At 72.5% G+C, this 56,057-nt stretch carries 51 protein-coding genes and 5 tRNA genes (1 of these 56 cut by a window edge); 14 read left to right on the top strand and 42 right to left on the bottom strand.

Going from position 1 to position 56,057, the window contains the following annotated elements; all coding sequences use genetic code 11:
* From mltG (ACFVYI_RS20550) to ACFVYI_RS20525, 6 genes are all read right to left on the bottom strand, one after another.
* Positions 1-1,769, bottom strand: the 5' portion of a protein-coding gene (mltG, locus tag ACFVYI_RS20550) for an endolytic transglycosylase MltG (RefSeq protein ID WP_387887478.1). 199 nt of this gene lie to the left of the window's left edge; only the first 1,769 of its 1,968 coding nucleotides appear in the window; the start codon lies at positions 1,767-1,769; the stop codon falls past the left edge of the window.
* Positions 1,770-1,920: 151 nt separating this feature from the next.
* Positions 1,921-3,189, bottom strand: a complete 1,269-nt coding sequence (gene mltG, locus ACFVYI_RS20545; RefSeq protein ID WP_387887477.1) for an endolytic transglycosylase MltG — start codon at positions 3,187-3,189, stop codon at positions 1,921-1,923.
* Positions 3,190-3,278: 89 nt separating this feature from the next.
* On the bottom strand, positions 3,279-3,764 hold the full coding sequence (gene ruvX, locus ACFVYI_RS20540; RefSeq protein ID WP_387887475.1) for a Holliday junction resolvase RuvX: 486 nt from the start codon (positions 3,762-3,764) through the stop codon (positions 3,279-3,281).
* On the bottom strand, positions 3,764-6,433 hold the full coding sequence (gene alaS / locus ACFVYI_RS20535; RefSeq protein WP_387887473.1) for an alanine--tRNA ligase: 2,670 nt from the start codon (positions 6,431-6,433) through the stop codon (positions 3,764-3,766). The genes ruvX and alaS overlap by 1 nt, the downstream gene beginning before the upstream one ends.
* Positions 6,433-6,921, bottom strand: coding sequence for a DUF6167 family protein (locus tag ACFVYI_RS20530; protein ID WP_387887471.1), 489 nt, complete (start codon positions 6,919-6,921; stop codon positions 6,433-6,435). The genes alaS and ACFVYI_RS20530 overlap by 1 nt, the downstream gene beginning before the upstream one ends.
* A 4-nt stretch (positions 6,922-6,925) precedes the next feature.
* Complete coding sequence (locus ACFVYI_RS20525; RefSeq protein ID WP_387887469.1) at positions 6,926-7,402, bottom strand: DUF948 domain-containing protein; 477 nt, start codon at positions 7,400-7,402, stop codon at positions 6,926-6,928.
* Positions 7,403-7,642: 240 nt separating this feature from the next.
* On the opposite strand from ACFVYI_RS20525, the gene ACFVYI_RS20520 reads away from it, so the two are divergent.
* Positions 7,643-9,880 carry an ATP-binding protein gene (locus ACFVYI_RS20520; protein ID WP_387887467.1) on the top strand — a complete coding sequence of 746 codons (2,238 nt, stop codon included), beginning with the start codon at positions 7,643-7,645 and terminating at the stop codon, positions 9,878-9,880.
* Between the two features lie 72 nt (positions 9,881-9,952).
* Entirely contained in the window at positions 9,953-10,279 is a 327-nt protein-coding gene (locus ACFVYI_RS20515; RefSeq protein ID WP_387887464.1) for a tetratricopeptide repeat protein, read from the top strand.
* An 87-nt stretch (positions 10,280-10,366) separates the two neighbouring features.
* On the opposite strand, the gene rpsD is transcribed toward ACFVYI_RS20515, so the two are convergent.
* The 4 genes from rpsD to ppk2 all read right to left on the bottom strand — a co-directional run bounded on the left by rpsD (position 10,367) and on the right by ppk2 (position 14,463).
* A complete protein-coding gene (gene rpsD, locus ACFVYI_RS20510; protein ID WP_063346792.1) occupies positions 10,367-10,981 on the bottom strand; it encodes a 30S ribosomal protein S4 in 615 nt (204 codons plus the stop codon).
* Positions 10,982-11,556: 575 nt separating this feature from the next.
* On the bottom strand, positions 11,557-12,906 hold the full coding sequence (locus tag ACFVYI_RS20505) for a replication-associated recombination protein A (RefSeq protein ID WP_387887463.1): 1,350 nt from the start codon (positions 12,904-12,906) through the stop codon (positions 11,557-11,559).
* Between the two features lie 40 nt (positions 12,907-12,946).
* Positions 12,947-13,561 carry a hypothetical protein gene (locus ACFVYI_RS20500; RefSeq protein ID WP_387887460.1) on the bottom strand — a complete coding sequence of 205 codons (615 nt, stop codon included), beginning with the start codon at positions 13,559-13,561 and terminating at the stop codon, positions 12,947-12,949.
* Between the two features lie 119 nt (positions 13,562-13,680).
* On the bottom strand, positions 13,681-14,463 hold the full coding sequence (gene ppk2 / locus ACFVYI_RS20495) for a polyphosphate kinase 2 (RefSeq protein ID WP_387887489.1): 783 nt from the start codon (positions 14,461-14,463) through the stop codon (positions 13,681-13,683).
* A gap of 265 nt (positions 14,464-14,728) precedes the next feature.
* On the opposite strand from ppk2, the gene ACFVYI_RS20490 reads away from it, so the two are divergent.
* Entirely contained in the window at positions 14,729-15,655 is a 927-nt protein-coding gene (locus tag ACFVYI_RS20490; RefSeq protein WP_387887457.1) for a LysR family transcriptional regulator, read from the top strand.
* Here ACFVYI_RS20490 and ACFVYI_RS20485 read toward each other — a convergent pair.
* The 4 genes from ACFVYI_RS20485 to ACFVYI_RS20470 form a co-directional block, all read right to left on the bottom strand.
* Positions 15,652-16,158, bottom strand: a complete 507-nt coding sequence (locus tag ACFVYI_RS20485; protein ID WP_387887455.1) for a GNAT family N-acetyltransferase — start codon at positions 16,156-16,158, stop codon at positions 15,652-15,654. The genes ACFVYI_RS20490 and ACFVYI_RS20485 overlap by 4 nt on opposite strands.
* Positions 16,159-16,250: 92 nt before the next feature.
* Positions 16,251-18,056: an aspartate--tRNA ligase gene (gene aspS / locus ACFVYI_RS20480; protein WP_360627319.1), complete on the bottom strand. Its 1,806-nt coding sequence runs from the start codon at positions 18,054-18,056 to the stop codon at positions 16,251-16,253.
* On the bottom strand, positions 18,053-19,315 hold the full coding sequence (hisS, locus tag ACFVYI_RS20475; protein ID WP_387887452.1) for a histidine--tRNA ligase: 1,263 nt from the start codon (positions 19,313-19,315) through the stop codon (positions 18,053-18,055). Before hisS ends, aspS begins: the two co-directional genes overlap by 4 nt.
* An 11-nt stretch (positions 19,316-19,326) precedes the next feature.
* Positions 19,327-20,034 (bottom strand): MBL fold metallo-hydrolase, encoded by a 708-nt coding sequence (locus ACFVYI_RS20470; RefSeq protein WP_387887449.1) that lies wholly within the window; start codon positions 20,032-20,034, stop codon positions 19,327-19,329.
* A 279-nt stretch (positions 20,035-20,313) separates the two neighbouring features.
* Between ACFVYI_RS20470 and ACFVYI_RS20465 the strand changes: the two genes are divergently transcribed.
* Entirely contained in the window at positions 20,314-21,150 is an 837-nt protein-coding gene (locus ACFVYI_RS20465; RefSeq protein ID WP_387887446.1) for a peptidylprolyl isomerase, read from the top strand.
* Between the two features lie 262 nt (positions 21,151-21,412).
* The gene (locus ACFVYI_RS20460; RefSeq protein ID WP_387887443.1) at positions 21,413-22,642 is read left to right on the top strand and encodes a DUF349 domain-containing protein; all 1,230 of its coding nucleotides are present in this window, start codon (positions 21,413-21,415) and stop codon (positions 22,640-22,642) included.
* 75 nt (positions 22,643-22,717) lie between these two features.
* Here ACFVYI_RS20460 and ACFVYI_RS20455 read toward each other — a convergent pair whose 3' ends face one another.
* From ACFVYI_RS20455 to pgsA, 16 genes are all read right to left on the bottom strand, one after another.
* Positions 22,718-25,198, bottom strand: a complete 2,481-nt coding sequence (locus ACFVYI_RS20455) for a RelA/SpoT family protein (protein WP_387887441.1) — start codon at positions 25,196-25,198, stop codon at positions 22,718-22,720.
* A 127-nt stretch (positions 25,199-25,325) separates the two neighbouring features.
* The gene (locus tag ACFVYI_RS20450; protein ID WP_387887438.1) at positions 25,326-25,877 is read right to left on the bottom strand and encodes an adenine phosphoribosyltransferase; all 552 of its coding nucleotides are present in this window, start codon (positions 25,875-25,877) and stop codon (positions 25,326-25,328) included.
* Between the two features lie 26 nt (positions 25,878-25,903).
* On the bottom strand, positions 25,904-27,013 hold the full coding sequence (secF, locus tag ACFVYI_RS20445; protein ID WP_387887436.1) for a protein translocase subunit SecF: 1,110 nt from the start codon (positions 27,011-27,013) through the stop codon (positions 25,904-25,906).
* 4 nt (positions 27,014-27,017) lie between these two features.
* Positions 27,018-28,826: a protein translocase subunit SecD gene (gene secD / locus ACFVYI_RS20440; RefSeq protein WP_387887433.1), complete on the bottom strand. Its 1,809-nt coding sequence runs from the start codon at positions 28,824-28,826 to the stop codon at positions 27,018-27,020.
* A 145-nt stretch (positions 28,827-28,971) separates the two neighbouring features.
* Positions 28,972-29,379, bottom strand: coding sequence for a preprotein translocase subunit YajC (gene yajC, locus ACFVYI_RS20435; RefSeq protein WP_387887430.1), 408 nt, complete (start codon positions 29,377-29,379; stop codon positions 28,972-28,974).
* 246 nt (positions 29,380-29,625) lie between these two features.
* The gene (gene ruvB / locus ACFVYI_RS20430) at positions 29,626-30,702 is read right to left on the bottom strand and encodes a Holliday junction branch migration DNA helicase RuvB (protein ID WP_387887428.1); all 1,077 of its coding nucleotides are present in this window, start codon (positions 30,700-30,702) and stop codon (positions 29,626-29,628) included.
* Between the two features lie 69 nt (positions 30,703-30,771).
* Positions 30,772-31,383 (bottom strand): Holliday junction branch migration protein RuvA, encoded by a 612-nt coding sequence (gene ruvA, locus ACFVYI_RS20425; RefSeq protein WP_387887427.1) that lies wholly within the window; start codon positions 31,381-31,383, stop codon positions 30,772-30,774.
* Entirely contained in the window at positions 31,380-31,952 is a 573-nt protein-coding gene (gene ruvC, locus ACFVYI_RS20420; protein ID WP_387887425.1) for a crossover junction endodeoxyribonuclease RuvC, read from the bottom strand. Before ruvC ends, ruvA begins: the two co-directional genes overlap by 4 nt.
* 175 nt (positions 31,953-32,127) lie before the next feature.
* Entirely contained in the window at positions 32,128-32,886 is a 759-nt protein-coding gene (locus ACFVYI_RS20415) for a YebC/PmpR family DNA-binding transcriptional regulator (protein ID WP_329486820.1), read from the bottom strand.
* A 99-nt stretch (positions 32,887-32,985) separates the two neighbouring features.
* Positions 32,986-33,609: a pyridoxal 5'-phosphate synthase glutaminase subunit PdxT gene (pdxT, locus tag ACFVYI_RS20410; RefSeq protein ID WP_360627280.1), complete on the bottom strand. Its 624-nt coding sequence runs from the start codon at positions 33,607-33,609 to the stop codon at positions 32,986-32,988.
* A gap of 52 nt (positions 33,610-33,661) precedes the next feature.
* Positions 33,662-34,573 (bottom strand): pyridoxal 5'-phosphate synthase lyase subunit PdxS, encoded by a 912-nt coding sequence (gene pdxS, locus ACFVYI_RS20405; protein WP_387887424.1) that lies wholly within the window; start codon positions 34,571-34,573, stop codon positions 33,662-33,664.
* 155 nt (positions 34,574-34,728) lie between these two features.
* Positions 34,729-35,274, bottom strand: a complete 546-nt coding sequence (locus tag ACFVYI_RS20400) for a hypothetical protein (RefSeq protein ID WP_387887422.1) — start codon at positions 35,272-35,274, stop codon at positions 34,729-34,731.
* Positions 35,275-35,302: 28 nt separating this feature from the next.
* Positions 35,303-35,683, bottom strand: coding sequence for a 5-carboxymethyl-2-hydroxymuconate Delta-isomerase (locus ACFVYI_RS20395; RefSeq protein ID WP_387887419.1), 381 nt, complete (start codon positions 35,681-35,683; stop codon positions 35,303-35,305).
* A 94-nt stretch (positions 35,684-35,777) separates the two neighbouring features.
* A complete protein-coding gene (locus ACFVYI_RS20390; RefSeq protein ID WP_387887417.1) occupies positions 35,778-36,962 on the bottom strand; it encodes a glycosyltransferase family 4 protein in 1,185 nt (394 codons plus the stop codon).
* Positions 36,963-36,993: 31 nt separating this feature from the next.
* Positions 36,994-38,013 carry a phosphatidylinositol mannoside acyltransferase gene (locus ACFVYI_RS20385; protein ID WP_387887414.1) on the bottom strand — a complete coding sequence of 340 codons (1,020 nt, stop codon included), beginning with the start codon at positions 38,011-38,013 and terminating at the stop codon, positions 36,994-36,996.
* On the bottom strand, positions 38,013-38,660 hold the full coding sequence (pgsA, locus tag ACFVYI_RS20380; RefSeq protein WP_387887413.1) for a phosphatidylinositol phosphate synthase: 648 nt from the start codon (positions 38,658-38,660) through the stop codon (positions 38,013-38,015). Before pgsA ends, ACFVYI_RS20385 begins: the two co-directional genes overlap by 1 nt.
* Positions 38,661-38,936: 276 nt before the next feature.
* Here pgsA and ACFVYI_RS20375 point away from each other — a divergent pair, with 276 nt between their 5' ends.
* The gene (locus ACFVYI_RS20375) at positions 38,937-40,985 is read left to right on the top strand and encodes an elongation factor G-like protein EF-G2 (RefSeq protein WP_387887410.1); all 2,049 of its coding nucleotides are present in this window, start codon (positions 38,937-38,939) and stop codon (positions 40,983-40,985) included.
* 22 nt (positions 40,986-41,007) lie between these two features.
* On the opposite strand, the gene ACFVYI_RS20370 is transcribed toward ACFVYI_RS20375, so the two are convergent.
* Positions 41,008-41,418 carry a thiol-disulfide oxidoreductase DCC family protein gene (locus ACFVYI_RS20370; protein ID WP_387887407.1) on the bottom strand — a complete coding sequence of 137 codons (411 nt, stop codon included), beginning with the start codon at positions 41,416-41,418 and terminating at the stop codon, positions 41,008-41,010.
* A gap of 208 nt (positions 41,419-41,626) precedes the next feature.
* Between ACFVYI_RS20370 and ACFVYI_RS20365 the strand changes: the two genes are divergently transcribed.
* Positions 41,627-43,273, top strand: coding sequence for a hypothetical protein (locus ACFVYI_RS20365; RefSeq protein ID WP_387887405.1), 1,647 nt, complete (start codon positions 41,627-41,629; stop codon positions 43,271-43,273).
* Positions 43,274-43,337: 64 nt separating this feature from the next.
* Here the strand turns inward: ACFVYI_RS20365 and ACFVYI_RS20360 are convergent, their stop codons facing one another.
* The 4 genes from ACFVYI_RS20360 to ACFVYI_RS20345 form a co-directional block, all read right to left on the bottom strand.
* Positions 43,338-43,898: an HIT family protein gene (locus tag ACFVYI_RS20360; protein ID WP_387887403.1), complete on the bottom strand. Its 561-nt coding sequence runs from the start codon at positions 43,896-43,898 to the stop codon at positions 43,338-43,340.
* A gap of 85 nt (positions 43,899-43,983) precedes the next feature.
* Positions 43,984-45,963, bottom strand: a complete 1,980-nt coding sequence (thrS, locus tag ACFVYI_RS20355; protein ID WP_387887402.1) for a threonine--tRNA ligase — start codon at positions 45,961-45,963, stop codon at positions 43,984-43,986.
* An 87-nt stretch (positions 45,964-46,050) separates the two neighbouring features.
* Positions 46,051-47,223 (bottom strand): hypothetical protein, encoded by a 1,173-nt coding sequence (locus ACFVYI_RS20350; RefSeq protein WP_387887399.1) that lies wholly within the window; start codon positions 47,221-47,223, stop codon positions 46,051-46,053.
* A gap of 31 nt (positions 47,224-47,254) precedes the next feature.
* Positions 47,255-47,806, bottom strand: a complete 552-nt coding sequence (locus ACFVYI_RS20345; RefSeq protein WP_387887396.1) for a DUF4365 domain-containing protein — start codon at positions 47,804-47,806, stop codon at positions 47,255-47,257.
* Positions 47,807-47,953: 147 nt separating this feature from the next.
* On the opposite strand from ACFVYI_RS20345, the gene ACFVYI_RS20340 reads away from it, so the two are divergent.
* Positions 47,954-48,721, top strand: a complete 768-nt coding sequence (locus ACFVYI_RS20340; RefSeq protein ID WP_387887393.1) for a 3'-5' exonuclease — start codon at positions 47,954-47,956, stop codon at positions 48,719-48,721.
* Between the two features lie 98 nt (positions 48,722-48,819).
* On the opposite strand, the gene ACFVYI_RS20335 is transcribed toward ACFVYI_RS20340, so the two are convergent.
* The 3 genes from ACFVYI_RS20335 to ACFVYI_RS20325 form a co-directional block, all read right to left on the bottom strand.
* Positions 48,820-48,891 (bottom strand) — tRNA-Val (locus tag ACFVYI_RS20335).
* 210 nt (positions 48,892-49,101) lie between these two features.
* Positions 49,102-49,173 (bottom strand) — tRNA-Val (locus ACFVYI_RS20330).
* Between the two features lie 113 nt (positions 49,174-49,286).
* Positions 49,287-49,799 (bottom strand): TIGR02611 family protein, encoded by a 513-nt coding sequence (locus ACFVYI_RS20325; protein WP_387887391.1) that lies wholly within the window; start codon positions 49,797-49,799, stop codon positions 49,287-49,289.
* A gap of 194 nt (positions 49,800-49,993) precedes the next feature.
* Here ACFVYI_RS20325 and ACFVYI_RS20320 point away from each other — a divergent pair, with 194 nt between their 5' ends.
* Together ACFVYI_RS20320 and ACFVYI_RS20315 are read left to right on the top strand one after the other, a co-directional pair.
* The gene (locus tag ACFVYI_RS20320; protein WP_030056266.1) at positions 49,994-50,407 is read left to right on the top strand and encodes an SsgA family sporulation/cell division regulator; all 414 of its coding nucleotides are present in this window, start codon (positions 49,994-49,996) and stop codon (positions 50,405-50,407) included.
* 418 nt (positions 50,408-50,825) lie between these two features.
* Positions 50,826-51,395 (top strand): CGNR zinc finger domain-containing protein, encoded by a 570-nt coding sequence (locus ACFVYI_RS20315; RefSeq protein ID WP_387887388.1) that lies wholly within the window; start codon positions 50,826-50,828, stop codon positions 51,393-51,395.
* Between the two features lie 44 nt (positions 51,396-51,439).
* Here ACFVYI_RS20315 and ACFVYI_RS20310 read toward each other — a convergent pair whose 3' ends face one another.
* A complete protein-coding gene (locus ACFVYI_RS20310) occupies positions 51,440-51,946 on the bottom strand; it encodes a hypothetical protein (RefSeq protein ID WP_387887385.1) in 507 nt (168 codons plus the stop codon).
* Between the two features lie 119 nt (positions 51,947-52,065).
* Between ACFVYI_RS20310 and ACFVYI_RS20305 the strand changes: the two genes are divergently transcribed.
* Positions 52,066-52,566, top strand: coding sequence for a DsbA family protein (locus tag ACFVYI_RS20305; RefSeq protein ID WP_387887383.1), 501 nt, complete (start codon positions 52,066-52,068; stop codon positions 52,564-52,566).
* Positions 52,567-52,573: 7 nt separating this feature from the next.
* On the opposite strand, the gene ACFVYI_RS20300 is transcribed toward ACFVYI_RS20305, so the two are convergent.
* From ACFVYI_RS20300 to ACFVYI_RS20290, 3 genes are all read right to left on the bottom strand, one after another.
* The gene (locus ACFVYI_RS20300; protein ID WP_387887381.1) at positions 52,574-53,413 is read right to left on the bottom strand and encodes a GNAT family N-acetyltransferase; all 840 of its coding nucleotides are present in this window, start codon (positions 53,411-53,413) and stop codon (positions 52,574-52,576) included.
* Positions 53,414-53,491: 78 nt separating this feature from the next.
* Entirely contained in the window at positions 53,492-54,322 is an 831-nt protein-coding gene (locus ACFVYI_RS20295) for an aminotransferase class IV (RefSeq protein ID WP_387887378.1), read from the bottom strand.
* A 74-nt stretch (positions 54,323-54,396) separates the two neighbouring features.
* On the bottom strand, positions 54,397-55,446 hold the full coding sequence (locus ACFVYI_RS20290) for a chorismate-binding protein (protein ID WP_387887375.1): 1,050 nt from the start codon (positions 55,444-55,446) through the stop codon (positions 54,397-54,399).
* Between the two features lie 316 nt (positions 55,447-55,762).
* On the opposite strand from ACFVYI_RS20290, the gene ACFVYI_RS20285 reads away from it, so the two are divergent.
* The 3 genes from ACFVYI_RS20285 to ACFVYI_RS20275 all read left to right on the top strand — a co-directional run bounded on the left by ACFVYI_RS20285 (position 55,763) and on the right by ACFVYI_RS20275 (position 56,056).
* Positions 55,763-55,835 (top strand) — tRNA-Gly (locus ACFVYI_RS20285).
* A gap of 40 nt (positions 55,836-55,875) precedes the next feature.
* Positions 55,876-55,949: transfer RNA gene (locus tag ACFVYI_RS20280), tRNA-Cys, on the top strand.
* A gap of 35 nt (positions 55,950-55,984) precedes the next feature.
* Positions 55,985-56,056: transfer RNA gene (locus tag ACFVYI_RS20275), tRNA-Val, on the top strand.
* Position 56,057: the final 1 nt, after the last annotated feature.

The following is a 56,057-nucleotide window of genomic DNA, read 5'->3' as shown; positions in this document are numbered from 1 at the left end:
GGCCCCGGCGGCAGGCCCGCGTTGACGTAGGTGTTGTACTTGTTGGAGCCGTCGTTGATGTCCTTCTTGTCCAGCACCTTGCGGCCCAGCGAGTACTGCAGCGTGGTGTCCATGCCGAGCTTGCCGTCGATCTTGCCCTTGTCGGCCAGCCGGTTCTGGATGGTCTTGGCCATCTTGGCGAAGTCCTCCGGGTTGTTGCCCTCGGCCTGGAGGATGCTCGCCTCGATGACCACGTCGTAGCCGGTCTTGAGGCCGATCTTGGAGGCCTCCGCGTCCAGGCCCGCGTAGCGGTCGACGGCGTTCTTGATCATCTGCTTGAGCAGGTCCTCGGGCTTCATGCCCGCGGCGATCGAGTAGCGGGCCGGCCAGAGGAAGCCCTCGATGTTGCCGCCGGCGTACGCGGGCAGACCGAGGCTGCCGATCTGGGCCTTGGCCACGTCGGCCGTGGTGCCCTTGGGCAACCCCAGCTTCTCGTCGATCTTGACGTAGGTGGCGGCGGCCGTAAGTCCCTCCTGGACGATCAGCTTCTCACCGCCGTTCGCCTCCACGAGGTTCGTGACGGCGGCCTCGCCCGACATCTCCTTGGGCATGGTGTAGGTGCCGTACTGGATGGTGGTGCACTTCGGGTTCTTCGCGCACGCCTGGGTGAAGGCCTCGACGCTCTTGACCACGCCGGCCTGCTTCAGCGTCATGCCCATCTGGGCCCCGACGGCGCCCTTCTTGATCTCCACCGTGACCGAGCCGTTGCCCTGGCCGGTGAAGTCCGGGGGCGGGCCGAAGTGGTCCTGGTAGAAGCCGTAGCCCCACCAGCCGCCGCCGGCGACGCCGCCGAGCATCACCAGCGCGACCAACAGGCACGCGCCACCGTTGCGGCGACCGGACTTCTTGCCCTTCTCCTTGCGCTTCTTCTTGCCCTCGCGGGAGTTGTCCTCCGCGCCGAGGAAGCCGCCGTGCTCGTCCTCGCCGGTCTCGGCGAAGTCGCCCTCGTGGCCGTCCCACTCGTCCTCGTCGTGCGCGGGCGCGGCCTCGACCGGACTGCCGCCGGCCTCCAGCGCGGCGGCCTCCGCCTCCCAGTCGATGCCGTCCGGACCGGGCCCGGCCGGGGCCTCGGGCTCCTGGCGACGCCGGGCGGCCCGGCCGCCGGGCTGCTGCCCGCCCGGCTGCTGCGGCGGCACCTGCTGCTGACCGGGCTGCTGCACAGCCCCGGCCTGGGGCATCCCGGGCTGCGGCACGCCGGGCTGGGCCACCTGCTGCGGCTGCGCGTACCCCTGCTGGCCCTGCTGCTGGACCTGCTGGCCCTGCTGCTGTCCCTGGTACCCCTGGAAGTTCTGCTGCTGGCCGGGGAACCCCTGCTGCGGGTAGCCCTGCTGATCCTGGTAACCCTGCTGCCCGGCGAACCCCTGCCCGCCCTGGCCCTGCTGCGGGTAGCCCTGCTGGCCGCCGCCGTACTGCTGCTGCCCCTGCGGGAACTGCTGCCCGCCGCCGTACTGCTGGGGCTGCTGCGGCTGCTGCGGCGCCTGGCCACCGCCCGGGTACCCCTGCTGCGGCTGCGCGTACCCCTGCTGGCCCTGCTGCTGCGCCGGCTGCTGCATCTGCTGCGGGTACCCCTGCTGGTCCGCGAAGCCCTGCCCGCCGTACTGCTGCTGGGGATGCTGCTGCCACTGCCCGTCCTGCTGGCCGGGGACCGGCTGCTGGCCACCGTACCCGGGGTCGCCGGGGTGCCACGGCTCGGAGCCCTGGGGGCCGTAGCCCCGACCCAGATCGGTCATTGATCCCCTTACACCGACGGAGACGGCCGGAGGATCGGACCGGCCGTCCGGGACGGCGTCCCGGCTGATTCTCGAACCGGCGTGCTACTGCATCGCCTGGAGGGAGACGTTACCGTACCGCAGACTGGCCCCCGGCAGGGTCGACGTCCCCTCACTGCCCGGTCGGAGCGGTCGGCGTACCCGCCGGCTGGCCGGTGGCGGCCCCTTCGGAGGCACCGGCCGACGCGCCCGCCGAGGCACTCGCCGACGCGCTCGGCTGCGCGGCCCGGACGGCGTTGAACTCGGCGACGTTGCGCTGCTGCACCTCGAAGCTGTCGGTGAACCGGGTGTCCCCCGGCTTCACGGTGACGAAGTACAGCCAGTCCCCCTGCGCCGGGTCGACCGCCGCCATGATCGCCTGCCGCCCCGGGTTGCCGATCGGCGTCGGCGGCAGTCCGGTGTGCAGATAGGTGTTGTACGGAGAGTCCAGCTTGGTCTCGGTGACGGTGGTGTTCAGGGTCGAGCGCCCGAGCGCGTAGTTGATCGTCGAGTCCAGCTGCAGCGGCATGTTCTTGGCCAGCCGGTTGTAGATCACCCGGGCCACCTTCGCCATGTCCTCGGTGTTGTCCGCCTCGCCCTGCACCATGCTGGCGATGGTCACCAGCCCGTAGAGGCTCTGCCCGAGGTTCTGGGCGACGACCTCCGCGTCGTCCCGGGCGAACTCCTTGCCGGCCCGCTCCACCATCTGCTTCAGCAGGTCGACCGCGGTGGTCTCGTCGGTCACGCTGTACGTCGCGGGGAAGAGGTACCCCTCCGGGCTGCCCTTGGCGAACTCCGGCAGGCCCAGCTCGGCGCCCTGCTCCTGCGCGGCCCGCTGGGTGGTGCCCTCGGGCAGGCTCAGCTTCTTGTCGATCGCCGTGAAGATCTGGTTGCCGCGCCAGCCCTCGGGGATGGTCAGGCCGTTGGCGTTGGCGGGGTCGACCAGGATCGCCAGCGCGGCGGCCGCCGACATCCGCTGCTTCAGCGTGTAGGTGCCGGGCTGGATCCGCCCGGCGGCGGCCGCGCTGCCCTTGGCCGCCCGGGTGAAGGCGAGTGAGCTGGCCACCACGCCGTTGCGCACCAACGCGGAGGCGATCTGCGTGAGCCCGGCGCCCTCGGGCACCGAGACCTGGACGTTGCCGGTGCCCGCCCCCGTGTAGTCGGCGGCGGCCGGCGGCTTCTGCTGCCCCTGCAGCCAGGTGTACCCGGTCAGACCGGCCCCGCCGAAGACGACCACGAGGGCGAGCGCGGTCAGTCCGCAGGCGAGTCCGTTGCGCCGGCGGTGCGGATCCGGCGCATCGGGGCGAGGGCGGGGCGCACCCGGCGGACGGCCCTCGGGTTCCAGCACCGGCGCACCGAGGTGGCCGGGTGTGAGCCCGGGCGTGAAGTCCTGGTCGGTCATTGCGCCCCCTCGGCGGTCCCGGAACGAGCAAGGGGCCCGTGCGGACGCGTCCGCACGGGCCCCTTCACCGGGACGTTAGATCAGGCCGGTCAGCCGACCGCCTCGACGCTCTCACCGGGCGGGCGTCCGCTCACCCGTTCGGACTCAAGGGCGGTCTGCAGGATCACCACCGCGGCGGCCTGGTCGACCACCGAGCGGCCCTTCTTGGCCTTGACCCCGGAGGCGCGCAGCCCGTGGGTGGCCGTGACGGTGGACATCCGCTCGTCGACCAGCCGGACGGGCACCGGGTAGAGCCGGTTGGCCAGCCGGGTGGCGTAGGCGCGGACCTTCTCCGCCGCCGGGCCCTCCTTGCCGCTGAGCGAGCGCGGCAGGCCGACGATCACCTCGATCGCCTCGTACTCCTCGGCGATGGCGGCGATCCTGGCCTGCGACTTCACTCCGGCGGGGACGGTCTCCACCGGCGTGGCGAGCACCCCGTCGGGGTCGCAGGAAGCGACCCCGATCCGGGCGTCACCGACGTCGACGGCGATCCGCCGCCCCCGCCGGAAGGGCCGTGCCTGTTCCTGGTCGAGCATCAGTTGGCGCGCTCCGCGACCAGGCCGCGCACCGCGGCGATGGCCTCGCCGACCGCACCCGGGTTGGAGCCGCCGCCCTGGGCGACGTCGTCCTTGCCGCCACCGCCGCCGCCGAGGGTCTTGGCGGCGACCCGCACCAGCTCGCCGGCCTTGATGCCGCGCCCGCGCGCGTCCTCGTTGGTGGCGATGACCGTCAGCGGGCGGTCGCCCGCCACGGTGAAGGCGGCGACCACGGCCGGGCGCGCGCCGAGCCGGCCGCGCACGTCCAGGACCAGCTTGCGCAGCTCGTCGGCACCGGTGCCGTCGGCGACCCGGGCTGCCACCACGGCGATGCCCTGGACGTCCTCGGCGGAGTCGGCCAGGCCCGCCGCGGCGGCCAGGACCTTCTCGGCGCGGAAGCGCTCGATCTCCTTCTCGGCGTCCTTGAGCTTGGCGAGCATGCCCGAGATCTTCTCCGGCAGCTCCTCCGGGCGGCCCTTGACCAGGTCGGTCAGCTGGGCGACCACGGTGTGCTCGCGGGCGAGGAACTTGTAGGCGTCCACGCCGACCAGCGCCTCGACGCGGCGCACGCCGGAGCCGATCGAGGACTCGCCGAGCAGCTTCACCAGGCCCAGCTGGGCGGTGTTGCCGACGTGCGTGCCACCGCAGAGCTCCTTGGAGAAGTCCCCGATGGTGACGACGCGGACCTCGTCGCCGTACTTCTCGCCGAACATCGCGATGGCGCCGGCCTTGCGGGCCTGGTCCATCGTCATGACCTCGGCGGTGACGTCCAGCTCGCGGGTCAGCACGTCGTTGATCTTCTGCTCGACGTCGACCAGCACGCTGCCGGGCACGGCGGCGGGCGAGCCGAAGTCGAAGCGGAAGCGGCCCGGCGCGTTCTCCGAGCCGGCCTGGGCGGCCGTCGGGCCGAGCGCGTCGCGCAGCGCCTGGTGGGTCAGGTGGGTGGCGGAGTGGGCGCGGGCGATGGCCCGGCGGCGCTCCACGTCGATCGTGGCGTACGCCGAGGCGCCGAGCACGACCTCGCCGAACAGCACACCGCCGGAGTGCACGGTCACGCCCGGGACGGGCTGCTGCACGTCGCGGATCTCCACCACCGCGCCGGAGTCCAGCCGGATCCGGCCGTGGTCGGCGAGCTGGCCGCCGCCCTCGGCGTAGAACGGGGTGCGGTCGAGGATGATCTCGACCTCGTCGCCCTCGCTCGCGGCCGGCGCCGGGACGCCGTCCACCAGCAGGCCGACCACGGTGGCCTCGCCCTCGGTGAGGTTGTAGCCGGTGAAGACGCTGGCACCGGACTTGTCGGCGACCTCGCGGTACGCGGCGACGTCGGCGTGGCCCATCTTCTTGGCCTTGGCGTCGGCCTTGGCGCGGTCCCGCTGCTCCTGCATCAGGCGGCGGAAGCCGGCCTCGTCCACCTGGAGGCCCTGCTCCTCGGCCATCTCCAGGGTGAGGTCGATCGGGAAGCCGTAGGTGTCGTGCAGCTTGAACGCCTGCTCGCCGGAGAGGACCGCGCCGCCGGACTGCTTGGTCTCGGTGACCGCGGTGTCCAGCAGGCTGGTGCCGGCCTTCAGGGTCTGCAGGAAGGCCGCCTCCTCGCCGACGACGACCGTCTCGATCCGCTTGCGGTCGGCCTCCAGCTCCGGGTACTGCGGGGCCATCGCCTTGATGGCGACGTCCGTCAGGTCCTTGGCGACCACACCGGTGGCGCCCAGCAGGCGCATGTTGCGGATGGCCCGGCGCAGGATGCGGCGCAGCACGTAGCCGCGGCCCTCGTTGCCGGGGGTGACGCCGTCGCCGATCAGCATCAGCGCGGTGCGGATGTGGTCGGTGACCACGCGCAGCGAGACGTCCGCCTTGTGGTCGGCGCCGTAGGTGTGGCCGGTCAGCTCGGCGGCGCGGTCGAGGATCATCCGGCTGGTGTCGATCTCGAAGAGGTTGTCGACGCCCTGCAGGATGGCGGCGAGGCGCTCCAGGCCGAGACCGGTGTCGATGTTCTTGCTCGGCAGGTCGCCGAGGATCTCGAACCCGTCCTTGCCGTCACCGTGGCCGCGCTCGTACTGCATGAAGACCAGGTTCCAGATCTCCAGGTAGCGCTCGCCGTTGACGGCCGGGCCGCCCTCCTCGCCGTACGCGGGGCCGCGGTCGTAGTTGATCTCCGAGCACGGGCCGCAGGGGCCGGGGACGCCCATCGACCAGAAGTTGTCCTTCATGCCGAGGCGCTGGATGCGCTCGGAGGGCACGCCGATGACGTCGCGCCAGATCTGCTCGGCCTCGTCGTCGTCCTTGTAGACGGTGATCCAGAGCTTCTCCTTCTCCAGGCCGTAGCCGCCGTCCGCGACGGGAGTGGTGAGCAGTTCCCACGCGAACTTGATGGCCCCTTCCTTGAAGTAGTCGCCGAAGGAGAAGTTGCCGCACATCTGGAAGAAGGAGCCGTGCCGGGTGGTCTTCCCGACCTCCTCGATGTCCAGGGTGCGCACGCACTTCTGGACGCTGGTGGCCCGGGAGAACTGCGGCTTGACCTCGCCGAGGAAGTACGGCTTGAAGGGCACCATGCCGGCGTTGACCAGCAGCAGGGTGGGGTCGTCGGCGACCAGGGACGCCGACGGAACGACGGTGTGGCCGCGCTCCTCGAAGAAGCGCAGCCAGCGGCGGCGGATCTCTGCCGACTCCATTATTGGTCCTTCCGGTTCGGGGTACCGCCCGGCTGCGGCAGTGCGCGGCCGGGCGTCTTTTCGATGGCTGGGGTGGTGCGGGCACCGTCGGACGATGCGCGGGCACTGCTGGACGGAGGCAGGGCGGCGGCCGGGCTGCCGGGCGCCGCCGAGATAGCTCGGTACCGGGGCTCGCGTGAGGGGGGCAGCGCGGAGCGCTTCCCGGGAAGGGCGGTGCCGGGCGACGGGCGGGCGAGCCGACGACGGGGCTCGACGACGGCGGTGCCGTCCAGTCCGAGGTCCTCGCGCAGTTGCTCCTCGCGCTCGGCCATGCCGGCCTTCACGTCCTGGGCGAACCGCTTGGCCGCGTCGCCGAGGTGCAGCGCACCGCGCGCGGCGGTGCCGGAGAGGCTGTCCGGGGTGAGCCGGTGCACGGCCTCGTTGGCCTTGTTCATGGCCCAGACGGTGGCACCGGCGCCGACCGCCATCCAGAAGATGCGTCGCACCATGCCGTCAGCCCCTCACCGCACGCCGGACCCGGGCGAACAGGCCGCTCTTGGCCGCGGTCGCGGCGCGCACCTCGGCCCGGATCAGCCGGGCCAGCTCCTCGCGCTCGCCCGGCTGGGCGGGCAGCGGCAGAGTGCCGTTCTGCTTGGCGACGGCCTTGCGGACGCCGTAGCTGAAGGCCGCGACCTTGACCAGCGGCCCGCCCAGGGTGGCCGCGACGGTGGAGGAGAGCGCGTTGGCGTTGGCGGCGGCGTCCTGCACGTTGGCGGTGATCTCGTCCACCCGTTCCAACTGCTCGTTGGCACTGCGCACGGCGGCGCCGGCTTCGGTCAGCAGCGGCACGGCCTGCTCGGTGACGGCGGAGACCAGGACGGCGGCCTCCTTGAGGACCCGCGAGAGCCGCACCAGGACGACGGCGAGCAGGGTGACCAGGACCGCCCAGAAGACGGCGACGAGCAACCCGGCCAGCTCTCCCACGGACACCTTGCGCGCTCCCTCGCCTTGCTGTTCTCCGAAGGAGACCCTATCGCGACCACGGCCGGTTTCCGGACCGGATATCGGCCGGGGGCGTCCCCGGGCCCGCCGGGCGGATCCGGTCGGGTGTGCGAGCCGCGCGCGTAACCCACCCGCCGGTCACCTCGTTCTGCCACACGGGCCGTCGCCTGGACGGCCAGCGGGCACGCCCGGACCGCGAAGGTCCGGGCCCGGAGACGGGAGCAGCGCTTGGCCGGCGACTCGACAGCACAGCCCCGGGCGGCGGCGCGGCGGGAGCCGGCGCCCGGCCGCCTGCCGGCGGAGGTGACCAGCTTCGTCGGACGGCGGCAGGAGCTGGCCGAGCTGGCCCGGCTGCTGGCCGCCGCCCGGCTGGTGACGGTGACCGGGCCGGGCGGCGTGGGCAAGAGCAGGCTGGCCCTGCGCGCGGCGGCCCGGGCGGCCGGTGCCTTCCCGGACGGCACCTGGCTGGTCGAGATCGCCCCCGTGCAGGACCGGCTCCTGCTCGGCCACGCCGTGCTGGAGGCCCTGCGGCTGACCGACGGCACCGCCCGGCCGCCGCTGGACGTGCTGACCGAGCACCTCGCCGGCCGCCGGATGCTGATCGTGCTGGACGGCTGCGAGCACCTGGTGGACGCCTGCGCGGAGCTGGCCGACACGCTGCTGCGGGCGCTGCCGGGCCTGCGGGTGCTGGCCACCAGCCGGGCGGCGCTGCGCGCCTCGGGCGAGCACCTGCTGATCCTGGCGCCGCTGCCGGTCGGCCCGGTCGGCCCGGGCACGCTGCCGGACGCGGTGCAGTTGTTCGCCGACCGGGCCCGGGCGGTGCTGCCCTCCTTCGAGGTCACCACGGCCTCCGCCGACGGGATCGCCCAGCTCTGCCGCCGGCTGGACGGCATCCCGCTGGCCGTGGAGCTGGCCGCCGGCCGGCTGCGCGCGCTCTCGGTGGAGCAGATCGACGCCCGGCTGAACGACCGGTTCCGGCTGCTCACCGGCGGCGCCCGGACGGCCCTGCCGCGCCACCAGACGTTACGCACGACGATCGGCTGGAGTCACGAGCTCTGCACGGTGCAGGAACGTTTGCTCTGGGCGCGCCTGTCGGTCTTCGCGGGGAGCTTCGACCTGGAGGCCGCCGAGTACGTCTGCGCCGGCGAGGGCATCGAACCGGACGACCTGCTCGATCTGCTGTCCGAGCTGATCAACAAGTCCGTGGTGCTGCGGGTGGAGGCGTCCTGCGACCCCCGGCCCGAGGACGGGAACACCTGCGGCGTCCGGTTCCGGCTGCTGGACACCCTGCGCGAGTACGGCCTGCAGTGGCTGCGCGCGGCCGGCGAGGAGCAGCGGCTGCTGCGCCGCCACCGCGACTGGTACCTGGGCGTGGCCACCTGGGGCGAGGTCGAGTGGTTCGGCCCCCGACAGGCCGAGACCGCCGAGCGCACCGAACTCGCCCACCCCAACCTCCGCGCGGCGCTGGAGTTCTGCCTGGCCGAGCCGGGCGAGGAGCAGCTCGCCCTGCTGCTGGCGGGCACGCTCTGGTTCTACTGGGTCGGCTGCGGCCACCTCGGCGAGGGCCGGCACTGGCTGGACCGCGCGCTCGCCCTCGACCCCGAGCCGACCGAGGCCCGCGCCAAGGCGCTCTGGGTCACCGGCTACATGGCGACCCTCCAGGGCGACCTGCTCACCGCCCGCCCGGCGCTGGAGGAGTGCCGCCGCCAGGCGCTGGACACCGGCGACGACCGGGCGCTCGCCTACGCCGTCCACCGGCAGGGCTGCGCGGCCCTGATCGGTGACGAGCCGGCCCGCGCGGCCGAACTCTTCGAGGAGGCGCTCTGGCACTACCGGACGATCGGCGAGCTGAACAGCAACGTCCTGATGGCCATGTTCGAGCTCGGCATCGCCTACCTGTTCCAGGGCGACCAGGAGAGCGGCGAGTTCTGGCTGGGCCAGGTCCGCGAGCTGTGCGAGGAGCACGGCGAGCAGTGGGCGTACGCCTACGGGCTGTACGCGCTCGGGTACTCGCACTGGATGGACGGCGAGGTGCGGCTGGCCCGCGCGCGGGCCCGGGAGAGCGTCCGGCTCAACCACCTCTTCCACGACCTGCTGGGCATCGTGCTGGCGATCGACCTGCTGGCACTGCTGGAGACCGAGCCCACCGGGCCGGGCCGGCCGGGCGACCTGCGCGAGGCCCGGGTGCTGCAGGGCGCCGCGCACCGGATCTGGCAGGCGGTGGGCAAGCCGTTCTTCGGCTCGCGCACCTTCAACGGCCCCCACCGGCGCTGCGAGGAGCGGGCCAGAGCCGGGCTGACCGAGCAGGAGTTCACCGAGTACTTCGACCGCGGGGCCCGGCTGGACCTCGACGCCGCCGTCCGCCGGGCGCTCGGCGGGGACGGCCGCGCGGGCGGCCCCGGGGCGCTGCCGGGCCCCCGTCCGGTACCGCCGGCGCCGCAGCCCTCACCGGCCAGGAATAGTTGAATCTTGTCCATTGCTACAGCGGTCGGCACCACGCCCGGCACCCCGGCCGGGCGGGCACCGGAAGGAGCACCCGTGACCATCCACACCGCCGCCGACGAGTACCGCCTCGCGACGTTCTACTTCGACTCCAAGGCGTACTCCGACGCCGCCCGCATGCTGGAGGGCGTCCTCGCCGAGGAGCCGGCCAACCTCTCCGTCCGGCTGCTGCTGGCCCGCAGCTACTACCACTCGGCCCAGCTCCCCCGCGCCGAGGCCGAACTGCGCCGCATCCTGGACTCCCACCCGGCCGAGGACTACGCCCGGCTGATGCTGGGCCGCACCCTGGAGCGCCAGGGCCGCGCCGAGGAGGCCCGCCCGCACCTGCGGCTGGCCGCCGCGATGACCGGCGAGGACGACTGAGCCGGTAACGGCGAAAAGAAACGAGCCCCCGCCGCCCGGAAGGGCGGCGGGGGCTCGCAGTGGTACGACAGGCGTACCGCCCGCGGGTCAGCGCGAGTAGTACTCGACGACGAGCTGCTCGTCGCAGATCACCGGGACCTCCTTGCGCTGCGGCGCGCGGTCCAGGCGGAAGGCCAGGGCCTTCAGGTTGACCTCGAGGTACTTCGGGGTCTGGCCCTCGCCCGCGTAGCCACCCTCACGGGCGACCTGGAACGGGACCTTCTCCTTGCTGCGCTCGCGAACAGTCACGACGAAGCCCGGCTTCATCTGGTACGACGGCTTGTTGACCTTGCCGCCGTTGACCTCGATGTGACCGTGGACGACCATCTGGCGGGCCTGGTAGATGGTGCGGGCAATGCCCGAACGCAGCACCAGGGAGTCCAGACGGGTCTCCAGCTCGGCGACGAGCGCCTCACCGGTCTTGCCCTCGGCCTTCTTCGCGCGGTCGAACGCGCGCGCCATCTGCTTCTCGCTCAGGTCGTACTGAGCGCGCAGACGCTGCTTCTCCAGCAGACGGACCTTGTAGTCCGAGTTCTGCTTGCGGCCACGGCCGTGCTGGCCGGGCGGGTACGGGCGGGCCTCGAAGTACTTGACGGACTTCGGGGTCAGCGGCACGCCGAGCGCACGCGCGATCTTGACCTTGGGACGCTTCTGGTTCGCCATGAACCAAACCTTCCTTGCTTACGAATACGGCTTCACCAGGTGTTGACGGAGGTCGCTTCTCGCGGTCCGGAGACAACCCCACCGCCCGAGGGCAGTGCGATCAGCCGCTCTCCGAGGCCGGGCACGAATGTGCAAGCACACGAGTGGCCCACCGAACCGGAGTTGGTGGGCTGCACGCGACACCGAAACGGTGCGCGACGCTCCTGGGGCCTCCCGAGGGAGGCCGCGGCCATTGCCCCGCTGGTGCGGCCGGTCGGTCAGGGTCTCCCCTGCCGCCGCGCCCGGGACACGGCACTCCGCACGAGTATACGCTGCGATTTCGCCCGCTCACCTCCGGGCCGCTTGACCCGGTGCCGACGGTCGTCGCTCCAACGCCCCTCTCCCCCAGCCTTCGGCCGGGGGGACCCTCATCTCGGGGCGTCCTCGCTCCTCCCTTTCGGCACCGGCGCGGCCCTTCGGCTCGGGGCGGGTTCGGCGCGGGGCGGGGCGACCTCAATGCGGGCGAGGGTCTGGCCCTCGGCGGGGTACCGGCCCCGCTCGGGTACGCCCCCGTGCCTCCCGGCCTCCCCGGCCGGTCACTCGCCCTTGAGGCGGCCCCTGGTCCACTCCACGATGTCCGCGTACCGGGCCTCTCCGCCGTGCCGGGTCGGCCGGTAGTACGCCTTGCCGTGCACGGCGTCCGGCGCGTACTGCTGCGCCGCGATGCCCTCCGGGAGGTCGTGCGGGTACTGGTAGCCCTGGCCGTGCCCGAGCTTGCCCGCGCCGCCGTAGTGCGCGTCCCGCAGGTGCGGCGGCACCGCACCCGCCAGGCCCTGCCGGACGTCCGTCAGCGCCGCGTCGATGGCCAGGTAGGCGGCGTTGGACTTGGGTGCCAGCGCCAACGCGATCGCCGCCTGGGAGAGGATGATCCGCGCCTCCGGGAAGCCGATCAGCGCCACCGCCTGGGCCGCCGCGACCGCCGTGGCCAGCGCCGTGGGATCGGCCAGGCCGACGTCCTCGCTGGCCGAGATCATCAGCCGCCGGGCGATGAACCGAGGGTCCTCCCCCGCCTCGATCATCCGGGCCAGGTAGTGCAGGGTGGCGTCCACGTCACTGCCCCGGATCGACTTGATCAGCGCGCTGGCCACGTCGTAGTGCTGGTCGCCGTCCTTGTCGTAACGCACCGCGGCCTGGTTGACGGCCGTCTCGGTGGTGGCCAGCGTGATGCTCGCCTCGCCCTTCTCCAGGGCCGCCCCGGCCGCCGCCTCCAGCGTGGTGAGCGCCCGCCGGGCGTCCCCGCCGGCCAGCCGGACCAGGTGGTCCTCGGCCTCCGCGGTGAGCTCCAGCGCGCCCTCCAGGCCGCGCTCGTCGGCCACCGCGCGGTGCAGCAGGGCGCGGACGTCCTCGTCGGTCAGCGACTCCAGGGTGAGCAGCAGCGAGCGCGACAGCAGCGGGGAGATCACCGAGAAGTACGGGTTCTCGGTGGTCGCGGCGATCAGGGTGACCCAGCGGTTCTCCACGGCGGGCAGCAGCGAGTCCTGCTGGGCCTTGGAGAAGCGGTGGATCTCGTCCAGGAAGAGCACCGTCTCCTTGCCGCTCATGCCGACCGCCCGGCGGGCGCCCTCGATGACCGCGCGGACCTCCTTGACGCCCGCGGTGATCGCGGACAGCTCGACGAAGCGGCCCTCGACGGCCTGACTGATCACGTGGGCCAGGGTGGTCTTGCCGGTGCCGGGCGGGCCCCAGAGGATCACCGAGCTGGTCGCCGCCGGGCCGCGCGAGCCCGCGACGAGCCGGCGCAGCGGCGAGCCGGGCTTCAGCAGCTGCCGCTGCCCGGCGACCTCGTCGAGGGTGTGCGGGCGCATCCGTACGGCGAGCGGGGCCCGGCCGGGCTCCTTGGCCTGGCGTTCCTCGGCGGCGGCGGTGAAGAGGTCCGGTTCGTCCACACCGGAAGCCTATGCGAGCCGACCGACAGCCCCGGCCTCCCTACGGCCGCTGCGGGAGGTCCAGCAGGACGACCTCGAACTCCTCCAGCGAGCGCAGGGTCGACCCGCCCGCGGCCACCGCCTTCGTACGGGCCTGCGCGACCGGGCCGCGGGAGGCCACCAGGGCGGCCTTGTCGGCGAAGAGGAGGCCCACCGAACCGCGCTCGTCCTCGGCGTTGAGCAGCATGGAGCCGCCGAGGAACCCGTCGATGCGCTGCAACGCGGGCAGCGCCCCCTCGCGGAAGGCGGCGGCCACCCGGTCGGCCTGCGCGCGGCCGACGTCGAACTTGGTCAGCCGGAACCAGGCGCCCGGGCCGACCCGGACCGGCCGGGCGGCGACCACGGCCTCCCAGCGGTCCTGGGTCACCGTCCCCCCGAACGGTGCCAGCAGTTCCGCGCGCCGCCCGCTCAGCTGCGCCTCGCTGTCCCGTTCCGCCTGCTCGCTCTCCCACCAGGAACCCATGGTGAGGATGCCGAGCTCCCGGTTGGCGAACAGGCCGTAGCCCCGGTAGCCGGGCCGCCCGGAGAGCAGTCCGACCGCCTCGGCGCGCAGCCCGTCGAGGGTCTGGTCGAGCTTGGCCGGGTCACCGGTCGCGTAGACGGTACGAACGAACATGGACGGGTCTCCTGCCATTCGGCGGGCACCGCGGCGGGCGCCCGCGCCTTCGTGAGCACGTCCCATCGCACGCTCCGCACCGGGACTCGGCAACGCCGAGGAGCCGTTCGGAGCAGCCGCTACCCGATCCCCGCCGCGTGGTCCGGCACGTAGGTCTGCAGGTCGCGCGGCGGCCGCTGGTAGCCGCGCGAGCGCGGCCGGGGCGGCAGCTCGATCCTGCGCGGGGCCACCTCGCGGTACGGGACGGTGGAGAGCAGGTGGGCGATCATGTTGATCCGGGCCCGGCGCTTGTCGTCGCTCTCCACCACGTTCCACGGCGAGTCCGGGGTGTCGGTGTGGATGAACATCTCGTCCTTGGCCCGCGAGTAGTCCTCCCAGCGGCTGATCGACTCGATGTCCATCGGGGAGAGCTTCCAGCGGCGCATCGGGTCCTCCAGCCGGGCCCGGAACCGCCGTTCCTGCTCGGTGTCGCTCACCGAGAACCAGTACTTGCGCAGCAGGATGCCCGCCTCGATCAGCATCTGCTCGAAGGTCGGGCACTGGCGCAGGAACTGCCAGTACTCCTCGGGCGTGCAGAAGCCCATCACCTTCTCGACGCCGGCCCGGTTGTACCAGCTGCGGTCGAAGAGCACGATCTCCCCGGCGGCCGGCAGCTGCTCGACGTACCGCTGGAAGTACCACTGGGTGCGCTGGCGCTCGGTGGGGGTCGGCAGTGCCGCCACCCGGGCGATGCGCGGGTTCAGAAACTCCGTCACCCGCTTGATCGCGCCGCCCTTGCCGGCCGCGTCGCGCCCCTCGAAGACGACCACCAGCCGGGCGCCCTCGGCGCGCACCCACTCCTGGAGCTTCACCAGCTCGTTCTGGAGCCTCAGCAGCTCCCGCTCGTACGGCTTCTTCGCCAGCCGCTCCTGCTGGTGCTCCGGCTCCGTGCCGGTGACGCGCTCGGCCTTGGCTGCCACCTGGGTGCCTCCGTTCGGCAAAGGCTGATGAGCACTCACCGTAGGCGCAAGACGGGGTTCGCGCAGGTCGTCGGCGCCGGTCCGGCAGCGGCGGCCCCCTGAACCGCCGCTGCCGGGCTCCCCCGTGGCCCGGCCGCGAGGGCCGAGCGATCAACCTTGTCCCAGACCTGCCGGGCCGGTCCAATATCCCGTTCCATAACCTTGGGGCATGGATGTGGACACCCGACTGCTGCGCAGCTTCGCCGCGGTCTGCGAGGAGGGCCAGCTGACGGCCGCGGCGGCCCGGCTGTTCGTCTCGCAGCCGACCCTCACCAAGCAGATCCGCCAGCTGGAGACCCTGCTCGGGGTGGAGCTGTTCGAGCGCTCGCGCCGCGGCATGGCGCCCACCCACGCCGGCCGGGCGCTGGCCGAGCGCACCGGCCCGATGCTGGCCGGCTGGGACGACGCGCTGCGCGCCACCCGGGCGGCGGCGGCCGAGCAGGGCTCGACGCTGCGGGTGGGCTTCGAGGGCGGCACCATCAATCTGATGACCCGCAGGACGGTGACGGACTTCACCCGGCGGATGCCCGGCTGGCAGGTCGAGCTGCGGCAGAACAGCTGGTTCGACCCGACCTCGGGCCTGGCCAGCGGGGAGATCGACCTGACGCTCTGGCACGCGCCGCCGTCGCTCTCCGAGCAGTACAACGTCGCGGTGCTGGGCGAGGAGCCGCGTTGTGCGGCGCTGCCGGCCGGGCACCGGCTGGCCGGCCACGACGTGATCGAGTTCGGGGAGCTCCTGGACGAGCCCTTCGTGGCGATCCCGTTGGAGGCCGGACAGTGGCGCGACTACTGGTTGGCGGTCCGGGAGCGGGGCGGGCGACCGGTGCGGATCGGCGCGGTGGCGCACAACTCCGACGAGTGGCTGGCCGCGGTGGTGTGCGGCCAGGGCATCGGTTTCGCCCCGGAGGCGATGAGCAGGCTGGCGGCGCGGGAGGATGTCGCGTACCGGCCCGTGCGGGGGTTGAGCCCGAGCCAGGTCGGGCTGTACTGGCCGAAGGACCGGGAACTCACGCCCGCCATGGCCGCGTTCGTGCGCAGCTGCCGGGCCACCGTCGGGTTCTCGGCCGGCCCGGCGGTCCCGGGCCAGTCCGGCTAGACCGCCTCGAAGGGCTCCGGGTAGCGGCAGAGGCCGCGCGGGCCGCCGTCGTACGCCGGCAGGGCGAGCGCCTGGAAGTAGGCCTCCGGCACCTCGAACGGACCGGTGACCTCGTGCTGCCCGGCCGGGGTGAAGCCGAACCTGCCGTAGTAGTCCGGATCGCCGAGGACGACGACGAGCTTCTCCGCCGCCTCCTCCGCGGCCGTCAGCGCGGCCCGCACGACCAGCTCGCCGACACCCTTGCGCTGCCACTCCGGGGCGACCGCGACGGGCGCCAGCGCGAGGCCCGGGCCGTCGCCGACCCGCAGCCGGGTGAGCAGCGCGTGGCCGACCACCAGCCCGGTCTCGTCCACCGCGACCAGGGACAGCCCGGGCAGCCAGGCGGGGTCGCGGCGCAGCGCGTCCACCAGGTCGGCCTCGTCGGGGCCGGGGAAGGCGGCCATGTGGACCCGTCTGGTGGCGGGCGCGTCCTCGGGACACTCGATTCTGGTGCTGACCTTCATGGGGGAAGCCTCTCTCCGTCGCACACCGTTGTGGACCGGCCCCGGACGGCGGGTGTGCCGTCCGGGGCCGTGAAAGGTTAGCCGATTGAGCGTCAGGCCTTGGGCTGGGCCTCGGACTTGGCCTCGGCGGCCTTGGCGTCCTCGCGGACCTTCGGCTGGGCGTCGACGCCGGCCTCGCGGCGCTGCGCCGGGGTGATCGGCGTCGGGGCACCGGTCAGCGGGTCACCGCCGGTGGACGTCTTCGGGAAGGCGATGACGTCCCGGATGGTGTCGTACCCGCCGAGCAGGGTGACGATCCGGTCGAGGCCGAAGGCGACGCCACCGTGCGGCGGCGGGCCGTAGTTGAAGGCGTCCAGCAGGAAGCCGAACTGCGAGGCCGCCTCCTCCTCGGAGAGGCCGATCGCGTCGAACGCCCGCTTCTGCACGTCCCGCTGGTGGATACGGATCGAACCGCCGCCCAGCTCCGAGCCGTTGAGGACCAGGTCGTAGGCGTTGGAGAGCGCCGAGCCCGGGTCGGTGTCGAAGGTGGCGAGCGACTCGGCGGTCGGGGCGGTGAACGGGTGGTGCACCGCGTGCCAGCCCTGGAACTCGCCCTTGTCGTCCTCGATCGGCTCGAACATCGGGAAGTCGACGACCCAGAGGAAGGCCCACTGCGACTCGTCGATCAGCTCGCAGCGGCGGCCGATCTCCAGGCGGGCGGCGCCGAGCAGCTCCTGCGAGGGGCGCTCCTTGCCGGCCGCGAAGAAGATCGCGTCGCCGTTCTTGGCCCCCGCGGCGGCGGCCAGGCCGGCCAGGTGCTCCTCGGAGAGGTTCTTGGCGACGGGGCCGCGCAGCTCGCCGGTCTCGGCGTCGATGACCACGTAGGCCAGGCCGCGGGCGCCGCGCGCCTTGGCCCAGTCCTGCCAGGCGTCGAGCGCCTTGCGGGGCTGCGAGGCGCCGCCGGGCATGACCACGGCGCCGACGTACGGGGCCTGGAAGACGCGGAACGCGGTGCCCTTGAAGTACTCGGTGAGGTCCGTGAGCTCCTGGCCGAAGCGGACGTCCGGCTTGTCGGAGCCGTAGCGGGACATCGCGTCCGCGTAGGTCATCCGGGGCAGCGGGTTGGGGATCTCGTACCCGTGCACGTCGCGCCAGATCGAGCCGACGATCTTCTCGCCGAGGGCCAGGACGTCCTCCTGGTCGACGAAGGAGGCCTCGATGTCCAGCTGGGTGAACTCCGGCTGGCGGTCGGCGCGGAAGTCCTCGTCGCGGAAGCAGCGCGCGATCTGGTAGTACCGCTCCATGCCGGCCACCATCAGCAGCTGCTTGAACAGCTGGGGCGACTGCGGCAGCGCGTACCAGTGGCCGGGCTGCAGGCGGACCGGGACGAGGAAGTCGCGGGCGCCCTCGGGGGTGGAGCGGGTGAGGTACGGCGTCTCGATGTCGAGGTAGTCATTCTCCTCCATCACCCGGCGGATGATGTTGTTGACCTTGGAGCGCAGGCGCAGGCCCTTGGCCGGGCCCTCGCGGCGCAGGTCCAGGTAGCGGTAGCGGAGGCGGACCTCCTCGTTGACCGTACCGGGCTCGTACTCGGCGACCGGGAAGGGCAGCGGGGCGGCCTCGGAGAGCACCTCGATCTCGCTGACCACGACCTCGACGGCGCCGGTCGGGATGTCCGGGTTCTCGTTGCCCTCGGGCCGCACGCGGACGTCGCCGACGACCTTGACGCAGTACTCGGCGCGCAGGCCGTGCACCGAGTCGAGGTCGCGGACCACGATCTGCACGGTGCCGGAGGCGTCCCGCAGGTCGATGAAGGCCACGCCGCCGTGGTCTCGGCGGCGGGCGACCCAGCCGGCCAGGGTGACGGTGGTGCCTGCGTGCTCCGGGCGGAGCGTGCCCGCGTCGTGCGTGCGGATCACAGCTGCTTCTCCTTCAGGGTGGTGACGAGAGCGTCGAGGGCGACGGGGTTCTGCTCGCCGGTGGTCATGTCCTTGAGCTGGACGACGCCGTCGGCGAGGTCCCGCTCACCGGCGAGCACGGCGAAGCGGGCGCCGGAACGGTCCGCGGACTTCATCGCGTTCTTGATGCCCTTGACGCCGAAGGCGAGGTCGGTGGCGACGCCCTCGCGGCGCAGCTCGACCACCTTGGCGAAGAGGACGTTCTTGGCTTCGTCGCTGAGCGCGACGGCGTAGACGGAGGTGGCGGCCGGCAGGTCGAGGACGACGCCCTCGGCCTCCATCGCCAGGTAGCTGCGGTCCACGCCGAGGGCCCAGCCGACGGACGGCAGCGCGGGGCCGCCGATCATCTCGGAGAGTCCGTCGTAGCGGCCGCCGCCGCCGATCGCGGACTGCGCGCCGAGGCCGTTGTGCACGAACTCGAAGGTGGTGCGGGTGTAGTAGTCCAGCCCGCGGACCAGCTTGGGGTCGTCGACGAAGGCCACGCCGTTGGCGGTGAGCAGCTCGCGGACCTTCTCGTCGTAGGCCTTGCACTCCTCGCAGAGGAAGTCGCGCAGCATCGGCGCGCCGCCGAGCTGGGCCTGCACCGACTCGCGCTTGTCGTCCAGCACGCGCAGCGGGTTGATCTCGGCCCGGCGGCGGGTGTCCTCGTCCAGGTCGAGGCCGGCGAGGAACTCGACCAGCGCGGCCCGGTAGACCGGGCGGCACTGCTTGTCGCCGAGGCTGTTGAGCAGCAGCGAGTAGTTGCTCAGGCCCAGCGAGCGGAAGGCGTCGTCGGCCAGGATGATCAGCTCGGCGTCCAGGGCCGGGTCCTCGGCGCCGATCGCCTCGGCACCGACCTGCGAGAACTGGCGGTAGCGGCCCTTCTGCGCCCGCTCGTAGCGGTAGTAGGAGCCGGAGTACCAGAGCTTGACCGGGAGGTTGCCCTGCTTGTGCAGGTTGGCCTGGAGCGCGGCGCGCAGCACCGAGGCGGTGCCCTCGGGGCGCAGCGCGAGCTCGTCGCCGCCCTTGGTGGTGAGGCTGTACATCTCCTTGCTGACGATGTCGGTGGACTCGCCGACGCCGCGGGAGAAGAGCTTCACGTCCTCGAAGACCGGGGTCTCGATGTAGCCGTAGCCGGCCCGGCGGGCCGGCGCGGCGATCCGCTCGCGGATCGCCAGGAAGGTCGCGGAGCTGGGGGGCAGCAGGTCGTAGGTGCCCTTGGGGGCGGTGAAGGTGCTCAACTTCTCTTCCGTCACATTCCTCGTCGCGGGAAGGCTGGGGCGCCGAGCGCTCCCGCCGCCTGTCGGAGGTAGGGGTTGGTGGCGCGCTCGCGGCCGATGGTGGTCTGTCCGCCGTGGCCGGAGAGGACCACGGTCGCGTCGTCGAGGGGCAGGCACACCCGGGCCAGCGACCGCAGGATCGCCTCGCCGTCTCCGCCCGGGAGGTCCGTGCGCCCGATGGAGCCGGCGAAGAGCAGGTCACCCGAGAAGAGCACCGGAGGGAGGTCCTCGGCACCGGGCGTCCGGAACGTCACCGACCCCTTGGTATGGCCGGGGGCGTGGTCGACGGTGAGCTTCAGACCGGCCAGCTCCAGCACGCTGCCGTCGGTGAGCTCGCGCACGTCGTCGGGCTCGCCGACGGTGAGCTCGCCCATCAGCTGGGTGCCGAGGGAGCGGCCGAGCGCCTTCTCCGGGTCGGCCATCATGTAGCGGTCCTCGGGGTGGATCCAGGCCGGCACGCCGCGCGCGCCGCAGACCGGGACCACCGAGGCGACGTGGTCGATGTGGCCGTGGGTGAGGACGACCGCGACCGGCTTCAGCCGGTGCTCGCGGACCAGCTCCTCCACGCCGCGGGCGGCCTGGTGGCCCGGGTCCACGATGACGCACTCCTCGCCGGCGGCCGGTGCGACCAGGTAGCAGTTGGTGCCCCAGGCTCCAGCGGGGAATCCGGCGATGAACAACGCGCGTCCTTCGTGATTCGGGTCGGCCGTGGCGGCTGCGGGATGCGGCTACACGATGTGGTGTAACGGAAGCCTACCGGCGGTCCGGGTCCGGTTGCGAACCAGATAGGGGTGACAGGTTCACTTCGTCCTGACAGGTTCACCGCGTTCTTACAGCCGCGGTCCCTACACTTGGCCGCCGATGGATGCGATGATCCGCTTCAGCATCCGCACACGATCCCCCCTTGTCCGCCCCTGGACAGTGCGGGGCCGACAGCACCCATGTAGGAGACACGGCCGGTGGTCACCAGCGAACAGCGGCGGCGGCAGCTCGCCCGCGAGAAGTACGAGCGCCAGGCGCAGCGCCGGGCCGAGGTCCACGCCGCGCGCCGGCGTCGCAACACCATCCTCGGCAGCTCGCTCGCCGTGGTCGTGCTGGCCGGTGGCGGTGCCCTGGTGGGCACGGGTGCCTTCGACTCGGACGACAAGAAGGACACCACGTCCTCCGCGCAGGCCGCGCCGACCGCCACCGAGGAGCCCACCACCCCGACCCGCAAGCCGGTCGAGGGCTGCGCCGACCCGGCGCCGGGCACGCCGAACGGCAAGCAGTGGCAGACCGAGCCGGCCATGAGCATCGACGCCGCCGGCGGCTACACGGCGACCCTGGACACCAACTGCGGCAAGGTGACGCTCTCGCTGGACGCGGCCAAGGCGCCGCACACGGTGAACTCCTTCGCCTTCCTGGCCGGCCAGCAGTACTTCGACCACACCAAGTGCCACCGGCTGACCACCGGCGGCATCTACGTGCTGCAGTGCGGCGACCCGACCGCCAGCGCGACCAACCCGGGCGGCACCGGCGGCCCCGGTTACAAGTTCGCCGACGAGAACCTGACCGGTGCGACGTACCCGGCGGGCACCCTGGCGATGGCCAACTCCGGCCCGGGCACCAACGGCAGCCAGTTCTTCCTGGTCTACAAGGACACCCAGCTCGGCCCGAACTACACCCCGTTCGGCAAGATCACCGGCGGTCTGGACGTGCTCCAGAAGATCGCCGCCGCGGGCACCCTGGAGGGCGGGACGGACGGCCACCCGATGGCCGACGTCACCCTCAACTCGGTGACCGCCGCGAAGGGTTGACCCGCACCGGGACCGCGCCGCGAACGCCCGCACGGCGCGCCGGCGCGGTCCCGGCCCGAAATCGCCCGGCCCGGATGCGGACAGCACCGGGCCTGGTCGCCTATGTTGGCGTTGTGTAGGGTGCCCAGACCCGCCGGCCGTCACCCTCGGCAGCAAAGCACGGCGGACGGGACGGCGGACCCATCGGTCCGCCGCACATCAACTGTGGACGACGTACGCGTACCGCCCCGGCGCGGGCGCGACGTCATGTGGAGGACGCGCTATGAGCAGCGACCCGTGGGGCCGTGTCGACGAGCAGGGCACGGTCTACGTCAGGACGGCCGACGGCGAACGTGTCGTGGGTTCCTGGCAGGCCGGCTCGCCCGAGGAGGCTCTCGCCTACTTCGAGCGCAAGTACCAGGGCATCGAGGTGGAGATCGGCCTGCTGGAGAAGCGGGTGCGCACCACCGACCTGGCCGCCAAGGACGCCCAGGCCGCGCTGGACCACCTGCGCGCGCAGGTGACCGAGGGGCACGCGGTCGGCGACCTGGACGCGCTGGCCAAGCGGCTGGACACGCTCGCCGGTGACATCGAGAGCCGCCGCGAGGAGCGCAAGGCGGCCCGCGCCAAGGCGCAGGACGAGACCCGTGCGGCCAAGGAGGAGCTGGTCGCGGAGGCCGAGCGGCTCGCCGAGTCCACCCAGTGGCGCGAGGCCGGGGACCGGCTGCGCGCGCTGGTGGACACCTGGAAGGGCCTGCCCCGGCTGGACCGCAAGAGCGACGACGAGCTGTGGCACCGGTTCTCGCACGCCCGCTCGGTCTTCTCGAAGCACCGCAAGGCCCACTTCGCGACCCTGGACGCCGAGCGCGACCAGGCCCGGGCCACCAAGGAGCGGCTGGTCACCGAGGCCGAGGCGCTCTCCTCGTCCACCGAGTGGGGCGAGACCGCGGCCCGCTACCGCGACCTGATGGCGCGCTGGAAGGCCGCCGGGCGCGCCCAGCGCGACATCGAGGACGAGCTGTGGGCGCGGTTCCGCGGCGCCCAGGACGTCTTCTTCCAGGCCCGCTCCGCCGTGTTCAGCGAGCGGGACGCCGAGCAGGTCGAGAACCAGAAGCTCAAGGAGGTGCTGGCGGCCGAGGCCGAGGCGATCCTGCCGATCACCGACCTGAAGGCCGCCAAGGCCGCGCTGCGCGACGTCAACGAGCGCTGGGAGGCGATCGGGCACGTGCCGCGCGACGCCCGCCCGAAGCTGGACGCCCGGCTGAACACCGTCGAGCGGGCGATCCGCGAGGCCGAGGACAGCGAGTGGAAGCGCTCGAACCCGGAGGCCAAGGCGCGCGCCGCCGGCATGGTCGGCCTCTTCGAGACCAAGGCCGAGAAGATCCAGGCCGACCTGGACAAGGCCCGCGCGGCCGGTAACACCGGCAAGATCGCCAAGCTGGAGTCCGAGCTGGCCGGCGTGCAGACCCTGCTGGAGCAGGCGCACCGCAGCCAGGAGGAGTTCAGCGGCTGATCCACCGCCGCCGGACACGACGAAGGGCCCCGGGAACTCCCGGGGCCCTTTCGCGTTGCCCGTCCCTGCCCGGTCCTACTTGCGGGCCGAGGTGACCCGGTAGACGTCGTAGACGCCCTCCACCCCGCGGACCGCCTTCAGGACGTGGCCGAGGTGCTTCGGGTCGCCCATCTCGAAGGTGAAGCGGCTCATCGCCACCCGGTCGCGGGAGGTCTGCACCGCCGCCGACAGGATGTTGACGTGCTGGTCGGAGAGGACCCGGGTGACGTCCGAGAGGAGCCGGGAGCGGTCCAGCGCCTCGACCTGGATGGCCACCAGGAAGACGGACGACTGGGTGGCCGCCCACTCGACCTCGATCATCCGCTCGGGCTGCTGGCTGAGCGCCTCCACGTTGACGCAGTCGGCGCGGTGCACCGAGACGCCGTTGCCGCGGGTGACGAAGCCGACGATCGGGTCGCCCGGCACCGGGGTGCAGCACCGCGACAGCTTGACCCAGACGTCCTCGACGCCCTTGACGATGACGCCCGGGTCGCCCTTGGCCCGACGGCGCGCCGCCCGGCGGGTGTCGTGCGTCGGCGTGGCGGTCTCGGCCAGGTCCTCGGTGGCACCCTCCTCGCCGCCGAGCGCCTGCACCAGCTTCTGCACGATGTTCTGCGCGGCGACGTGACCCTCGCCGATCGCCGCGTACAGCGAGGAGATGTCCGGGTAGCGCATCTCGTGGGCCAGGGTGACCAGCGAGTCGCCGGTCAGGATCCGCTGGATCGGCAGGCCCTGCTTGCGCATCGCCCGGGCGATGGCCTCCTTGCCGTGCTCGATCGCCTCCTCGCGGCGCTCCTTGGAGAACCAGGCGCGGATCTTGTTGCGGGCGCGCGGGGACTTGACGAAGCCGAGCCAGTCCCGGGACGGCCCGGCGTTCTCCGCCTTGGAGGTGAAGACCTCGACGCTGTCGCCGTTCTCCAGGGTCGACTCCAGCGGCACCAGCCGCCCGTTGACCCGCGCCCCTATGCAGCGGTACCCGACCTCGGTGTGGACGGCGAAGGCGAAGTCCACCGGGGTGGCGCCGGCCGGCAGCGCTATCACGTCGCCCTTGGGCGTGAAGACGAAGACCTCGTTGTTGGAGAGGTCGAAGCGCAGCGACTCCAGGAACTCGCTCGGGTCCTCGGTCTCCTTCTGCCAGTCCAGCAGCTGCCGCAGCCAGGCCATCTCGTTGACGGCGCCGGCCTTGTCGTCCTTGCGGGTCTGGGTCGGGGTGTCGGTGCGGACCTTGGAGGCGCCGGCCACCGCGCGCTGCTTGTACTTCCAGTGCGCGGCGATGCCGTACTCGGCCCGCCGGTGCATGTCGAAGGTGCGGATCTGCAGCTCGACGGGCTTGCCCCCGGGGCCGATCACCGTGGTGTGCAGCGACTGGTACATGTTGAACTTGGGCATCGCGATGTAGTCCTTGAACCGCCCCGGCACCGGGTTCCACCGCGCGTGGATGGTGCCCAGCGCCGCGTAGCAGTCGCGGACGGTGTCGACCAGGACCCGGATGCCCACCAGGTCGTAGATCTCGGCGAAGTCCCGGCCGCGGACGATCATCTTCTGGTAGACCGAGTAGTAGTGCTTCGGCCGGCCGGTGACGGAGGCGGTGATCCGGGCGCCCCGCAGGTCGCCCTGGACCTGGTCGATGACGGTCGCCAGGTACTCGTCCCGCTTGGGGGCGCGCTCGGCGACCAGGCGCACGATCTCGTCGTACATCTTGGGGTAGAGGATCGCGAAGGCGAGGTCCTCCAGCTCCCACTTGATGGTGTTCATGCCCAGCCGGTGCGCCAGCGGGGCGTAGATCTCCAGCGTCTCGCGGGCCTTCTTCTCCTGCTTCTCCCGCTTGAGGTAGCGCATGGTGCGCATGTTGTGCAGGCGGTCGGCGAGCTTGATCACCAGGACCCGCGGGTCCTTGGCCATCGCGACGACCATCTTGCGGACGGTCTCCGCCTGCGCGGCCTCGCCGAACTTCACCCGGTCCAGCTTGGTGACGCCGTCGACCAGCAGGGCCACCGAGTCGCCGAAGTCCTTGCGCAGGGTCTCCAGGCCGTAGTCGGTGTCCTCGACGGTGTCGTGCAGCAGCCCGGCCATCAGGGTGGCGGCGTCCATGCCCAGCTCGGCCAGGATGGTCGCCACGGCCAGCGGGTGGGTGATGTACGGGTCGCCGCTCTTGCGCTTCTGCCCGCGGTGCCACTTCTCCGCGACGGCGTACGCCTTCTCGATGTCCCGCAGCAGGGCCGGGTCGGCCTTGGGGTCGTTGGCCCGGATCGAGCGGAACAGCGGCTCCAGGACGGGGTTGAGCACACTGGAGCGCTGGCCGCCGAGGCGTGCCAGCCGGGCGCGCATGCCCCCGGAGGAGGACGGGCGGCTCGCGGGAGCCACCGGGCGCGAGGAGGTCGGCGCCGGGCGTGCCGGGGTGGCCCCCGAGGGCGTGGGACGGTTTTCGGGGGCGGCCGCTTCGGCCGTGGGCACAACCTCGTCGGGCAAGGACACTCCTCGGGGCACCGGGCCGGCCCCTCGTGCGGCTCGCACCATCACGCACAACCGGGAGGGGATGAACCTTCATGGTACCGAGCCCGGCGCCCCCGTGTTCAGCCGCCCGGCCCCGGACACGCGGAGGGCGGCGGTCGGATGATCCGACCGCCGCCCTCCGTCCGTTCGCTCAGACCGTGACCAGCGTCTCCAACGGCGCGTCGCCCAGGTGCCCGGCCAGCCGGTCCCGGCCGTCCAGGAAGCCCAGCTCCATCAGGACCACGACGCCCGCCAGCTCGGCACCGGCCTCCTTGACCAGGTCCAGCGAGGCACCGATCGTCCCGCCGGTGGCCAGCACGTCGTCCACCACCAGCACCCGCTCACCGGGGGCGAAGGCGTCGCACTGCACCTCCAGCGTCGCCGAGCCGTACTCCAGCTCGTACGAGCGCCGGAACACCTCGCCGGGCAGCTTGCCCGCCTTGCGGATCGGCACGAAGCCGAGGCCGGCCGCGAAGGCCGCCGGGGCCGCCAGCACGAAGCCGCGCGCCTCCAGGCCCACCACCTTGGTCGCACCGAGGGCCCTCGCCCGCTCCGCCAGCGCCTGGGTGAGGGCCGTGAAGGCCTCGGCGTCGGCGAGCAGCGGCGCGATGTCCTTGAACAGCACACCCGGCTTCGGGTAGTCCGGGACGTCCCGGATCCGGCTGTTCAGCAGCTCGGCCAGTGCGGTGTCGGCGGTGGTCACGAAGAGTCCTTACGGTCGGTCGGGCGTCAGCGCTTGGTGGACGGACGGCCCTTGGCACGCGAGGTGCCGGCCGCCCGACCGCGCTGACCGACCATACCCGCCGGCAGGTCGCCGTCGGCGATCTCCTCGCCCTGGGGCGCCTCGCCGGCGTCCGCCGCGGCGTTCTTGGCCTCCGAGGCCCGCCGCAGGGCGACCCGCTTGGCCAGCGCCTTCATCTCCGGCTGCTCCTCCTTGAGCTGCGCGAGCAGCGGGGTGGCGACGCAGATCGAGGAGTAGGCACCGGCGGCGAGGCCGATGAACAGGGCCAGCGAGATGTCGTTCAGCGTGCCGGCGCCCAGGAGGCCGCCACCGATGAACAGCAGCGCCGCCACCGGGAGCAGGGCGACCACCGTGGTGTTGAGCGAACGCACCAGGGTCTGGTTGAGGCCCGCGTTGGCCGCCTCGCTGTAGGTGATCTTGTTCTGCTTGGTGAGCCCCTTCGAGTTCTCCTTCACGGTGTCGAAGACGACGACCGTGTCGTAGAGCGAGTACCCGAGGATGGTCAGGAAGCCGATCACCGTACCGGGGGTGACCTCGAAGCCCACCAGGGCGTAGACCCCGATGGTGATCAGGAGGTCGTGGATGAGGGCGACCAGGGCGGCCACCGCCATCCGCCACTCGAAGGCGATCGCCAGGTAGACCGTCACCAGGATCATGAAGATGATCAGGCCGGTGAGGGCCTTGTTGGAGATCTGCTCACCCCAGCTGGGGCCGATCACCTGGGTGTCGATCTCGGCGACCGGCACGCCGATCTCCTTGGACAGCTTGTCCGTGAAGACCGACGAGGAGACCTGCTCCTCGGAGCTGACCTGGATGCGGATCTTCTTGCCGTTGTCCACGTCCTGCACCAGCGGGTGCGAGTGGACGATCTTGTCCACCGCGTCCTGCGCCTGCGAGATGGTCAGCCCCGGCTTGGCGACGGTGTAGACCGAGCCGCCCTTGAACTCGATGCCGAGTTTCAGACCCATGGCCAGACCGACGGCGGCGACCAGCACGATCACGCCGGAGATGCTGTACCAGAGCTTGCGGCGACCGACGAAGTCGAAGCTGACCTCGCCCTGGTAGAGCCGGTGACCCAGATTGGAGAAGCGCGACACGGTGTCAGGCCTCCTTCACGGCGGCAGAGGAGGAGGCGCTGCGGCGACGGCTGCTGCGCAGCGGCGGGCGGGCGCCCAGGCGCTTCGGGTCCAGACCGGACCACGGGTGACCCTCGGAGAAGAACTTCCGGCGGGCCAGCATGGTGATCAGCGGCTTGGTGAAGAGGAAGATCACCACGACGTCGAGCGCGGTGGTCAGGCCCAGCGTGAACGCGAAGCCCTGCACCTTGCCGACCGAGACCAGGTAGAGCACCGCGGCGCAGAGGAAGGACACGAAGTCCGACACCAGGATGGTGCGCCGGGCGCGCGGCCAGGCCCGCTGGACCGCCGGGCGCAGCAGGGCGCCCTCGCGGACCTCGTCGCGGATGCGCTCGAAGTAGACGATGAAGGAGTCGGCGGTGATACCGATCGCGACGATCGCGCCGCAGACCGCCGGCAGGTTCAGCGCGAAGCCGATCCCGGCGCCGAGCAGGCTCATGATCGAGTACGTCAGGATCGCCGAGACGATCAGACCGGCGATCGACACCAGGCCGAGGCCGCGGTAGTAGACCAGCGAGTAGAGGACCACCAGGACCATGCCGATGAGGCCGGCGATCAGGCCCGCCTTCAGCTGGTCGCCGCCGAGCTGCGGCGAGACGGTGGTGACGTCGTCGGTGGTGAACTCCAGCGGCAGGGCGCCGAAGCTCAGCACGTTGGCGAGGTTCTGCGCCTCGGACTGGCTGAAGCCGCCGGAGATCACGGCCGAGCCGCCGGGGATGGCGTTGCGCACGTACGGGTGCGAGACGACCTGGCCGTCCAGCACGATGGCGAACTGGTTGGTCGGGTCCGGCTGGGTGGCCAGCTTGCCGGTGACGTCGGTGAACGCGTCGGTGCCCTTGCCGTTGAACTGCAGCTGGACCTGCCAGCCGGCGCCCTGCTGGGTGTCGATGGTGGCCTGTGCCTTGGAGACGTCGGCACCCTTCACCGCGACCGGGCCGAGGGCGAGCTTGTAGTAGATCCCGCGCTCGTCCTTCTGGGTGCAGGCGACGGTCGGCTGCTCCTCGGACTTCTGCAGGTTCTTGCGCTGCCCGGTCTGCGAGCAGTCGATGGCGGCGAACTCTGCGGCCAGCTCCGGCGGCACGGTGCCCGAGGTCATCGCGGCGGAGAGGTCCGGGTTGGGCGCGGTGGCCGGCGGGGTCGCGGCGGCACTGCCGGTGGCGGCGGCGCTCGGGGCGGCGCTCGCACTGCCGGTGGCGCTCGCGGACGGCGTGGCGTCGGCGGCGAGGGCCTCACCGACGGCGCGGCCCTGCTTGGTCGCGCTGGCGCTGGGCGCGCCGGCGGTTGCGGCCGTCGAGGCCGTGCCGGTGGCCGAGGGGGTCGCGCTCGGGGCGGCGCTGCCGCTCGCCGAAGGGCTCGCGCTCGGGGCCGGGACCTGGACGCCGCTCGGGGCGAGGGCGAGGACCGGGCGGAAGTACAGCTGCGCGGTGGTACCGACCTGGTCGACCGCGCTCTGCTTGTCACCGCCCTTGGGGATGTTGACGATGATGTTCCGGTCGCCCTGGGTCTGGACCTCCGCCTCGGAGACGCCCATCCCGTTGACCCGCTGCTCGATGATCCCGGTGGCGATGTCCATGTTGGACTTGTTGATCGCCTTGGGGTCGGTCGACTTCGCGCTCAGCGTGATGCTGGTACCGCCGGCGAGGTCGATACCCAGGCGGGGCTTGGTGTGGCCCGTCCCGAACATGAGGGCGACCAGGCCGACGGTGACCACCAGGATGAGGGCCAGCGCCCGCCCCGGGTAACCGTCGCGCGGGCGCGACTTGGGTGTTGCCACCTTGCTCGTTTCTCCCTGTCCATGCCACCTCCCCGACCGGACCCCCGTCCGGCTCGTGGCGGACGGGGGCGTGGCGGATCTGCGGCCCTGAGATCCTGTGGGCTCGCGGCACTGCGCCGCGCGGCCGGGCGGATGCCCGACCGTACTACTTGCTCGCGGGAGCCCCGCCCTCGACGTCGCCCTTGTCGGCGCCGTCCTTGGTGAGCGTCAACGGCTTGTCCTCGACGGACTCGGCGACGGCGTCCTCGGCCTCCGGCTCGGACAGCTCGTCGTCGGCCGGGCGGCCGTTGATGATCGCGTCGTACTCCTGCGGGTCCAGGACGGCCGCGATCGCGCTCTTGGTGAAGTGGGTGACCACGCCGGGCGCGATCTCCAGCTCGACGGTCTCCTCGTTGACCGCCTTCACCTGGGCGTACAGGCCGCCGATGGTGCGCACCCCTGCCCCGGGCTCCAGCGCGGTCTGCATGTGCTGCTGCTGCTGCTGGCGCTTCTTCTGCGACCGGAACATGAGCACGATCGCGATGATCGGGAGGAGAAGGATGATGAGGTTCACTGCAGCCAGGGTCCTTTACGGGCCGCCGGCCGGCGGCCTGTGTGGTAATGGTCGGCCCGTCAGGTGAGAGGGGCGGTCCGGCGGAGTCTAGGCGACCCCGAACTGATCGGACAACGCCAAGCATCGCATCCTGCCGCCGAAAGTGGCGAGCCTGTGCCTGCACAGATTCCCCGGACTTCTCCCCGGACTTCTCCCCGCGGACCTGCTCAGGCCCGTCCGCGCCCCGATCGTCCCGGTGTCACCCGTTCAGCCCTCGTCCGCCGGGAAAAGTTCCGACTGGGCCGGCACCGCGCCCCGGGTGATCTGGACCGGCGGGGTCAGACCGAGGTGCTGCCAGGCGGCGGCGGTGGCGATCCGGCCGCGCGGGGTCCGGGCGAGCAGGCCCTCCCGGACCAGGAACGGCTCGGCCACCTCCTCGACCGTCTCGGCCTCCTCACCCACCGCGACCGCCAATGTCGACAAACCGACCGGTCCGCCGCCGAACAGCCGCAGCAGCGCGTCCAGCACCGCGCGGTCCAGCCGGTCCAGGCCGCGGGCGTCCACCTCGTAGACCTCCAGCGCCCGGGCGGCGATCTCCGGGGTGACCACGCCGTCGTGCCGGACCTGGGCGAAGTCGCGGACCCGGCGCAGCAGCCGGTTGGCGATCCGCGGGGTGCCCCGGGAGCGCCCGGCGATCTCGGCGGCGCCGGCCGGGTCGATCTCGACGTCCAGCAGAGCGGCCGAGCGGTGCACCACCCGCTCCAGCTCGGCGGGCGCGTAGAACTCCATGTGGCCGGTGAAGCCGAACCGGTCGCGCAGCGGCGGCGGCAGCAGCCCGGCCCGGGTGGTGGCGCCGACCAGCGTGAACGGCGGCAGCTCCAGCGGGATGGCGGTGGCACCCGGACCCTTGCCGACGATCACGTCGACCCGGAAGTCCTCCATCGCCATGTAGAGCATCTCCTCCGCCGGCCGGGACATCCGGTGGATCTCGTCCAGGAAGAGCACCTCGCCCTCGGTGAGCGAGGAAAGGATGGCGGCCAGGTCACCCGCGTGCTGGATGGCCGGGCCGGAGGTGATCCGGATCGGGGCGCCCAGCTCGGCCGCGATGATCATGGAGAGGGTGGTCTTGCCGAGCCCGGGCGGGCCGCTGAGCAGGACGTGGTCGGGTGCGGTGCCGCGCTTGCGGGCGGCCTGCAGCACCAGGGACAGCTGCTCGCGCACCCGCTCCTGGCCGATGAACTCGTCCAGCTGCTTGGGGCGCAGCGCCGCCTCGACCGCCTGGTCCTCGCCGTCGGCGGCGGCCGCAACCAGCCGGTCGGCCGGGTCGGAGTCGTACGGGCTCATCGGTGCGGGCTCCAATGTCGACAAGGTGACAGATGGTCGGATCGGTTGCGGGTGACGGCCGACGCGGTGTCAGCGGGCCCGGTTGAGCGTGCGCAGCGCGGCCCTGAGCAGCGCGCCCACATCGGTGACGGCCTGCGCCTCCGCCTCGGGGGTGACGGCGGTGACCGCCTCGTCCGCCTCGCGCGGCGCGTAGCCGAGGCCGACCAGGGCCGCGTGCAGCTGATCGCTCCACGGCGCGGGCCCCGCGGCGATCGGCTTCTGGGCCGGGACGCTGCCGTGCGGGGCGCCCAGCTTGTCCTTGTACTCCAGCAGCAGCTTGGCGGCCTTCGCCTTGCCGATGCCCGGGACGGCGATCAGCGCCTTCTCGTTGCCGGTGGCGACGGCGGCGCGCAGCTCGTCCGGGCTGTGCACGCCGAGCATCGCCTGGGCCAGGCGCGGCCCGACACCGGGCGCGGCCTGGAGGATCTCGAAGAGGGCCCGCTCGTCGTCGTCGGCGAAGCCGTACAGGGTGAGCGAGTCCTCCCGGACGACCAGGGAGGTGGCGAGCCGGGCCGGCTCCCCGAGGCGCAGAGCGGCGGCGGTCGCCGGGGTGCACTGGACGGCCATCCCCACACCGCCGACCTCGACGACGACGACGGCGCCGCTGACGGCGGCCACCGGCCCTTGGACGAAGGCGATCATCGGGCGGCTCCTCGGGGGGATCGTGCGGAGTACGGGGCTCGGGCCGCGGGTGCGGCGGGGGCCGCCTTGGCGAGGGCGGCGGCGATCCGGTCGCTCGCACCGCCGCGCCAGATGTGGCAGATGGCCAGCGCCAGCGCGTCGGCGGCGTCGGCCGGCTTGGGCGGGGCGTCCAGCCGCAGCAGCCGCTGCACCATCGCCGTGACCTGGGCCTTGTCGGCCCGGCCGGAGCCGGTGACGGCGGCCTTGACCTCGCTGGGGGTGTGCAGGGTGACGGGGATGCCGCGCCGGGTGGCGCAGAGCATGGCGACCGCGCTGGCCTGGGCGGTGCCCATCACGGTGCGGACGTTGTGCTGGGCGAAGACCCGCTCGACGGCCACCAGGTCCGGCCGGTGCTCGTCGAGCCAGCTCTCGATGCCCTGCTCGACCAGCAGCAGTCTCGGCCCGATCTCCGCCTCGGCGGGCGTGCGCACCACCCCGACCCCGACCATCTTCAGCGGCCGGCCCGGCGCGCCGTCGACCACCCCGATCCCGCACCTGGTCAGTCCCGGGTCCACACCCAGTACCCGCACTCCGGCCCCGCCTCTCAGTAACGCGCCGCTCGCCGCCGGGCGCTCCGGCCCGCCGCCCGCGCGCCCTTCGGCCCGCACCGCGGCGACCTGCGAAGGCTACCGCCAGGGTCGGACAGTCCCGCCGACGACACCGGCCCGGTGGTCGTGGGACCACCGGGCCGGGAAGTGAGAACGCTCACTCGGCGTCGAGCTGCGCACCGACCTCGTCGCTGATGTCGAAGTTGGCGAAGACGTTCTGCACGTCGTCGCTGTCCTCCAGGGCGTCGATCAGCTTCAGGATCTTGCGGGCGCCGTCGACGTCCAGCTCGACCTGCATGCTCGGGAGGAAGTTGGCCTCGGCCGAGTCGTAGTCGACGCCGGCGTCCACCAGCGCGGTCCGGACGGCGACCATCTTGGAGGCCTCGGAGACGATCTCGAAGGACTCGCCGAGGTCGTTGATCTCCTCGGGCTCCTGGTCGAGGACGACCTCGAACAGCTTGTCCTCGTCGACGCCGTCGGCCTTGGGGACGATCACGACGCCCTTGCGGTTGAACAGGTACGACACGGAGCCCGGGTCGGCCATCGAGCCGCCGTTGCGGGTCATCGCGACGCGCACGTCGGAGGCGGCGCGGTTGCGGTTGTCGGTGAGGCACTCGATGAGGACGGCGACACCGTTCGGGCCGTAGCCCTCGTACATGATGGTCGAGTAGTCGGCCCCGCCGGCCTCGGCGCCCGAACCGCGCTTGACGGCGCGGTTGATGTTGTCGATCGGGACCGAGCTCTTCTTCGCCTTCTGGATGGCGTCGTAGAGCGTCGGGTTGCCGGCCGGGTCGCCACCGCCGGTACGCGCCGCCACCTCGATGTTCTTGATCATCTTGGCGAAGAGCTTGCCGCGCTTGGCGTCGATCACGGCCTTCTTGTGCTTGGTGGTAGCCCACTTAGAGTGGCCGGACATCGCCAGCTCCTTTACGTCGCCAAAGGGAAATGAACAGGAGAGATCTTACCGGTGCCGTCACCGGTGGGGCGCACACGGTCCGCATGCGGCGGCGAAGCGTTACCGGGCGACGGCCGCCAGGTGCTCCTCGACCATCCGCACGAAGTAGCCGTGCACCCGGTGGTCGCCGGTCAGCTCGGGGTGGAAGGAGGTAGCCAGCAGGTTGCCCTGGCGGACGGCGACGACGCGGCTCTCCGGACCGTCGGCGGCCGGCAGCTCGGCGAGCACCTCGACACCCGCGCCGACGGCCTCGACCCAGGGGGCGCGGATGAACACGCCGTGCACCGGGGCGTCGTCCAGGCCCCGGAAGGCGACCCCGGACTCGAAGGACTCGTTCTGGCGGCCGAAGGCGTTGCGGCGCACGGTCATGTCGATGCCGCCCACCGTCTCCTGGTCGTCACGGCCGTCCAGGATCTTGTCCGCCAGCATGATCATGCCCGCGCAGGTGCCGTACACCGGCATGCCGGCGGCGACCCGCTCGCGCAGCGGGTCCATCACGCCGAACAGCAGGGCCAGCTTGGACATGGTGGTGGACTCCCCGCCGGGGATCACCAGCGCGTCGACCCCGGCCAGCTCCTCGGCACGGCGCACCGGACGGGCGAGCGCGTCGGCCTCGGCCAGCGCGACCAGGTGCTCGCGGACGTCACCCTGCAGGGCGAGGACGCCGATGACTGGAGTGCTCACGGTCTCAAACCTCTTCGATCGTTACGTCGTGTGTACGTGGCGCGGGGGCCGACTACCAGCCGCGGTTGGCGTAGCGCTCGCTCTCGGGCAGGGTGTCGCAGTTGATGCCGACCATGGCCTCGCCCAGGTTGCGGGAGGCGTCCGCGATGATCTTCGGGTCGTCGAAGAAGGTGGTGGCCTTCACGATCGCGGCGGCACGCTTGGCCGGGTCGCCCGACTTGAAGATGCCGGAGCCCACGAAGACGCCCTCGGCACCGAGCTGGCGCATCAGCGCGGCGTCGGCCGGGGTGGCCACACCACCGGCGGAGAACAGCACGACCGGCAGCTTGCCGAGCTCGGCGACCTCCTTGACCAGCTCGTACGGAGCGCGCAGGTCCTTGGCGGCGGCGAACAGCTCGTTGTTGTCGAAGCCGCGCAGCCTGGCGATCTCGTTCTTGATCTGGCGCAGGTGGCGGACGGCCTCGACGACGTTGCCGGTGCCGGCCTCGCCCTTGGAGCGGATCATGGCCGCGCCCTCGGCGATGCGGCGCAGGGCCTCGCCCAGGTTGGTGGCGCCGCAGACGAACGGCGTGGTGAACGCCCACTTGTCGGAGTGGTTCACCTCGTCGGCCGGGGTGAGCACCTCGGACTCGTCGATGTAGTCCACGCCCAGCGACTGCAGGACCTGGGCCTCGACGAAGTGGCCGATCCGGGACTTGGCCATGACCGGGATCGAGACCGCGGCGATGATCTCCTCGATCATGTTCGGGTCCGACATGCGCGCGACGCCGCCGTCCTTGCGGATGTCGGCGGGAACCCGCTCGAGCGCCATGACGGCGACAGCGCCGGCGTCCTCGGCGATCTTGGCCTGCTCGGCGTTGACCACGTCCATGATCACACCGCCCTTGAGCTGCTCGGCCATGCCGCGCTTCACCCGGGCGGTACCGATCTGCGGCTGGTCTGCGGTGGTGGGGGTGGTGGACACGTGAGACCTCACTCGAAGATGAACCAGTGCTATCGCCCTATGGTAGGCGGAAGAAACAGTCTCTCCATGCGCCATCAAGTCCAGCCTGGCCGACGGGATACGACAAACAGGCCGGATCCGGGCACGCCCGGCTCAGCCGCCGGGACACCGGGCGCTCAGGCCGGAGCACCCTCCGGGGTCAGCGCGCGCGGCGGGGCGTCGTCCATTTCGAAGGCCATCGGGAACGGCGCCTTGCCCGCCAGCCGGAAGTAGCGCACCAGCCGGTGCTCGCGCACCGCCCGGGCCGCGCGCACCGCGTCGTTGTGGAACCGCCGCGCCATCGGCACCCGGCGCACCGCGGCCGTCAGCTCCTTCACCGCCTCCTCGCCGCCCGGCTCGGCGACCAGCACGGCGACCTGCTCCGGCTCGGCGAACACCGCCCGCAGCGCCATGCTGAGCTGGCTCTCCGCCACCTCGCGCTGCTCGTCGTCCGCCTGCCGGGCCGCGTGCGCGGCGTCCAGCAGCAGCAGCGAGGCCGCCGGATCCAGCAGCGAGGAGGCGGCCAGCTCGATCGCGACCGAGGCCCGCCGGACCAACTGCGCGTCCAGCGCCGCCCGCGCGGCGTCGATCCGGGCGTGCAGCCGGTCCAGCCGGCCGGCCGTCCAACTCAGGTACATGCCGAACAGCACCACGGCCACGCCGGCCCAGATCCAGGTAGTCACGGGGCGCTACGCTACCGGGTGCCCGGCATCAGCCCTCGACGGTGGCGCTCCGGTAGCTGTCGCGGTCGATGTCCGCGATGTTGACCGCGGTGAACAACCGGGTGCCCGGCGCCGGCGCGATCCGCTCGGCCAGCAGCGCCAGCACGGCGTCGCCGAGCGCCGCCTTCGCCTCCGGCGTACGGCCCGGGAAGATCTGGAACTCCACGTACACCTGGGCGTCCCCGCCCCCGGCACCCTCGCCGTCGCCGTCGCCGACCACGAAGTCCCGCACCTCGCGGAAGAGCGTCTTGCACGCCCCGGGGCTGGCGTCGATGGTCTTCACGACGAGCCGGTTGATCGCCAGGCCCAGCTCGCGGCGGTCGAAGGCGCCGGCCAGGCTCGGGGAGTAGTCGACGGAGATCTGCGGCATCCGGTGCCTCCAGGGGTCACGATGATCGGTTGGTCCGGCAGCCTCAACCCCGCGCGAGGGGCGCCGATTCCCGCCCGGCCCGACGCGGCCCCGGTCAGTCCCTGGCCAGCCCGAACCGGCCGCGCCGACCACCGCGCTCGTCCTCCCCGACCACCGCCACCGTGCCGGCCGTCACCGTCTCGTACACGGCCAGGATGTCCGCACCGACCGTCGACCAGTCGAAGCGCCGCACATGCCGCGACGCCGCCTTGCGCAGTTCCTCCAACCGGCCCGGGTCGCCCAGCAGCCGCAGCGCCGCCCCGGCCAGCGCGTCCGCGTCCTCCACCGGGAACAGCTCCCCCGCGTCGCCGCCGTCCAGCACCTGCTTGAACGCGTCCAGGTCGCTCGCCAGCACCGGGGCGCCCGCCGACATCGCCTCCACCAGGATGATGCCGAAGCTCTCGCCGCCGGTGTTCGGCGCCACGTACAGGTCGACGCTGCGCAGCAGCCGGGCCTTGTCCCGGTCGCTGACCATGCCGAGGAACTCCACCTGCGCGCGGACCTCGGGCGCCAGCCCGGCGACCGCCTCCTCCTCGTCCCCCTTGCCGGCCACCAGCAGCCGCACCCCCGGCCGCTCGGCCAGGATCCGCGGCAGCGCCGCCAGCAGCGTCGGCAGGCCCTTGCGCGGTTCGTTGATCCGGCCGATGAAACCGATCGTGCCGGGCTCACCGGCGGCCGCCCCGCCGGTCCAGCGCTCGTCCGGCTGCGCCCCCGCGAAGAAGCCGACGTCGACGCCGTTGGGGATCACCACCGCGTCCCCGCCCAGGTGCTCGACCAGGGTCCGCCGGGCGTACTCGCTCACGGCGATCCGGGCCCGCATCTTCTCCAGGCCCGGCTGGAGGATCGGCGAGGCCGCGATCATCGCCCGCGAGCGCGGGTTGGACGTGTGGAAGGTGCCGACCATCGGCCCGGAGGCCGACCAGGCCGCCAGCATCGACAGGCTCGGCGAGGCCGGCTCGTGCACGTGCAGGATGTCGAACCGGCCCTCGTTCAGCCAGCGCCGGACCCGTGCCGCCGACAGGATGCCGAAGCTCAGCCGCGCCACCGAACCGTTGTACGGCACGGCCACCGCCCGCCCGGCCGAGACCACGTACGGCGGCAGCGCCTCGTCGTCCTCGGCGGGCGCCAGCACCGACACCTCGTGGCCGAGGTCGATCAGGTGCTCGGCCAGGTCCCGGATGTGGAACTGCACCCCGCCGGGAACGTCCCAGTCGTACGGGCAGACGATGCCGATCTTCACTGGTTCCTCGTGATCCTGTAGGTGCGGCGGGTCAGGCCCCGGAGGCCTCGGCGGCGGGCTCGCCGGCCGGAGCGGGGGCGGTGTCGGCCGGTTGCCCGGCCCGGCGGCCGGCCTCGGCCGGCAGCGCCGCCCCGTCCACCGTCGCACGGACCGGCAGGTCGGCCAGCCAGAACCGCTGCAGCATGTGCCAGTCCTCGGGGTGCTCGCGGATCCCCTGCTCCCAGATGTCCGCCATCGCCTGCACCATCGCCGCGGTCTTCTCCTTGCGGTCCCCCTCGGGCGGCACGGCCACCTCGGGGTGGATCCGCGCCCGCAGCAGCGGACCGTCGTACCAGAGCGAGGCCGGCAGCAGCGCCGCCCCGGTCCGCTGGCAGAGCGCCGCCGGACCGGCCGGCATCCTGGTCGCCTCGCCGAAGAAGGACACCTCGATCCCCGCCTCGGAGAGGTCCCGGTCGCCGACCAGGCAGACCAGCTTCCCCTCGCGCAGCCGGCGGGCCAGCGTGCCGACGACATTCACCCCGCCGCCGGTCAACGCGAGCACCTCCATGCCCAGGCCCTCCCGGAACGCCACGAAGCGGTCGAACAGCTTCTCGGGCTTCAACCGCTCCGCGACCGTGGTGAACGGGTACCCCTCCAGCGCCACCCAGGCACCCGCGAGGTCCCAGTTGCCCATGTGCGGCAACGCCACCACCGCGCCGCGGCCGGACTCCATCGCCGCCCGCAGTTGCTCGAAGCCCTCGACCCGGACGTCCCGGGCCACCCGCTCCCGGCTCCACACCGACAGCCGGAAGGACTCCATCCAGTACCGCATGTACGAGCGCATCCCGGCCCGCGACAGCTCCCGCAGCCCGGCCTCGTCCAGCCCCGGGCGGACCCGTCGCAGATTCGCCTCCAGCTGGAGCACCCGCTTGCCGCGCCTGCGCCACGCGTAGTCGGCGATCCGGTCGAACAGGCCCCGCGCCGCCGGCTCGGGAAGGTGCCTGAGCACCGCCCAACCCGACGCGTAGGCCGCGTACACCAGTCGGTCCTTCACCGAAGGCCCGCCCCCCATCAGCTCCCGGCCGCCGCTCGGTCGGCCTCGAACGCCTCACGGCGCACCGTCAGCATCCGCTGGACCACCGTGACCAGGCTGCCCGCGGCCACCAGCCACAGCGCGACCGGCAGCAGCCACTCCACGTACGGCACCCCGAAGGTGTGCAGACCCGCGACACCGGCCGCGACCAGACTGATCACCAGCCGCTCGGCCCGCTCCACCAGCCCCGACACGTCACACGGCAGGCCCTGGCTCTCCGCCCGCGCCTTGGTGTACGAGACCACCAGGCCGCTCGCCAGGCAGAAGATCGCCACCGCACAGAGCAGGTTGTTGTCGCCCTCGCCCGCGTACCACATCGCCAGTCCGCCGAAGATCGCCGCATCGGCCACCCGGTCCAGCGTGGAGTCCAGGAAGGCCCCCCACTTGGAGGACCGGCCCAGCTGGCGGGCCATGTTCCCGTCCACCAGGTCCGAGAAGATGAACAGCGTGATCGTGATGGTGCCCCAGAAGAACTCCCCGCGCGGGAAGAACACCAGCGCACCGGCCACCGAACCGGCGGTACCGATCAGCGTCACGGCGTCCGGGCTCACACCCAGCCGGATCAGGAACGCGGCGAACGGGGTCAGGACACGTGTGAAGAAGGCACGCGCGTATTTGTTGAGCATGGCCTTCCGGACCGCTCCGATCTCCCTGGTACCCGCCTGCGGCGCAGTGCGCGGCAGACGACCGGACGGATCAGCCCACCCGGCGCACCCATCGTAGCCACGCCGACGACACGCCTGAGCGCACCGCACCGCCCACCGGCCCCCGCCGCCCGCCCACCGGCACCCCCGGCGCACGGGCGCACACGCCCGGTCACCGCGGTCCCCACGACACGCGGCCCCGCGAACACCGCCCCTAGACTTTTCACGACAGCCTCGGCGCGACGGGAGGAGACCCCGATGCCCGACCGCAGCACCGCACGATCCGGCCAGGCACCCACCGTCAACGACCCCGCGCAGCTGCGCAACGTCGTCCTCATCGGCTGCAGCGGCGTGGGCAAGACCACCCTCGCCGAATCCCTCGCCCTCACCGCCGGCGCCATCGGCCGGGCCGGGCGCGTCACCGACGGCAACACCGTCTCCGACCACGAGGACATCGAGCACCAGCAGCAGCGCTCCGTCCAGCTCTCGCTGCTCCCCCTCGAATGGAACGGCGTCAAGGTCAACCTGATCGACCCGCCCGGCCACCCCGACTTCACCGCCGACCTGCGGGCCGCCCTGCACGCCGCCGACGGCGCCGTCTTCGTCGTCTCCGCCACCGACCCCGTCACCACCCCCACCCGCGCCCTGTGGCGCGAGTGCGCCGCCGAGGGCATCCCCCGCGCCATCGCCGTCGCCAAGTTCGACATCGCCCGCAGTGACTTCGACGACATCCTCACCGCCTGCCACGACGCCTTCGGCCTGGGCCCGGACAGCCTGCGCCCGCTCTTCCTCCCCGTCCACGCGGACGGCCACCCCGCCGGCACCGTCGACCTGCTCACCGGCCGCGCCTACGGCCCGGTCGAACCGCCGGCCGACACCGGCCCCGCCCGCGAGAGCCTCGTCGAAGCCATCTCCGGCCAGGACGACACCCTGATGGAGCGCTACCTCGCCGGCGAACCGCTCGACACCGACGCCCTCGAAGCCGGCCTGCGCCGCGAAGTCCTGTCCTGCGCCCTCCACCCCGCCCTGCCCACCACCGACCGCGGGCTCGGCTCGGCCGAACTCCTCGACCTCATCACCACCGCGTTCCCCGACCCCACCGAACGCACCCGCCCCGGCCCCGACTGCGACCCGGACGCCCCCCTCGCCGCCCAGGTCGTCCGGGTGACCGCGGACGCCTACGTCGGCCGGATCAGCCTGCTGCGGATCTACGCCGGCACCCTGCGCCCCGACACCCACATCCACCTCAGCGGCCCGGACCACCCCGAGGAGCAGGACAACGACGAACGCGTCACCGGCCTCACCAGCCCGTTCGGCAAACTGCAGCGGCCCGTCCCGCACGCCGTCGCCGGGGACCTCGTCTGCGCCGCCAAGGTCACCACCGCCCGCGCCGGCGACACCGTCCACGAGCCCGGCCACCCCGTGAAACTCGACGGCTGGCCACTGCCCGAGTCACTCCTGCCGATCGCCATCGAGGCGCACAGCAAGGCCGACGACGACCGGCTCTCCCAGGCCCTCGCCCGGCTCACCGCCGAGGACCCGGCCCTGCGCCTGGAGCAGAACCCCGACACCCACCAGCTGGTCCTCTGGTGCACCGGCGAGGCCCACGCCGAGGTCGTCCTCGACCGGCTCCGCGGCCGGCACGGCGTCCACGTCGACACCGTCGAGCCCAGGGTCGCCCTGCGCGAGACCTTCGGCACCGCGGCCGCCGGCCACGGCCGGCTGGTCAAGCAGTCCGGCGGGCACGGCCAGTACGCGATCTGCGAGCTGGAGGTCGAACCCCTGCCGGCCGGCGCCGGCTTCGAGTTCCAGGAACACGTCGTCGGCGGCGCCGTGCCCAAGCACTTCATCCCCTCCGTCGAGAAGGGCGTCCGCGCCCAGCTCGCCAAGGGCGTCGGCGCCGGCTACCCGCTCGTCGACATCCGGGTCACCCTCACCGACGGCAAGGCGCACTCCGTCGACTCCTCCGACTCCGCCTTCCAGAACGCCGCCGCCCTCGCCCTGCGCGACGCCGCCGAGCACGCCGTCATCCGGCTGCTCGAACCGGTCTCGGCCGTCAGCGTCCTGCTGCCCGACGACTACCTCGGCGCCGTCCTCGGCGACCTCTCCGCCCGCCGCGGCCGGGTCCTCGGCACCGAGACCGGCGGGCCCGGCCTGACCCTGCTGCACGCCGAGGTCCCCGACCTCGAACTCGCCCGCTACCCCGTCGACCTGCGCTCGCTCACCCACGGCACCGCCGAGTTCTCCCGGGCCCACCTGCGCCACGAGCCGATGCCCGCCGCCCTCGCGGCGAAGTACGCCGGCTGAACCGGCCCCCGGGCGCCGCCGCCTAGCGCTGCGGAAGCGCGCAGGCGGGCGTACCGCCCGGCATCCGGTGCCGGTTCTTCGCCACCCAGCGGTACACCACGCCCGCGACCGGCCGCACCGGCGCCAGCGCCAGCACCCCGCCCAGGTAGGCCCAGACCCCGCCCGAGCGCATCAGCAGCCGCGCCACCGCCTGCGCGCCGCCGTACACCCGGCCCGCCGGCGTCACCCAGAGCACCTCGCGCTCGGCCCGCTCCCAGGACACCTCGCCGCGCCCGCCGGCCCGCGCGTCCAACTCCGCCAGGTCCGCGAACTGGAACGGCACCGCCTCCCAGCCCCCCGAGGCCAGCGTCTGCCGCAGGTACCGCTCCGCCCAGCCGGCACACGACGTGCAGAACGCGCAGTCCCCGTCGAAAACCAGCACCGGATCCTTCATCACGGCTCCTTCCGTACGGCCCATGCGCCCATCGTGCACCATTGCGCCCGCCCACCCCCCGCACGGGGGCGTCGCACCACCGAAAGGTGGGCATCATGCCCCACAGGCCCGCGGTGGCCCGAACGTGACGGCACTTCAGACGATCATCCGCGCGCCGGTACCGCGGCACGGTAACCTGCCGCTGACAAGGGGAGGAGGGGACGCCACCGTGACGACACTCGACATGACCCCGGGTGCGCAGATACCCCGGACCGACACCGGCCCGCAGACCGCCGTCACCCAGGCGCTCTCCTCGGCCGCCTACCGCGACGGCGAGGTCGGCAAGTTCGTCGAGACGGTCACCCACGCCACGGCGAAGAAGGGGCGCTTCGCCCTCTTCCGCCCCAACCTCGGCGAGGCGTTCAGCCGCGCCGTCGTCGGCCGTACGCTCGGCGGCGACCGCAAGCCGCTCGTCCCGTCCTTCGGCATCGACACCCGTCAGATCGTCGAACACTGCCTGGCCGCCGAGGACCTGCGCGCCGCCCGCGACCGCAGGCTCACCACCGTCACCGTCGTCACCGGCCTGCTGTTCCTGCCCGGCACCCTGCTCTGGCTCGGGGCATTCCAGCTGCGCGCCTGGCTCAAGCGGGACAACCCCAAGAACGCCGCGTTCTTCGGCGCCCTGGTGCTCGGCGCGGCCGCCGCCGTCGCCGTGCTCCTCGCCGTCAAGCCCCCCGCCGGCGGCCTGTTGGGCCTCTACCTGCGCATCGTGATGCTCGCACCGGTCGTCGGCTGGTACCTCGCCAGGCGCATCGTGGTCGCGTCCGCCGTCGACCTGCGCACCCGCTGGCTGGACCTCGTCGAGGGCAACGCCGTCGCCGCCACCGTCCCCCGGGCCGTCCCCCGCGACGACCTGGACAAGAAGGCCGCCGACCTGCGCGCCAAGCTCGGCCGCCTGGAGGGCGAGCAGGAGACCAACATCCAGCACTACGCCGGTCCGAAGGGCATCCTCGGCGCCGGGCGGCGCTGGGGCGAGTGGAAGATGGTCGACGCCCTGCGCCCCGCGGAGGGCCACGCCGACTTCCGCGCGTTCCACCCCTGGGACCTCGTTCGCAAGATCGCCGGCCACCTCAAGGGCCTCGGCATCAGCGAGGTCGCCAACAGCGGCATCCCCAACGTCGCCGTCAAGCAGTGGGTGGTCTACGAGGTCGGCGAGGGCGCCGACGAGATCGGCCGGCCCGACAACGCCGACATGGACGGCGACCGGATGCGCGAGTTCGCCGTCCAGAGCATCGCCGACAAGCAGACCTTCCCCGGCGGACCGCGGCACTACCTGGCCACCCAGTTCGTGACGCACGACGGCAAGCTGGTCCTCACCTTCACCGTCACCGTCGTCCTGCTCGCGCACACCCTGAACGTCAGTGTGGCGGGCTACGCGCTCGGCCCGGTCAACGGCGTCTTCTCCGACAAGCCCAAGGACAAGGAGAAGTCCGTCCCGAAGAGCCTGAAGTTCTGGGAGGAACGGACGGTCAAGCTCCCCCTGATCGACAACGACGAGGTGGTCCGGCAGGCCGTCCGCGCACCCCTCTACCGCAGCCCCGGCCTGCTCGCCTGGCTCGGTGGCGGTCTCGGCCTGCCCGAGCCCTTCGGTCTGCGGCACGTCTGGGCCTCGCCCCCCTGGAACACCCGGTCGATGACCGACAACGCGCTCAACGCGGCCACCCCCGTGCTCACCGCCGTCCACGCGGCCGTGCTGGAGTTCCTGGAGGAGCACGACCTCGACACCGAGCGCTTCTTCAAGAACCGCGCCTCGATCATCAAGTCCGAGGCGCAGGGCACCCGGCCCTACAAGGTCGACCAGTACGACGCGGGCTGAGCGCCAGAACGGAAAGGGGCCCCACCGGATTCCCCCGGTGGGGCCCCTCCGCGTTCCGCCCGGCTCAGCCCTGCGGCCAGCCCTCGGCCAGCATCTTGCGGGTGTCCGCCAGCAGCTGCGGCAGCACCTTGGTGTGACCGACCACCGGCATGAAGTTGGTGTCCCCGCCCCAGCGCGGCACCACGTGCTGGTGCAGGTGCGCGGCGATCCCGGCACCGGCCGCGGCACCCTGGTTCATCCCGATGTTGAACCCGTGCGCCCCCGAGGCCGCGCGCAGCGCCGCCATCGCCTTCTTGGTGAACACCGCCAGCTCGGCCGTCTCCGCCTCGTCCAGCTCGGTGTAGTCCGCGACGTGCCGGTACGGGACCACCATCAGGTGCCCGCCGTTGTACGGGTACAGGTTGAGCACCGCGAACACGGCGCTCCCCCGCGCGACGACCAGCCCGTCCTCGTCGCTGAGCGACGGGATCGAGCAGAACGGACAACCGTCGTCCGGAGCCGGGCCGGTGGGCTTGTTCTCGCCCTGGATGTAGGCCATCCGATGGGGGGTCCACAGGCGGCGGAAGCCGTCCGGCTCGCCGACGCCCCGCTGCAGTTCCGGCTCAGTCGTCATGCTGATCAGCATATTCGCACGGCGTGGCTTGCAAAGCAGTGCGGGGCAGACTCCCTGAGGAGACTGCCCCGCGACCCCCGCTCACGCGGGGCCGACGTCACACCTGGATGCGGCGCTCCACGGCGTCCACGATCTCGGCGATCGCCTCGGCAAGCGGCACACCGTTCTTCTGCTCACCGTTGCGGTAGCGGAAGGACACCGCGCCCGCCTCGACGTCGTCGTTGCCGGCGATCAGCATGAACGGGGTCTTACTCTTCTGTGCGTTGCGGATCTTCTTCTGCATCCGGTCGTCCGAGGTGTCCACCTCGACCCGGATCCCGCGCTTCTTCAGCTCGGCCGCGACCTCCAGCAGGTACGGCACGTGCTCGTCGGTGATCGGGATGCCGGTGACGGTGACCGGGGCCAGCCACGGCGGCATGGCGCCGGCGTAGTGCTCCAGCAGCACCGCGAAGAACCGCTCGATGCTGCCGAACAGCGCCCGGTGGATCATGACCGGCTGCTGGCGCGAGCCGTCCGCCGCCGTGTACTCAAGATCGAAACGGGCAGGCAGGTTGAAATCGAGCTGAATGGTGCTCATCTGCCAGGTCCGGCCGATGGCGTCCCGCGCCTGGACCGAGATCTTCGGGCCGTAGAAGGCCGCGCCACCCGGGTCCGGGACCAGCGGCAGGCCCTGCTTCTCGGCCACGCTCGCGAGCACCGCGGTGGCCTCCTCCCAGGCCTCGTCCGATCCGACGTACTTGACCGGATCCTTGGTGGAGAGCTCCAGGTAGAAGTCGGTCAGACCGTAGTCGCGCAGCAGGTTGAGCACGAAGGTCAGCGTGGAGTCGAGCTCCTCCGCCATCTGCTCACGGGTGCAGTAGATGTGCGCGTCGTCCTGGGTGAAGCCGCGGGCCCGGGTCAGACCGTGCACCACACCGGACTTCTCGTACCGGTACACCGTCCCGAACTCGAAGAGGCGCAGCGGCAGTTCACGGTAGGAGCGGCCGCGCGCGTCGAAGATCAGGTTGTGCATCGGGCAGTTCATGGGCTTGAGGTAGTAGTCCACGCCCTCGTCGAGCTGCATGGGCGGGTACATACCGTCGGCGTACCAGTCGAGGTGGCCGCTCTTCTCGAAGAGCTTCCCCTTGGTGGCGTGCGGGGTGTAGACGAACTCGTACCCCTCCTCCTCGTGCCGCTTGCGCGAGTAGTCCTCCATCGCGCGGCGGATGATGCCGCCCTTGGGGTGGAAGACGGCGAGGCCGGAGCCGATCTCCTCGGGGATGGAGAAGAGGTCGAGCTCGTTGCCGAGCTTGCGGTGGTCGCGCTTCTCGGCCTCGGTCAGGAAGTCGAGGTGAGCCTTGAGCTCGTCCTTGGTCGGCCAGGCGGTGCCGTAGATGCGCTGCAGCATCGGGTTCTTCTCGCTGCCGCGCCAGTAGGCGGCCGCGTTGCGCATCAGCTTGAACGCCGGGATGTACCGGGTGGACGGCAGGTGCGGGCCGCGGCAGAGGTCGCCCCAGCAGTGCTCGCCGGTCTTGGCGTCCAGGTTGTCGTAGATGGTCAGCTCGCCCGCGCCGACCTCGACGTCGGCGCCCTCGCCGGCGGTGGCGGCGGAGCCCTTGAGGCCGATCAGCTCCAGCTTGTACGGCTCGGCGGCCAGCTCCTCGGTCGCGGCCTCGTCGGTGACCACCCGGCGGGAGAACTTCTGGCCCCGCTTGATGATCTCCTGCATCTTCTTCTCGATGGCCTTGAGGTCATCGGGGTGGAACGGCTTCTCGACGTCGAAGTCGTAGTAGAAGCCGTCCTTGACCGGCGGGCCGATGCCGAGCTTGGCCTCGGGGAAGAGCTGCTGCACGGCCTGCGCCATGACGTGCGCGGTGGAGTGGCGCAGGATGTCCAGGCCGTCCTTGCTGCCGATCGCGACCGGCTCGACCTCGTCGCCGTCCTGGACCGCGTACGCGAGGTCCTTGAGCCGGCCCTCGACGCGGGCGGCGATGATCGAGCGGTCGTCGGCGAAGAGCTCGGCGGCCGTAGTGCCCGTGGTCACCACGCGCTCTTCCCGATCGGGTTCGCGGTTGATGATTACCCGGACGTCCGTCACCGGTCTCTCCTGACGTGCTGGATTCATAGGACGCAACACTGCGCTGCGCGTGACGATGGTACCGAGAGCACCGGCCCCGCCGTGCACCTACGCCCCCTGTCCCCCTTCTCCCAGCGTCTTCAGCAGCCGCTCCCGCTCGGCCTCCTCCAGGCCGCACGGTTCCAGGGCTCCCGGGTGGGTGAGCCGCCGGAAGCCGCCGCGCCGCTCCAACCGGCCGCTGACCCGCACCGGGGCACCCGCCAGGTGGGCCTCGACGGCGACCCGGTACGCCGGGTCGCCGAGGCGCACCCGCACCTCGCTGACCTCCGCGCCGGCGAGCACCTTCAGCCGGACGGTGCCCGGTCCGGCCGGGTCCGCGCGCTTGAGGCGGACGACCAGGCCGACCACGGTGACCGCGACCGCCGGTTCGATCCGTTCCAGCAGGGCGGCGGCCTCCTCCAGCGCGGGGAGGTCCCCGGGCGAGAACTCCAGGGCGATCCGCCGGTCGCCGAAACCGCCGGGCGGACCGGCGGCGGCCGACCAGGCGACGGTCAGCTGCGCCGCCGTCGCGCCGCGCACCAGTTCCTCGACGGACTGCACGAGCTCCCGGCTGACGCCGGCCTGCACCGCGTTCTCGAAGGCCTCCGGGCCGCCGCTGACCCGCCGGTAGTCCACGGCGTCCCGCAACGCCTCCAGCGCCCGGACCAGGGTGGTGACCACCGCCCGCCCCTCGGGCGCCGGGCTGTACGCGGTGAGCCCGGCGCCGCCGTCCGTCACCGGGCCGCCGCCGACCACCAGCACCTGCTCCAGGAAGTCCCCGGCCCAGGTGTCCAGCCGGGCGCCGAAGTAGGCGGCCCTGGTCCGCCCTGCCTTGGCCCCGGCCGCGAGCATCGCCCGCGCCGCCTGCTGGAGCCGCTCGGCGCCGTCCCAGGGCGTGGTGCCGGCCGGGCCCGGCAGCTCGCGCCGCCACTGCAGCTCGTCCCCCGGCACGGCCAGGGCGAGCAGGATCGAGCGGGCGGAGGGGCTGCGCGAGCGCGACAGCGCGGTGACGGCGTCGGCGAGCAGCTCGACGGCGTCGTCGAAGCCCTCCCCGGCCGGGACCAGCAGGCTGGTCCCGGGATCGGTGTCGTCCGGGGGCGTCCAGCGACCGTACCGGGCCGAGGGGCCACCGCGCCGGACCCAGCCGTACCGGGCGAGCAGGGTGGCGAGCACCGCCGGGTCGACGGCCGCCGGATCGGGCAGCGCCCGGGAGGCCTCCTGCGGCCCGCGTGGCAGCGTCATGGTCCTGCTCCTCCCCGCCGGGGCCGGGCCGTCACGGGCTGCCGCCCGCACCGACCCGCGCCATGATGTCGCACAGTGCCCGGTCGTCGAAGACCGTCGCGGTGGGCACCCGGACGTTGGTCCGCCGCTGCCCGGTGACCGGGTGGCCGGCCAGGTTGACCCAGTAGCAGCAGTGCCGCAGCTCCAGCGCGTCCGGCCCGGCCGACAGCCAGCGGTCGACCCGGCGCGGCAGCAGCATCACCACCAGGATCCTGGGCACCGCGACCCGCGCCCGTGCGAGCTTGCGCAGGTGGTCGTTGTCCAGGGTGAAGCTGAAGAAGGGGCCGCGCGGATCGGGCGCGATCTGCTGGGTGGCCTTCAGCTGGATCTTGATGGTGACCTCGTCGTCCACCTCGTGGGCGCGCGAGCCGTGGCTGACCTGCCAGTCGATGCCGTTGTCGGGGAAGGGCTGGGACAGCGAGCAGCCGGCCGCCGCCACCACCGCGTGCAGATAGCCGACCTGGAGGGTCTCCATGCAGGCCGTCACGGCCAGATCGCCGCGCAGGACGGCCGCCTCGTCGGGCTGCGGCTCTGTCAGCGTCATCGCCCCGTAGCCTCCCCGGCCCCGGGCCCGTCCGGATTCGAACAGGGCATCTGACCGCAGGGTGCCCGGCCCGGACACCGCCAAACGGTTGAACGGGCGTCAGGGGCGGGTATCAACCGGGCGGAACGCAGGACCTGAGGGGCAGTCATGCAGCAGCACTGGTACACCGGCCCGCTTGCCTCCTTCGACACCGAGACCACCGGCGTGGACGTCGAGACCGACCGGATCGTGTCCGCCGCCCTGGTCGTCCAGCTCAGCCCTGGCGCGGCCCCGCAGACCACCTCGTGGCTGGCCGATCCGGGCGTGCCGATACCCGACGGCGCCCGCGCGATCCACGGCATCGGCGACGAGCGGGTGCGCGCGCACGGCCGCCCGGCCCCGGCGGTGGTGGCGGAGATCGCCCGCGCCCTCGCCGAGCAGGCCCGCGCCGGGCGTCCGGTGGTGGTGATGAACGCGCCGTACGACCTGACGCTGCTGGACCGGGAGCTGCGCCGCCACCGGGCCACGGCGCTGGCGGACGCGCTGGGCCCGGACGGGCTGCTGGTGCTCGACCCCCGGGTGCTGGACAAGCACGTGGACCGCTACCGCAAGGGCCGGCGCACGCTGACCGACCTGTGCGCGCACTACGGGGTGGAGTTGACCGGGGCCCACGACGCCGCGGCCGACGCGACGGCGGCGCTGGGGCTGGTCCGCACGATCGGCGTGCGCCACCCGGCGGCGCTGGGCGGATTGTCGGCCGCCGAGCTGCACCTGCGGCAGGCGGTCTGGCACGCGGCGCAGGCCCGGGGGCTGCAGAACTGGTTCGACCGTTCGGGGACGCCGGAGCGGGTGGACTTCTCCTGGCCGTTGCGCCCGGCCCGCTGCGGATGCGGGCGGCGGTTGTCGGCGGAGCACAGCTGCGAGGTCGCGGCGTAGCGACCGGCACGGCCGGTGGCCGCGGTCGATCGTCTGCTCGGTGCACGAACGCGGCAGGCCCCGATCGGTCTCCCGATCAGGGCCTGCATGCTGTCCGGTGGGCGATACTGGGATCGAACCAGTGACCCCTTCGGTGTGAACGAAGTGCTCTCCCGCTGAGCTAATCGCCCGGGCAACGAGAAGAACAGTAGCACCATTCGGGGGGTGTCGTACAACTCGCACCCGTCGGGGCGGCCGACGCATCCGCAGAACTCGCGCTCCGCGCGGAAGATGACTGCGCCTCAGTCCGATTCTCCGGCAGCAGTTCGCCGGGATTCCGGAAATACATGTGAGGCCCAGCCGATAATCGACTGGGCCTCACATATCACAATGCATTCCGGTGGGCGATACTGGGATCGAACCAGTGACCCCTTCGGTGTGAACGAAGTGCTCTCCCGCTGAGCTAATCGCCCGGGTGCAGGGAAAACATTACCGCATCTCCCGGGGTGCTCCGAACACCCCCGCCCCGGGCTCCCCGCCCCGGCCCGTCACCCGAACGGGCCGCCACCGGTTGCCGCCGCCCGGGTCAGTGCTCGCCGATCTTCCAGGGCATGGTGAGCCCGTACTTCCAGAGGTACCAGCCGCCGATCCCGGCGATCACCGCCAGGCCGATCGCGGTGAGGGTGATGTTGCGGCGGCGGACCCTCGGGTCCATCGCCTTCTGGGCCGCCTCGGACACCTTGCGGCGGGTCCAGCGCAGGGCCAGCTGGGCCCAGACGAACTCGGTCGCCCAGATGCCCATGCCCAGGAAGATGACCACCCAGCCGGGGCCGGGCAGCGGCAGCATGATCACGCCGGCCACCACCACCGCCAGGCCGACCAGGAAGACGGCCACCTGCCAGCTGAGGTGCAGCGTCCTGGACCGCCGGATGAAGTGCGGTGCGCGCGAGCCCAGCGGCCGGCCGCCGTCCGCGCCCCCCGCCTCCTCGCCCTCGCCCCCGTCCGGCGTCTGTACCCCCGAGTCGTCCGGCACGACCGCATCACCCGTTCTCGTGTTCCCGCCCGCGTTCCCGCGCGCCTTGTCGCTTCGCACAGTCATGCCAGGAAACTAACCGAGAAGTGGCCCGGTAATGCCCCGCCGGGCACTCCGTGCCGATTCCGCAATGCGCCGTAAGGGGTACGACTCGGCCCCGAATCGGGACAGAGGGGTTTACATCGGTCGTGGAGGTGGGATGGTCCGTTCGCCGACGTGCGATTCCCCGAGCGCACACTGAGCGAAAGGCCATGGCGCTTATGAACACCACGGTCAGCTGCGAGCTGCACCTGCGCCTCATCGTGTCCAGCGAGTCCTCACTGCCCGTCCCCGCGGGCCTGCGCTACGACACCGCCGACCCCTATGCCGTGCACGCCACGTTCCACACCGGCGCCGACGAGACCGTGGAGTGGGTGTTCGCCCGAGATCTCCTTGCGGAGGGGCTGCACCGACCCACCGGTACCGGCGACGTCCGGGTCTGGCCGTCGCGCAGCCACGGGCAAGGGGTGGTCTGCATCGCGCTGAGCTCTCCGGAAGGAGAAGCCCTGCTGGAGGCCCCGGCCCGAGCGCTTGAGTCGTTTCTCAAGCGGACGGACGCCGCCGTGCCGCCCGGCACCGAACATCGTCACTTCGACCTCGACCGGGAGCTGTCCCACATCCTCGCCGAAAGCTGACCCCGACCGGAGGCGGTCACGCCCTGCCGCCGGCAGGGCCGTAACCCCCTGCCGTCACCGCAGCCGTCCTACTCGGGGGCACGGCAGCACGACTCAGCCGCGCACGACGCGGTCTCGGGGCCGGTGAAACGGTTCGCCCCCACCGGGGCGGGCCTGAGCACCGCAGGCGCCCGGCACCGGAGCCGGCCATCCGAACGGGTGGCCGGCCTCGCTGCCGGGCGCCACTGGTTTGCGGGGCGCCCGACGGCGCCCCGGTCCGACCGCGCGCGGACCCGCGCCACGACCGGCCCGCACCACTGGCGCGATCCGTACACCCCTTCGAAAGAAGCGGCGGCCCGCCGCTGCGGGGCCCGGTAAGGTCTGAGACTGACCGTAGACGCGGGGTGCCGACGGCCCCCTCCGCGTGAGGAGCCCCCACGTGCTGATCACCCATGACACCGAGTGCGCGCTGAGCATCCTCGTCGAGCTGCTCAACACCGCGCCCGAGGTGTGCGGCAGCGAGCTGCTGCCCGACGTGGCCGCGCTGGACGCCTTCGTGATCCGCCAGGAGATCAGCGAGATCGACTCGCTGACCGAGGACGACCTGCGCAAGGTGCACGAGCTGCGCACCCGGCTGCGGGAGGTGTTCGGCACCGAGTCCACGGCGGAGGCCGCCGAGCTGGTCAACGCGCTGGTCGCGGCCGCCGGCACCACGCCGCGGCTGACCAACCACGACCACCACGGCTGGCACATCCACTACTTCGCCCCGCACGCCGCCCTGGGCGACCACCTGGCGGCCGAGCTGGGCATGGCGCTGGCGTTCATCCTGATGGCGGGCGAGCGCGAGCGGCTGCGCCGCTGCGAGGCGCCGGACTGCGCCCGGGTCTTCGTGGATCTCTCGCGCAACCGTTCACGGCGCTACTGCGACAGCCGGACCTGCGGCAACCGGCTGCACGTCGCCGCCTACCGGGCGCGCCAGCGCTCGGCGGAGGCCGTGCCCTCCGCCTGAGCCCTCCGCCGCGCCCTGTCTCCCCGGGCGCCGTGGCGCCGCGCTCAGATGCCGCGGCGGCGCAGGATCTCCTCGATGTCCTCGAAGTCGCCCAGGCCGTCGTCGCGCTTCCCCGCCTTCGGGGCAGCGCGCTTGGGCGCGGCGCTCTCGGGAGTGGCCGCCTTCGGGGCGGCGACCCCCGGCGCGGGCGGCGCACCGGTGACGGAGGCCCGCCCCGGCGCGGGCGCGGCGGCGGCCGGGCCGGACCCGGCGCCGTCCACGGCGCGCCGGCGGCCCACCCAGCGGGTGGCGAGCAGCAGGGCGGCCGAGACCGCGAGCAGCACGATGCCCGTCCACACCCGGGGGTCGAACACCAGCTTCGTCGCCCAGTCGGCGAACTCACTGCCGATCGTGCGCGCCACCGGGAACAGGCCGGTCAGATAGAGCCCGGCCGGCACCAGTGCCACGGCGAACCAGCGGGTCGCGGAGAGGAAGCGCCGACGATAGGCGCGCAGGCCCGCGACGGCCACGCCGCCGGCGGTGAGCACGAAGGAGACCGCCGCCGTCAGCACGGCCGCCCTCCGTCACGTCCAGTAGTCCTGGTCATCGGATCGGACCTCCCGTCGCTTCCGGCCGGCGCCCGGGCACACCGCCGGGACGGCGCGGTGCCCACTAGTGGAACACTGGGAGCATGATCGAAGGTTCCCTCCCCCGTGTTGAGTTCTGGTGCGAGCTCCAGTGCCCGGACTGCCGTACGGCCCTGGACGACGTACGGGCGCTGCGCGAGCAGTACGGTGACGCGCTCGTCGTCGAGCTGCGGCACTTCCCGCTGGAGAAGCACAAGCACGCGTACGCCGCGGCGCAGGCCGCCGAGGAGGCGTTCGCCCAGGGCCTGGGGTGGCCGTACGTGGAGGCGCTGCTGGAGCGGGTCGACGACCTGGCCGCTCGCGGCGAGGAGGTGCTGTTGGAGGTCGCCCGCGCGGTGGGAGTGGACGCCGAGGAGGTCGACACCGCGCTGGTCGACGGCCGGCACACGCTGATCGTGGACGCCGACCAGGCCGAGGGGAAGGCGATCGGGGTGCAGGGCACCCCGACGTACGTGGTCGGTGGGCAGCGACTGGACGGCGGGCAGAGCCAGGACGGCCTGCGGGCCCGGATCGTCGCCGCCGTCGAGGCGGCGAAGGCCTCCTGACGGTCGGTCAGATCAGCGGCTTGCCGTAGACCCGGTTGGTGATCCGGTAGCCGAGCGACTCGTAGAGCCGGATCGCGACCCCGTTTCCGGCGAACACGTTGAGCCCGAGGTCGCGCACTCCGGCGGCCAGGCATTCGCGTTCGGCGAGCAGCATCAGCGAGCGGCCGTGGCCGGCGCCCCGATGGGCCTCGGCCACCTCGACCACCATCACCCAGGCGAGCGGGGCGCCGTCGGGCAGGTCCCGGACCCGCAGGGCCAGCCAGAGCGAGCCCAGCGGGTCCGGCCCGGCCGCGTACAGCCGGCGCAGGGCCACCCCGGGGCTGTCCGCGCCCTGTGGCAGCAGGGACAGGTGGTCGGCGTCCGACTTCGCACGGGCCTGCTCCGCCCCGAGGCCGGAGGAGACCAGGTCGGACAGATAGCCCTCCTTGGCGGCGGCGAGCCACCCGGGGAAGTCCTCGGCGTCGATCCGGCGCGCGGCGACGCCGACCGGCAGTGCGGGCGGGGCGGCGAGGCGCTTGGCCATGTTCCGCATCCGCTCGGTGTAGCCGAGGGTGACGGCGAGGGCGCGGGCGACCGGCGCTGCCTCGGGGATGTCGGCGTCGACCCTGGTGCAGCCCCAGCCGCGGAGCACCTCCTCCGCGGCCAGCGCGCCGAAGGTGCCGCGCCCCCGGCCGTGCCCCTCGTGGACCTCCAACTCCGATATCTCACCCCAGAGTTGGCTGCCGCGCGAAACGGCCGTGGTACGCAGTGCGCCGACCGGGCGGCCGTTGGCGCAGATCTGCCAGCGTCTGGTGCGGCCGCCTGCGGCGGGTGACTCCGGCCCCTCGGGGCGCAGCGTGGTGGTCATGTCGTGCTCCCTTCCCCGCCGTCCGGGTGTTCTATCCGCCGGGGGCCCACGAGGAGTCCGGGGCTCGCGCTGTGGGGATCAGGGGTCGAGATCGTCGCCGCTGCGCTCGGTGAAGACGGCCATCGCCTTGGCGGTGACGGGGCCCGGACCGCCGAGCTCGCGGTCGTCGACCCGGGTGACGGCCTGGACGTCGCGCAGGGTGGAGGTCAGGAAGATCTCGTCGGCCTCCCGGAGCACGCCCAGCGGCAGGTCCGTCTCCTCGGCACCGCACCAGTCGATGACGAGTTGCCGGGTGATGCCGGCCAGGCAGCCGGAGGCGAGGGTGGGGGTCAGCAGGCGGCCGCCGAGGACGACGAAGACGTTGGAGCCGGTGCCCTCGCAGAGCAGTCCGGCGGTGTTGGCGAGCAGTGCCTCGGAGGCGTCGACGCGGTGGGCGGCGGCGAGCGCGACGACGTTCTCGGCGTACGAGGTGGTCTTGAGGCCGGCGACGGCGCTGTGCTCGTTGCGGCGCCACGGGACGGTGGCGGCGGCGGTGGTGTCGGGGCGGTGGGCGGCCCTGCCGAGGGAGACGACCAGGGTGGGGGTCTCGTTGCCGCGCTCGGAGCCGAGCGGGGAGAGGCCGCCGGTGTAGGTGAGGCGCAGGCGGCCGAGCGGCATCGGATTGGCGGCCAGGACCTGGGCGCAGGCCTCGCGGACCAGGTCGTGGTCGGGGTCGGGCAGGCCGAGGCCGCGGGCGGAGCGGGTGAGCCGGTCGAGGTGGCGGGTGACGGCGAAGGCCCGGCCGTCGACGGCCTTCATCGTCTCGAAGACCCCGTCGCCCGTGGTGAGGCCGTGGTCGAGGACGGACAGGGCGGCGTCGGCGGAGTCGACGAGTGAGCCGTTGACCCAGCTCTTGGTGGGGTGCTGCATCGAGGCTGCTCCTCAGGACGGTCGTGTGGTGCGGTGGGCCCGGGTCGATGGCCGCCCGGGGTGTTCGTCCCGCTTCAGTCGGTGACGGTGCCCGACGCTATCGCGACCAGGCGGGCGGCCTTCAGTTCGGTTTCCGCCCACTCGCGCGCCGGGTCGGAGCCCCAGGTGATGCCCGCGCCGGTGCCGAAGCGCAGGACGGGTGCGCCGGGGTCGGTCCGGTCGATCCAGAACGTGCGGATGCCGACGGCGAGTTCGCCCTCGCCGCGGTCGGCGTCGACCCAGCCGACGGCACCGCAGTAGGGGCCGCGCGGGGCGGTCTCCAGGGCCTCGATGATCCGCAGCGCGCTGGACTTGGGGGCGCCGGTGACGGAGCCGGGCGGGAAGGTCGCGTCGAGGAGCTCCGGCCAGCCGGCGTCCGCGCGCAGGGTGCCCTGGACGGTGGAGACCAGGTGGACCAGGCCGGGGTGCTTCTCGACGACGCAGAGGTCGGGAACGGTGACGGTGCCGGTCCCGCAGACCCGGCCGAGGTCGTTGCGGACCAGGTCGACGATCATCACGTTCTCGGCGTGGTCCTTCTCCAGCAGATCGGCCTCGGTGCGGCCGGTGCCCTTGATCGGGCCCGAGGAGACGGTGCGGCCGTCGCGGCGCAGGTAGAGCTCGGGCGAGGCGGTCGCGATCTCGACGCCGTGCCCGGGCAGCCGGATCGTGCCCGCGTAGGGGGCGGGGTTGCCGTGCGCGAGCAGACCGGTGAGGGCGTCGACGTCGGTCCGGGCCGGGTCGGGCAGCGGTGCGGACAGGACCCGGCAGAGGTTGGCCTGGTAGACCTCGCCGGCCGCGATGTGGTCGCGGATGCGGCGGACGCCCGCCTCGTAGGCGGCGCGGTCCAGCGAGCTGTGCCAGCTGCCGGCGGCCGGGCCGAGCCAGCCGGCGCCGGACGGGGGCGCGGGGGCGGGGCGGACGTCGTCGAACCGGGCGCAGGTGAGCCGGCCCTCGAAGTCGTGAGCGACGGCCCAGAAGCCGGCGGAGTCGAGCGCGGCCGGGTCCGAGGTGACGTCGCGCAGCCCGGTGGCGAGGCGGCCGCCGAAGCGGGCGAGCGGGCTGTGGGGGACGGGGTGGCCGGACACGGTTCTCCTGCGCGGGGTGGCTGGGCTGCGGTGCCTGAAGTGTAGGTCGGGGGCGCGAACGGGGGTCGGGCCGCCGAAGAGGGCGTGAGCAGGTGCGGGCGTCACGCGGGTGTGCGCCGGGTGGCCCGCGGCTGACGATCGGGTGCGCCGCAGGTGGGGGCGCGGGCGCCGCGCGACGGTGGACGGGACGGCGCCCCGGGGGCACCCCCGCGGCACGCTGCGGGAACGGATTTTTAGCTGGCCCGGGAATCCGCTAGAGTTCAACACGTCGCCAGGGAGCGCAGCCGGGAAAACCGGTGAAGCCCCCGGGAGACAGGCGGACGTGGCTCAGTTGGTAGAGCATCACCTTGCCAAGGTGAGGGTCGCGAGTTCGAATCTCGTCGTCCGCTCGATGGAGAACAGTGTAAGATCGTTCTTCGAGTGTTGCCTGGTGGAGTGGCCGAGAGGCGAGGCAACGGCCTGCAAAGCCGTCTACACGGGTTCAAATCCCGTCTCCACCTCCAAGAGGTACGACCGGTTTCGACCGGGCGACCTCCCCGCGCGATTAGCTCAGCGGGAGAGCACTACCTTGACACGGTAGGGGTCACTGGTTCAATCCCAGTATCGCGCAC

This window comes from Kitasatospora sp. NPDC058218, assembly GCF_042882445.1.
GTDB lineage: Bacteria > Actinomycetota > Actinomycetes > Streptomycetales > Streptomycetaceae > Kitasatospora.
This window is presented reverse-complemented; position numbering and strand designations above follow the sequence as displayed.

Excerpts from the sequence above, each read along its gene's own strand:
- ACFVYI_RS20415 (WP_329486820.1), bottom strand. The coding sequence starts at position 32,886 with ATGTCCGGCCACTCTAAGTGGGCTACCACCAAGCACAAGAAGGCCGTG.
- ACFVYI_RS20385 (WP_387887414.1), bottom strand. The coding sequence starts at position 38,013 with ATGGGGGGCGGGCCTTCGGTGAAGGACCGACTGGTGTACGCGGCCTAC.
- ACFVYI_RS20325 (WP_387887391.1), bottom strand. The coding sequence starts at position 49,799 with ATGACTGTGCGAAGCGACAAGGCGCGCGGGAACGCGGGCGGGAACACG.
- ACFVYI_RS20340 (WP_387887393.1), top strand. The coding sequence starts at position 47,954 with ATGCAGCAGCACTGGTACACCGGCCCGCTTGCCTCCTTCGACACCGAG.
- ACFVYI_RS20395 (WP_387887419.1), bottom strand. The coding sequence starts at position 35,683 with ATGCCGCAGATCTCCGTCGACTACTCCCCGAGCCTGGCCGGCGCCTTC.
- rpsD (WP_063346792.1), bottom strand. The coding sequence starts at position 10,981 with ATGGCGAACCAGAAGCGTCCCAAGGTCAAGATCGCGCGTGCGCTCGGC.
- ACFVYI_RS20345 (WP_387887396.1), bottom strand. The coding sequence starts at position 47,806 with ATGACGCTGACAGAGCCGCAGCCCGACGAGGCGGCCGTCCTGCGCGGC.
- ACFVYI_RS20375 (WP_387887410.1), top strand. The coding sequence starts at position 38,937 with ATGCCCGACCGCAGCACCGCACGATCCGGCCAGGCACCCACCGTCAAC.
- ACFVYI_RS20305 (WP_387887383.1), top strand. The coding sequence starts at position 52,066 with ATGATCGAAGGTTCCCTCCCCCGTGTTGAGTTCTGGTGCGAGCTCCAG.
- ACFVYI_RS20485 (WP_387887455.1), bottom strand. The coding sequence starts at position 16,158 with ATGAAGGTCAGCACCAGAATCGAGTGTCCCGAGGACGCGCCCGCCACC.
- ACFVYI_RS20300 (WP_387887381.1), bottom strand. The coding sequence starts at position 53,413 with ATGACCACCACGCTGCGCCCCGAGGGGCCGGAGTCACCCGCCGCAGGC.
- ruvA (WP_387887427.1), bottom strand. The coding sequence starts at position 31,383 with ATGATCGCCTTCGTCCAAGGGCCGGTGGCCGCCGTCAGCGGCGCCGTC.
- ACFVYI_RS20350 (WP_387887399.1), bottom strand. The coding sequence starts at position 47,223 with ATGACGCTGCCACGCGGGCCGCAGGAGGCCTCCCGGGCGCTGCCCGAT.
- ruvB (WP_387887428.1), bottom strand. The coding sequence starts at position 30,702 with ATGAGCCCGTACGACTCCGACCCGGCCGACCGGCTGGTTGCGGCCGCC.
- ACFVYI_RS20490 (WP_387887457.1), top strand. The coding sequence starts at position 14,729 with ATGGATGTGGACACCCGACTGCTGCGCAGCTTCGCCGCGGTCTGCGAG.
- ruvX (WP_387887475.1), bottom strand. The coding sequence starts at position 3,764 with ATGCTCGACCAGGAACAGGCACGGCCCTTCCGGCGGGGGCGGCGGATC.
- ACFVYI_RS20320 (WP_030056266.1), top strand. The coding sequence starts at position 49,994 with ATGAACACCACGGTCAGCTGCGAGCTGCACCTGCGCCTCATCGTGTCC.
- ACFVYI_RS20460 (WP_387887443.1), top strand. The coding sequence starts at position 21,413 with ATGAGCAGCGACCCGTGGGGCCGTGTCGACGAGCAGGGCACGGTCTAC.
- mltG (WP_387887477.1), bottom strand. The coding sequence starts at position 3,189 with ATGACCGACCAGGACTTCACGCCCGGGCTCACACCCGGCCACCTCGGT.
- ACFVYI_RS20370 (WP_387887407.1), bottom strand. The coding sequence starts at position 41,418 with ATGAAGGATCCGGTGCTGGTTTTCGACGGGGACTGCGCGTTCTGCACG.
- ACFVYI_RS20455 (WP_387887441.1), bottom strand. The coding sequence starts at position 25,198 with ATGGTGCGAGCCGCACGAGGGGCCGGCCCGGTGCCCCGAGGAGTGTCC.
- ACFVYI_RS20360 (WP_387887403.1), bottom strand. The coding sequence starts at position 43,898 with ATGCTGATCAGCATGACGACTGAGCCGGAACTGCAGCGGGGCGTCGGC.
- ACFVYI_RS20500 (WP_387887460.1), bottom strand. The coding sequence starts at position 13,561 with ATGTTCGTTCGTACCGTCTACGCGACCGGTGACCCGGCCAAGCTCGAC.
- ACFVYI_RS20295 (WP_387887378.1), bottom strand. The coding sequence starts at position 54,322 with ATGCAGCACCCCACCAAGAGCTGGGTCAACGGCTCACTCGTCGACTCC.
- ACFVYI_RS20530 (WP_387887471.1), bottom strand. The coding sequence starts at position 6,921 with ATGGTGCGACGCATCTTCTGGATGGCGGTCGGCGCCGGTGCCACCGTC.
- pgsA (WP_387887413.1), bottom strand. The coding sequence starts at position 38,660 with ATGCTCAACAAATACGCGCGTGCCTTCTTCACACGTGTCCTGACCCCG.
- alaS (WP_387887473.1), bottom strand. The coding sequence starts at position 6,433 with ATGGAGTCGGCAGAGATCCGCCGCCGCTGGCTGCGCTTCTTCGAGGAG.